Genomic DNA, 56,539 nt, shown 5'->3' on the forward strand with positions numbered 1-56,539 from the left:
AAAGGGGTTTTAATAACTGGCTTAAAGCTGAAAGCTTTCCGGAACCCCCAGCCTAGCTGGGGGTTTTCCATAGACAAAAAAAGGCCCCTGTTGAATTGGCAGGGGCCTGGTACGAGCAAGCATCATATTGGGCGACATGATGCAACGGTAAAAATCATTTGGCCTGATGGCGAACAATGATTCCTTTCATTTCAGCGACCGCCGCACCCTCTACCCTATAGCGAGAATACTCGTCCGCCTGTATATCGGCAGACATCGATAACCCCTGATTGCGATAGCGCATCGGCGAAGGCAATAAGACTCCGGCGGAACTGTGTACTTCCCGTACTCCGGCATCGAGGAAATTCTGCAGGTTATTTGCACGAACCCCCGCACCAGCCATAATGGTTGGAGCATCCCCCTGGGCAATAAGTTCCATAATTATTGATAAACCTTGCGCCGCATCGGCTTTTTGCCCGGAAGTCAGTACTCTTGCTACGCCTGCGTCAGCCAGATTCTTTAGCGCATTGAAGGGATTAGCGCACATATCGAAGGCGCGGTGGAATGTCACCGCCAGCGGTCCGGCCGCCGCCATTATTTTTTCCATTCGCGACATATCGGCATCCCCATCAACGGTCAACACGCCAGTAACCAGCCCGGGAAAACCCAACTCTCTGACGAGGCGAATATCTTCCAGCATGGCGGCAAATTCGCCGTCAGTGTAATAAAAATCCCCGCCGCGAGGACGAATAATCGGATGTACGGGAATCGTAATATGCTCGCGCACGCTGCGTAAGACGCCCAGCGAAGGCGTAAGCCCGCCTTCTTTCGGCGCGGCGCACAGTTCGATACGATCCGCGCCGTTTCGCTGCGCGGTGAGCGCGCATTCCATGCTGTAACAACAGATCTCAAGTAACGCCATATTCACTCCGCTCGGCAGGTTAATGGGCCGCCTGTTCGCTGGCAACAATCGCTTCAATCGACCATGGATGAAATTTTACCGTGACGCGGCCATCGGTCACGGCCAGCGTAGGGTTTGGCAAACGTTCATGCTCACCCTGTGGCGAACTGGTTTTAACCACGATCCCCGGCTGACTAAGCCCCTCATCCGACAACAATGCGAGAGCCCTCGCGTTCAAGGTCTCCGGCTCGCCGGGCAGCACGATTTCAATATGCTCCCACCCTTCGTGTGGATAGCGTTTTTCTCCCGGCCACGGTAATTCAATAACAGAAAACCGCCAGTGTTCCACACATACCGGTTCATGCAGTTTAAACAGACAAATCGGCCTGCCGTTGATGATATTTTCCGACAGTAGCTCGCCGCATTGTTCAAAACCGCGACGCCAACGCTCCGCCGTCGTATTCTGGTGACAGCGCAATGAAATGTGATCGGCCTCAAGGGCGCTAATCTGCAGACCAAGGCGAGTGGAAAGTTCTCTGAACGCCAGAGTGAATCGCGGTAAATCTGCGGAAATATCATGCAGTTCATCAATGTGTTGCCAGTTCGCCATATCAGGACGCTCTTCTTGCTGTGAAAACCGCTAATTTACGCTGTTGCGCCCCGGCAACCAACCTTTGATTTGATTGGGCGTTTATTGAATGCTTATGCAGATTATTGTTGCGTATATTTCAGGCGACGCGCCGCGCGCGCAATGCTGACGCCAACGGGCATTTGCAGTATACTCCCGCCCTAATTCTTAAACTGGCGCGGGCAATACAGCCCGCTTCATAAACGTAAGGTATTCCGGTGAATATTCAGGCTCTTCTCTCAGAAAAAGTTAGTCAGGCCATGATTGCTGCAGGCGCGCCTGCAGATTGCGAGCCCCAGGTTCGTCAGTCAGCCAAAGTTCAGTTCGGCGACTATCAGGCCAACGGCATGATGGCAGTTGCGAAAAAACTGGGTATGGCCCCCCGACAACTTGCAGAGCAGGTGCTGACTCATCTGGATCTCAGCGGCATCGCCAGCAAGGTTGAAATCGCCGGCCCTGGCTTCATCAATATTTTCCTCGAACCGGCTTTTCTCGCTGAACAGGTGCAGCAGGCGCTGGCCTCCGAACGTCTGGGCGTTTCTCAGCCGACTCGCCAGACGATTGTCGTCGACTACTCCGCGCCCAACGTCGCGAAAGAGATGCACGTTGGTCATCTACGCTCCACGATTATCGGCGATGCGGCAGTACGCACGCTGGAGTTTCTGGGCCATCATGTTATTCGCGCTAACCACGTCGGCGACTGGGGCACCCAGTTCGGTATGCTTATCGCCTGGCTGGAAAAACAGCAGCAGGAAAACGCGGGCGACATGGCGCTGGCGGATCTCGAAGGATTTTACCGCGATGCGAAAAAGCATTATGACGAAGATGAAGCGTTTGCCGAGCGCGCGCGTAACTACGTCGTCAAATTGCAGAGCGGTGATGCCTATTTCCGTGAGATGTGGCGTAAGCTGGTTGACATCACGATGACGCAAAACCAGATCACCTATGATCGTCTGAACGTCACTTTGACGCGTGACGATGTGATGGGCGAAAGTCTGTATAATCCGATGCTGCCGGGCATCGTCGCCGATCTGAAGGCCAAAGGCCTGGCGGTTGAAAGCGAAGGCGCAACGGTGGTTTTCCTTGATGAGTTTAAAAACAAGGAAGGCGACCCGATGGGTGTCATTATTCAGAAGAAAGATGGCGGTTATCTGTATACCACTACCGATATCGCCTGCGCCAAATACCGTTACGAAACGCTGCACGCCGACCGCGTGCTCTACTACATTGACTCCCGTCAGCACCAGCACCTGATGCAAGCCTGGACCATTGTGCGCAAAGCCGGTTATGTACCGGATTCCGTTCCGCTGGAACACCACATGTTCGGCATGATGTTGGGTAAAGACGGTAAACCGTTTAAAACTCGCGCGGGTGGTACGGTGAAACTGGCGGATCTGTTGGATGAGGCGCTGGAGCGCGCGCGTCGTCTGGTGGCGGAGAAGAACCCGGATATGCCGGCTGACGAGCTGGAAAAACTGGCTAACGCCGTCGGTATTGGCGCGGTGAAATACGCCGATCTGTCAAAAAACCGCACCACTGACTATATCTTCGACTGGGATAATATGTTGGCTTTCGAAGGCAATACCGCTCCTTATATGCAGTATGCCTATACGCGTGTGCTGTCTGTTTTCCGTAAAGCGGATATCGACGAGCAGGCGCTGGCGAGCGCGCCGGTTATCATTAGCGAAGATCGCGAAGCGCAGCTCGCCGCCCGTCTGCTGCAGTTTGAAGAAACCCTGACGGTGGTCGCGCGTGAAGGTACGCCGCACGTCATGTGCGCGTATCTGTATGACGTCGCCGGGCTGTTCTCCGGCTTCTACGAGCACTGCCCTATTCTCAGCGCCGAGAATGACGCGGTTCGCAATAGCCGCTTAAAACTGGCGCAACTGACGGCGAAGACGCTGAAACTGGGTCTGGATACGTTGGGTATCGAAACCGTAGAACGCATGTAAACGCGCCGTCGTTAACATCATCAGGCCTGACTCCGGGTAACGGACTCAGGCCTTTTTATTGCCACAGCGGTATATCTGTAACAAATCACAAGGAATGACACATTTCTATAGAGAGATGGAACATCTTTTACCTGTGCTGGCGCTGACCGCCCCGTATCATTAGGCGGCGGATTGTTCAGGTACAGGTAATGACTTTTAAAGACTTTGATGCGGAAGAGAAACTCTTCCTGAGACGTGTGATTGTGGCGTTTGGTGTAGTGGTTGTCTGCTTTGGTATCCTGATCTTCAACCTCTATAACTTGCAAATCCGCCAGCACCACTACTACACCACCCGTTCGAATGAGAACGATATCAAGATGCTACCCGTCGCGCCCACGCGCGGCATCATTTACGATCGCAACGGCATTCCGCTGGTGCGTAACGTAACCTGGTATGATATCGCGGTTACGCCCTATAAAATTGCCGATATGGATGCGCTGCTAAAACAGCTCACCCCTATTGTTGATCTCTCCCCCGATGATATCGCCGACTTTCGCCGTGCGCTAAAATCCAGTAGCCGCTATCGTCCGGTGGTGCTCAAAAACGCGCTAACGGATGTTGAAATCGCACGCTTTGCGGTCAATCAGTTTCATTTCAACGGCGTCACGATCAATAGCTATCAGGATCGGCAGTATCCTTACGGCGCGGAGCTGGCGCATGTTCTCGGTTACGTGTCAAAGATAAACGATAACGACCTTAAAGCGCTGGATAAAAAAGGGCTGGCAGAGAATTACGCGGCGGACCATAACATCGGTAAACAGGGGATTGAGCGTTACTACGAAAACGATCTTCATGGTAAAACCGGTTATCAGGAGGTCGAGGTGGATAATCACGGGCGTATTGTCCGCCTGCTGAAAGACGTTCCTCCCATCGCGGGTAAGAACATTCACCTGACGCTGGATCTCCATTTACAAGAGTACATTGAAAGTTTGCTGGCCGGGCAGCGTGCTGCCGTACTGGTTGAAGATCCGCACGATGGTTCAGTGCTGGCGATGGTATCTATGCCCAGCTACGACCCGAACCCCTTTGTAAAAGGCATTAGCTATCAGGATTACGGCAAACTGCTGCACGATAAAAATCTGCCGCTGATCAACCGCGTGACGCAAGGGCTTTATCCTCCGGCGTCAACGGTTAAACCCTATATGGCAATGTCCGCGCTGTTATGCGGGATTATTACGCCGCAAACCACCTTCTTTGGCGCGCCAACCTGGACGCTTCCCGGCACGCAGCGGCATTACCGGGACTGGAAAAAAACCGGACACGGTATGCTGGATGTCACTAAAGCGATTGAGGAATCTGCGGATACCTTTTTCTATCAGGTCGCTTATATGATGGGTATTGACCGTATCGACACGATGTTGTCTCAGTTCGGCTATGGCAAACCGACGGGCATCGACCTTAATGAAGAATATGACGGGCTGCTTCCCAGCCGCGCATGGAAACAGCGGGTCCATAAAAAAGCCTGGTATCAGGGCGATACCATTTCTGTCGGCATCGGCCAGGGTTACTGGATTGCCACCCCCATCCAGATGGTAAAAGCGATGGTGGCGCTCATCAACAACGGTAAGGTGATTGCCCCTCACCTGTTACTCAATGAAGAGAGCGGCAAAACGGTGGTTCCGTATCGCCCTTCAGGAACACCGGCACAGATAGCCGATCCGGCGTCGCCATACTGGGGACTGGTGCGTCAGGCGATGTATGGCATGGCGAATGCACCCAACGGAACGGGCTATAAGTTCTTTCACACCGCGCCCTACGGCATTGCGGCCAAAAGCGGCACGTCGCAGGTGTTTAGCCTGAAAGAAAATCAGACCTACAATGCGAAAATGATCCCCATTCGCCTGCGCGATCATGTGTTTTATACCGCTTTTGCACCGTATAAAAACCCTAAGGTCGCTATTGCCTTGATTCTGGAAAACGGCGGAAGCGACGGCGTTACCGCCGCGCCCATCATGCGAAAAATCCTTGACCACCTGTTTGATCCACAGGCTGATACCACGCAGCCGGGCCAGGCGCCATAGTCAAATAAGCAAAGCGCCATCAGACAAGGATACGGCCGGAATATCCGCATACATCAGAAATAGTTACGCAGATATTCCGTCAAACACAGCATTGCCATCGCCTGCCCGTAAGGCATAGAGGTCAACGGAATATGACGGTAAAAATCGAGATCGTGGCCCATGCCAGTGCCAAATGACGTTTGCAGCAGTTCGCCTTCCGGCGAGATATGTTTCACTATCCCCCGAATAGCTTTTTCCGCCACCTGCGCATAGTGCCGTTCGACATAGCGTTTGCGCACCGCTTTAAGAATACCGTAGGCAAAACCCGCCGTCGCCGACGCCTCAAGATAAGAGTGCGGATCGTCAAGCAGCGTATGCCACAAACCGCTTTCATCCTGACATTTCGCCAGCGCGGCGATCTGCGCATTCAGTACCTGGACCAGGTAACGGCGCACGGCATTATTTTCCGGCAAGTCCAGCAGTTCAAGAAAATCCGGGATCACAATGGTCAGCCAACTGTTGCCGCGCGCCCAGCGAGCGTTAGCGAAGTTATGATGACCGTCATAGCTCCAGCCGTGGAACCACAGCCCCGTCTCTTTATCCATCAAATTCTGCACGTGTAGCAGGAACTGATAGGTTGCCTCTTCCACATATTCCGGCCGGTTCAACAGCTTACCGATTTTCGCCAGCGGCAGCACCGTCATCATTAGCGTGTCGTCCCACATCTGCTGATGATTTTCCTCCGCCAGCGTGATGTGCTGCATTCCGCCGTGATCGGTACGGGGCATTTCATTCATCGCCCATTCGGCCCACGTTTCCAGCCACGGTAAATACGCTGGATTACGCGTCTCTTCATAGCGATACGCCAGCGTTAAAAACGGCGCCATCGTATTAACGTTTTTCGTCGTCGCGCCTTCCGCAAAACGATCGGCAAACCAGTCATCAATGATCTTACGCATCGTCTGGTCGCCGGTCTGTTGGTAATAGTGATACATTCCGTACAAGCCCACGCCGTGCGTCCACTCCCATCCGGCCCAGCCTTTAGTATCGATCACGCGTCCGTCGTCCAGTCGCAATAAAAATTCGCCTGTCTCATCTTTAATATTGACCAGGTTATGCGTCACCTTTTGCACCAGGGCTTTTAGTTCATCTCTGGCGATAAAATGCTCAGGCTGACGCAATAGCGGACTGTGTTTGACTGGATAAACCATCATTTGCTTAACCTCTGTGTAATGTCGAATTCAGTGCTGCGTGCAGTTTTACCGCTGACGCAGTCGATTCGCTACAGTAAAAGCTAAGCTGGGCGGAAACCTTTTTGTTTCTGCCATTGCCAGAGCGTAAATGGCAAAAACGCAAAGAGTCCGGCAACCTACCTCACCATTTTATAAAACGGCGTTTCTATTTATTCAAAAAGAGAGTCAGGTCTGCTACCTGGCAAAGAAAGGGGCGGTTAGCGGTAGTTCACAATCACCTGGTTGCTCCGCACTTTTAACGGCGGGATAAGCCGGCCGCCGCCGGGGACTTCCCAGACAAAGCGGAGCGGCTCGACTGCGGGAACATGAGCAAAACCGTGGGTCGTGCCACTCTGACCATCAAGTTCTACGCAACGGGACTGGGAACATAAACGTACCCGTAAGCCCGCGGGAGTCGGGCCATTCAGTTCATAACGCCAGGCGACCAGCGTCATCACACCGGAAACCGGCTGGCGCGCCGACAATGGCGAAGACGATGCGGAAACACCCCGGTAATTTAAGGTTACACCCATACCGCTATCCTGCCACGCGCCTTCGCCTGCGGCCTGAACCGTCAGGGGAAAGAGCAACAACGCCAGCCACTTACGCATTATTTTCCTCCAATGGTCGCCGTCATGCGGATATGACGGTTATCGGAAAGCTCAAGGTTCGACAACACCACCAGCTGCGGTAAACTGCGCCGCAAAAAGCGGGACAATAATGGACGTAGCGCATGGTTAACCAGTAATACCGGCGGCGCGCCAAGCATCTCCTGGCGAGAAAGCGCCTCTTGCGTCTGCGCCAGCAGGCGATCCGCCAACCCAGGCTCAAGTCCACCGCCGCCCTGCAATGCCTGAAGCAGCAAACGCTCCAGCGCAGTATCCAGGCCAATCACCTGCACTTCTTCATTACCGGGGAACCACTGTTGCGTAATCGCTCGTCCTAATGCCACGCGTACCACGGCGGTTAATTCATGCGGATCGCTTTGTAACGGCGCATGTTCCGCCAACGTTTCCAGAATGGTGCGCATATCGCGAATCGGGACTTTTTCCGCCAGTAAGTTTTGCAGGACTTTATGTAAAGTCGTGAGGGTCACGACGCCGGGGACCAGATCTTCCGTGAGTTTAGGCATCTCCTGAGAGACACGATCCAACAGTTGCTGCGCTTCCTGACGGCCAAACAGTTCAGCGGAGAATTGGCCAATCAAGTGGTTAAGGTGCGTCGCCACAACGGTACTGGCTTCAACGACGGTAAAGCCCTGAATTTGCGCCTGCTCTTTCAGGGCGCTTTCAATCCAGATGGCATCAAGGCCAAAAGCTGGATCGACGGTTTTCTCGCCCGGTAGCGTTCCCGCCGCCGTGCCGGGGTTAATAGCCAGCCAACGTCCCGGATAGGCGTCCCCGCTGCCAATCTCTACCCCTTTCATCAAAATACGATAGCGCGCAGGCTGTAAATCCATATTGTCGCGAATATGGACCACCGGCGGCAGGAACCCCATATCCTGCGCGAATTTTTTACGAATGCTGCGAATACGTCCGAGCAATTCGCCATCCTGTTGAAAATCCACCATCGGGATCAGGCGGTAGCCCACTTCCATTCCCAGTGAATCCTCAAGCTGTACGTCATTCCAGGTGGCTTCGACCACCGAGTTATTTTCCGGCATTTTTACCGGCTGCGGCTCCTCCGGCGCTTTTTCTTCACGCCCGCGCAGCCACCATGCCAGGCCGAGCAAAGCGGCGGTAAAAAGTAAAAATACCAGGTTAGGCATTCCTGGCACCATGCCAAGCAGCCCCAGCACCGCCGCCGCCAGCAGCATCACCCTTGGATTACTGAACAGTTGGCCAACCATCTGCTCGCCTACATCCTGATCGGTACTGACGCGGGTCACAATGACGCCCGCCGCCGTGGAGATAACCAGCGCCGGGATCTGGGCGACCAGGCCGTCGCCAATGGTCAGCAGAGTGTAGCTTTCCGCCGCGCTGCCTATGCTCATTCCGTGCTGCAATACGCCGACCAGCAGCCCGCCGACCACGTTAATGACCATGATGAGAATACCGGCGATGGCGTCGCCGCGTACAAATTTACTTGCCCCGTCCATCGAGCCGTAGAAGTCGGCTTCCTGAGTGACTTCCGAACGCCGTTTTTTGGCCTCGTCTTCACCAATCAGACCGGCATTAAGATCGGCGTCAATCGCCATTTGCTTACCGGGCATACCGTCCAGCACAAAGCGCGCGCCGACTTCGGCAATACGTCCGGCGCCTTTGGTGATGACCATGAAGTTGATAATGACGAGGATGATAAAAACCACAATCCCGATCGCGAAGTTACCGCCGACCAGGAAATGACCGAACGCCTCTACCACCTTTCCCGCCGCCGCCGCGCCGGTATGCCCTTCCATCAAAATAATGCGCGTTGAGGCGACGTTAAGCGCCAGACGCAGTAGCGTGGTAAACAGCAGGATGGTCGGAAACGCGGCAAAATCCAGAGTGCGCTGGGTAAACATCGCCACCAGCAGCACCATGATCGATAGCGCAATATTAAAGGTAAACAATAAGTCGAGGATAAAAGCAGGCAGCGGCAGCACCATCATCGACAAAATCAGCAGAATGAGGATCGGCCCGGCAAGAATTTGCCATTGCGTCGATTTCAGGTTGCTGGGCAGGCGCAGCATCGCGACCAGATTAGCCATCAGTATTCTTCTCGTTCATAAAATCCAGCGCTTCTGGCACCGGAAGGTTCTCAGGTTGTGGAGGACGTTGCCCGCCCGCAAGCCGCCAGCGTTTAAGCTGCCAGACCCAGGCCAACACTTCCGCAACGGCAGCATATAACTGCCCGGGAATTTGCTGACCAATTTCGGCGTGGCGATATAGTGCCCGCGCCAGCGGCGGCGCTTCTAAAGTGGGAACCCGATGTTCAGCGCCGATCTCGCGAATGCGCAGCGCTATTAATCCAGCCCCCTTCGCGACCACTTTCGGCGCGCTCATTTTGTTTTCGTCATACTGCAGCGCCACGGAATAGTGCGTCGGGTTAGTGACAATGACGTCCGCTTTCGGCACATCTTCCATCATGCGGCGCTGCGCGGCGGCGCGTTGCATCTGGCGAATTTTGCCCTTAACATGCGGATCGCCTTCGCTCTCTTTAAATTCGTCGCGAATGTCCTGCCGCGACATGCGTAATTTTTTCAGGTGGCTAAAGATCTGGAAAAACACGTCAAATCCCACCATCGGAATCACGCCCAGTACCACCAGTAACGCGCAGAGTCCAACCAGATCCAGCGCATTCCCCATTGCGACGATCGGCGACTCCGCCATCAGGCGCATCATTTGCGGCCAGTGATGCCAGAGATAAAAGCCGGTAACGCAGCCGACCAGCGTGGATTTCAACACCGCTTTTAGCAGTTCCGCGCCGGTCTGCGCCGAAAACATGCGCTTAATTCCCGGCAGCGGGTTTAATTTAGAAAATTTTGGCTGTAGCGACTTACCGCTAAAAATCAGGCCGCCAAGCATAACCGGCGAGATAAGCGCCACCAGCACCACGCCCGCGATGAGCGGTAGCAGTGCCATCATCGCCGCTTTAATCAGCAAAATTATCTGCCCCAGGATCAGGTTAGGATCGTTCACCATACGGTGATCGAAGTGCAGGCCTGCTGAGAGCATTCCCGCCAGCTGCCGCGCTAACGACTCGCCGCCGAACCAAATAATACAAACGCCCACCAGCAATATCAGCAGTGAGGTCAGTTCTCTGGAACGGGGGATCTGCCCTTCTTCCCGCGCTTTTTCAAGTCGGTGGGGTGTGGGGGCTTCTGTTTTGTCGTCGTCGCTCTCTTCTGCCACGCAGCAAACCCTGGATAGATTGATAAGCGAGAATGATGCCAGAACCGCTTTACGCCAATGGGCAGAGTAAGCGGTAAAAAAGGCGGGGTTTATGGCGTTAATAGAGATAGCCGGATACGATAAGAAAGTATCGTATCCGGCCGGGTTGACGGATTCGGACCCGATAAGCGCAGCGCCATCAGGTCAAAAAAGCTTAAAAGCCAAGACTGTCCAGCAGGTCGTCCACCTGATCCTGACTGGCGACGACGCCAGCTTTCGAGGTATCCACCTGCGGGCCGTTGAGCAAGCTTTCGTTCTCGCGTTTTGGTCGCGCGCTCTGTTCCGGGATGTTTTCCAGCAGCACCATTAACAACTGGCGCTCAATCTCCTGAATCACGTCCATCATGCGTTTGATCACCTGACCCGTCAGATCCTGGAAATCCTGCGCCATCATGATGTCCAGCAGTTGCGCGTTAGTAAAGCTGGTATGGCCCGGGACATCCCTGAGAAACTGGCGCGTATCCGTCACCAGTTCACGGGCGTCGGCAAGCTCGATCGGATTGTCAAACCACTCGTCCCAACGTTGGGTTAGCGCTTTCGCCTCTTTTTCCATCGCATCCTGATGCGGCTGCGAGGCTTCGACACTGTTTAGCGCGCGTTCCGCCGCCTGCGCCGTCATCTGGACGACGTAATCCAGACGGTCGCGCGCATCAGGGATCGCCTCCGCCGCTTCGGCAATCGCCTGGTCCAGCCCCAGTTCACGCAGGCTGTCGCGCAGCATTCGGGTCAGACTACCGATGCGCGCAATGATGTCTCCTGCTGAGCCTTCATCAGCAGGCTTGATAGATGGTTGCATCATCATCGCATCCTCACATGCCCAGTTTCTCAAAGATTTTGTTGAGCTTCTCTTCCAGAGTCGCTGCGGTGAACGGTTTTACGACATAACCGCTGGCGCCAGCCTGTGCGGCGGCGATAATATTCTCTTTTTTGGCTTCCGCCGTGACCATCAACACGGGTAACGCCGACATGGCGCTATCGGCGCGAATGGTTTTCAGCAGCTCCAGGCCATCCATATTCGGCATGTTCCAGTCGGAGATAATAAAACCAAAGCCGCCCGCCTGGAGCTTGTTCAGTGCATCGACGCCGTCTTCGGCCTCTTCCACATTGTTAAATCCAAGCTCTTTTAAGAGGTTGCGCACGATACGACGCATGGTCGAAAAGTCATCCACAACCAAAAATTTAAGCTCTTTATCCGCCATAAAATACTACTCCTGGTTCAAATACGTATCGCCTGTCCGGCACTGATTTTCGCCAGCATCTGCTGGCTTACCTGGCTAAGATCGACCACTTCGCTTACGCCACCCATATTGATGGCCTCGCGCGGCATGCCGAACACCACACAACTTGCTTCGTTTTGCGCAATGGTCCAGGCGCCAGCCTGGTACATCGCTAACATTCCAGCGGCGCCATCGTTGCCCATCCCCGTAAGAATGACGCCTACGGCGTTGCGCCCCGCGTGTTTCGCCACCGAATGAAACAGTACATCCACGGAAGGCCGATGCCGGTTTACCGGCGGGCCATCATGAATTTTTATTTGATAATTCGCCCCGCTACGCGCCAGCTCCATATGCTTGTCGCCGGGCGCAATGTAGGCATGACCTGGCAATACGCGTTCGCCGTCCTCCGCCTCCTTCACGCTGATTTGACAGAGTTTATTCAGACGCTCGGCAAACGAGCGGGTAAAGCCAGGCGGCATATGCTGCGTAATAATCACTGCCGGACTGGAAAGCGGCAGCGGTTGCAGCACATGTCGGATAGCTTCAGTACCGCCCGTTGAAGCGCCGATAGCAATCAGTTTTTCCGAACTGAGCAGCGGACCGGCTTTTAAGGTTGTCGGGGCCGCCATCGGTTTATGTGCGGCGATGCGGGCCCGCGCGGCGGTACGCACTTTTTCGGCGATCATCTCGCTATACGCCAGCATACCTTCACGAATGCCAAGCTGCGGTTTAGTGACAAAATCGATGGCTCCCAACTCCAGCGCCCGTAGCGTCACTTCGGAACCTTTCCCGGTCAGCGAAGAGACCATCACCACCGGCATCGGTCGCAGGCGCATCAGTTTTTCCAGAAAATCGAGGCCGTCCATACGCGGCATCTCAACGTCCAGGGTCAATACGTCCGGATTAAATTTTTTGATGAGATCCCTGGCGACCAACGGGTCCGGCGCAGTCGCCACCATCTCCATGTCGCTATGGCTATTAATAATTTCAGTCATGATTTGGCGCATTAGCGCGGAATCATCAACTGACAATACCCTGATTTTACTCATGCTTTATCCTTACTTAGCGCATACACCGTCTGTCCGCGCAGGCTAAACTCGCGCACGAGGTTGCTAAAGTTTTCTGAGTGACCGGCAAACAACAGTCCGTCAGGTTTAAGGAGTGGAACAAAACGGCGCAGAATGTCCTCCTGAGTCGTTTTATCAAAATAGATCATGACGTTACGGCAAAAAATCGCGTCAAAGGGACCAGGTACGTTGTACTGCTTTTCCAACAAATTAACGGAGGAAAATTCAACATAATTGGCCAGTTCCTGACGCACGCGCACCAGTCCTTCATGCGGCCCCGTACCGCGCATGAAGTAACGTTGTAGCTGCTGCGGCGATAACGTTTTCAGTTCGCTGAGGCGATAAATACCGCTTCTCGCTTTTTCCAGCACTTCAGTATCAATATCGCTGGCGAATACTTTCCAGCGACCGGGGGCCATCCCCAACGCATCCGCCAGCGTAATGGCGATACTGTAAGGTTCTTCTCCTGTCGATGCCGCCGCACTCCAGACGCGATACTCGCCGTGGCGGCGACGCGCATGTTCCGCAAGGATGGGAAAATGGTGCGCCTCGCGAAAAAAAGCGGTCAGGTTGGTAGTCAGAGCGTTGATAAAAGCCTGCCACTCAGCGCTGTTTTGATTAGCCTCCAGCATACTGAGATAACGGCCAAAATCATCCAGTCCCAGGGCACGCAGCCGACGGACCAGGCGGTTATAAACCATATCCCGCTTATGGTCGGCCAGCACGATCCCTGCGCGCTGGTAGATTAATTGACATATCCGACGAAAATGCGCGTCGGACAGCGCGAGGCGCTGTGTCATCTGTAACAATACTGACGTTTGCCCGGAGGGCAGAGATGATGTCATAGCGCCTTCTTAATCACATTCAAAGTACAACGGGCGCGCCCTGCGGCAGCGCCATGCTTCCCGTATTACACATTTTTTGCTTTTATCTATGCGAACCAGACGAAAGGGATCGGCGGGTTCGCAAATTAATCGAGAACCGACAGCGCACGTCGTTCAGAAGGTTTCCCAGTTCGCATCATCCCCGGCGGCTAAGGGCCGCGGCGTATTGCCGGACTGAGCGTCCACTGATAAACGCATCTCAGGTTTATTTACCGCCAGCGGTCGCGATGCCAGGCGGAAAGCCGATACCGCTTGGGTCAGACGGCTGGCCTGCTCTTCCAGCGCGGCGGCGGCCGCTGCGGATTCCTGAACCAGCGAGGCGTTCTGTTGCGTTACGCGATCCATTTCGGAAACGGCCAAAGCGACCTGATCGATACCCCGGCTTTGCTCATCCGAGGCGGAGGCGATTTCGCCCATGATATCCGTGACGCGCGTAACGGCATTGACGATGTCAGTCATGGTTTCCCCGGCGCTTTCCACCAGCACTGAACCGGTATCGACACGCGAGACGGAATCTTCAATCAACGCTTTTATTTCTTTCGCCGCCTGGGCGCTGCGGCTGGCCAGATTACGCACCTCGCCTGCCACGACCGCAAAACCGCGCCCCTGCTCTCCCGCGCGCGCCGCTTCTACCGCCGCGTTCAGCGCCAGAATGTTAGTCTGGAAGGCAATACCGTCGATAACGCTGATAATGTCAGCGATTTTTTTCGAACTGTCGGCAATTTCGTGCATAGTGTTTACTACGCCGTCGACCACTTTGCCGCCATGACGCGCGGTCTCGGAGGCGCTTTGCGCCAGTTGCGAAGCCTGACGGGCATTATCGGCGTTTTGCTTCACGGTGGCCGTCAGTTGTTCCATGCTGGCCGCCGTCTCCTCCAGAGCGGAGGCTTGTTGTTCGGTACGGGAAGAGAGGTCGGTATTACCGGCGGCAATTTCACTGGTGCCGGAATAAATCGCATCCGAACCTTCACGAACCTGCGTCACGGTATCAATCAGCGAGCGTTGCATATGTTCAACCGTTCCCGCCAGTTCGCCAATTTCATTACGTCCTGAGACGGTGAGCGTTTTCGTCAGATCGCCGCTGGCAATTTCACGGATATGAGTAATCACTCGCGCTAATGGGTTAAGCAGGGCATGACGAATGCCGAACCAAACCACCATCAAAATCAGCACCAGCACGACCGCAAGCCCCCCCAGTTGCCATTGCGCAAAACGGTAGTCATGAGCGCTTTGATCAAATGTCTGGCGGTACAGGTTTTCGCTCACCCGGGCGTAATTGCCCAGCGCCTCGCCCAACGCGTTTTGCATTCCCTGGGTTGGCTGGGCGAAGTAGGCATCCATATTGCCATTGTCCAGAAACTGAATAAGTTCGGCTAATGCGGCCTGATAGCGCTGATATTTTTCATCGACGTTCGCGCTGGCCTCCGCCATCGCTGGCAATGGCGTCATGTTTTTGAAATTGGCGTAGTGCGCCGCCGCCTGTGCGAGGGTCGTTTTTGCATTCTGGAGTAAATCCGTTTTGGCGCTGCTCTGCTGGTTAGAAGCGTCCATCATCATGCGTGCGGCGGAGCGGCTCAGGTTAATGCGCGTTTGCAGCATTAAGTCCCATGTCGACGTGAGTTCGCTTTGTTGCTGGCGTAATTCGTTAGAAATAACAAAACCTTGCTGGTTATGCTGTAATGAAGAAAACAGCAAACCACCGGAAACAAGCTGTAGCAGTGCGAAAACCCCCAGCACCATCATCAGCATTGTGACAACGCGGATACGGTTAAACATAAGGCACCTTCCTGATAACGAGTTATCAACGTTATCGGCACCTGCGGTGATAACTTTACTTTTGCAAAAGGGAAATACGCTGTTCCGGAAGACGATATTGACAATAACAGCGTCGCAGCGGCGATGTCGGCGCAAAATGCAGGGGCTGGGCGCGGGCGGTGAAGAGGCACTCTCACCGTTGGTGGAAGCATAACGGTTAGGATTGCCGGATGGCGCGACGCCACCCGGCAACGTTATTACGCGACGTGTGATGCTGCGATATCCAGCAGCGCCATCTCTTCGCTGTTAAGCAGTTTTTCGATATTCACCAGAATCAGCATACGCTCGCCGAGCGCGCCCAATCCCGTCAAATATTCTGTTGACAAGGTCACGGCAAATTCTGGCGCCGGACGGATCTGTTCCGCCGTTAACGACAGTACGTCAGACACGCCGTCTACCACTATCCCGACGACGCGTTGCCCCAGATTCAGTACGATCACTACCGTATTGTCATCGTACTCAACGTCGCCTTCGCAGAATTTCACGCGCAGATCGACAATGGGGACAATCACGCCGCGCAGGTTAGTCACCCCTTTTATAAAGGCCGGTGTATTGGCGATGCGCGTCACCTGGTCATAGCCACGGATCTCCTGCACTTTCAGGATATCGATGCCGTACTCTTCATTTCCCAGTGTAAACACCAGGAATTCCTGACCTGACGGCTCGCCGGCCAGTTTGCTTACATTACTCATACCGGTCATATTATTCCCTTCTCACTCAATCAGGCGGCTGTGATCGCCATACGTTGTTCGCGGTTTAAACCCTGCAATGCGGAAACATCAACAATCAGCGCGACGCTGCCGTCGCCCAGGATCGTCGCGGCGGAAATCCCCGGTACCTTGCGATAATTGCTTTCCAGATTTTTGACCACCACCTGGTGCTGACCGATGAGCTGATCGACCAGCAGCGCGTAACGGCGTCCCGCGCTTTGCAGGATCACAACAATGCCCTGCGTGGCTTCGGTTTTCGCCCCGTCCACGTCAAACACTTTCCACAATTCGACCAGCGGCAAATACTCGCCGCGAACTTCCAGAACCCGTTCGCCGCCCGCCAGCGGATGAAGATCCTCTTCACGCGGTTGCAGCGACTCCATCACCGCATTCAACGGCAGGATAAAAACTTCCCCCGCCACGCGAACCGACATCCCATCGAGGATGGCCAGCGTCAGCGGCAGCAGAATACGAATCGTGGTGCCGGAGCCTTGTTTTGACTGGATCTCAACGTGACCGCCCATCTCCTGAATGTTACGTTTCACCACATCCATGCCAACGCCGCGACCGGAGACATCCGTGACCTGTTCCGCAGTTGAGAATCCCGGCGCGAAGATCAACATGCCTACTTCATCGTCGGTCATGTTTTCATTCACCGCCATCCCCTGCGACATGGCCTTCGCCAGGATACGCTCACGGTTAAGCCCCGCGCCGTCATCGGTCACTTCAATACAAATATTCCCGCCCTGATGTTCTGCGGAAAGAATCAGGTTGCCGACAACATTTTTCCCCGCCTCAAGGCGTTTTTCCGGCATTTCAATCCCGTGGTCGAGACTGTTGCGCACCAGGTGCGTCAGCGGGTCGATAATGCGTTCGATCAGGCTTTTATCAAGTTCAGTGGAGCTCCCCACCAGCGTCAGCTCTACCTGCTTGCCCAGTTTGCCCGCTAAATCGCGTACCAGACGCGGGAAACGGCTGAAGACGTACTCCATAGGCATCATACGAATCGACATCACCGACTCTTGTAAGTCGCGGGCGTTACGTTGTAACTGACCCATACTGGTAATGAGATCGCCGTGGTTTACCGGGTCCAGCTCGTTAGAACGCTGGGCCAACATTGACTGGGTAATCACTAACTCGCCGACCAGGTTTATGAGCTGATCCACTTTCTCTACCGCCACGCGAATGCTGGTGGACTCGCGTTCACGCGCAGGTTTTTCACGCCCCGCATGATGTTCATGGGCCGCGCTTTTGGCGGCTGGCGCAACGACTGCCGGAGACGCTACCGGTGCTACCTCGGTTTTCTCTTGCGCTTTTTCAACCGGCGCGGTGACCACTTTTTCAAAAGCGATCTGATCGGCCTCGATGACAAAACAGAGCACCGCGACAATGTCATCTTCCGCGACGCTGCCATCCAGAGTTGCCGACAGTGAATCCGCCCCCTTAACGACATCCGTCAGAGTAGCCAGATTGCCCAACTCTTCTTCAAGCAGATCGACCTCACTGGCTTTCAACCGTGAAAGTACAATGCGCAGTTTACTCTCGTCACGAGGCGATTCGGTTTCGGCTACGCTCTCTTCCTGGATCGCCGCGCTTAGTGCCGCGGTTTCTACGACCGCTGGCGTGGTTTCGCCTTTCGCCTCCAGCGCCAACTGGCGTAGCGCATTGCAGATATATTCGAAGCTTGCGGCATCCGGCTCTTCGGAGTTTTTATAGGCGTCGAGCTGTTCCTGCATAATATCTTTCGTTTCCAAAAACAGGTTGATAATGTCGGTATTGAGCTGCATTTCACCGCGTCGGGCTTCATCCAGCAGGTTTTCCATTAAATGTGTGGTTTCCTGCAGAATAGTGAAGCCGAATGTGCCCGCGCCGCCTTTAATGGAGTGCGCCGCGCGAAAAATGGCGTTCAGTTGTTCAGCGTCCGGGGATTCCGGCACCAAATCCAGCAGATGCTGCTCCATATCAGCCAACAGCTCGTCAGCTTCATCAAAAAATGTCTGATAAAAATCGCTAATATCCATGCTCACGCTATCACCTCGGTTCCGCTTTTGGCGATGTGGGTACGCTTGCCGGCGGGGCTGCCGCAGGCTGTTGTAATACACTTACCGGCTCATTCTGGCTTTCAGCGTTTTCATGCAAAATGGCCTGTTCCGCCTGTTTGTTTAATACCAGCAGGCTTATACGGCGGTTGATGGCATCATCAGGACCGCGATCGCTCAGCCGCATCGTGGCAGCCATGCCAACCACCCGTAATACTTTTCCGTTATCCAGCCCGCCAGCGACCAGTTCGCGACGCGAGGCATTGGCGCGATCGGCGGATAACTCCCAGTTGCTATAGCCTTTTTCGCCGTTCGCGTAGGGAAAGTCATCGGTATGGCCGGCCAGGCTAATGCGATTAGGTATACCGTTTAACACTGGCGCAATCGCACGCAGGATATCGCGCATATACGGCTCAACTTCGGCGCTGCCGGTTTTAAACATCGGGCGGTTCTGGCTGTCGATAATCTGGATGCGCAACCCCTCCTGAACCAAATCAATTTTCAGATGCGGACGTAACGCGCGCAGTTTGGGATCGGACTCGATCAGCTGATCCAGATCGCCACGCAGTTTGTTTAAGCGACTCTGCTCCATCCGTTTTTTCAGCTCGTCGATATTCGGCTGCTTTTCCACTTCACCCTGCTGTTGGGTGTAATCATCGCCGCCGCCTGGTATCGGGCTCTCGCTATTGGCAATCCGATTTCCCCCCGTTACCGCGGTGGCCAACGGCGTACGAAAATATTCGGCAATCTGAATTAATTCTTTAGGGCTGGAGATGGAAATCAGCCACATCACCAGAAAAAAAGCCATCATCGCCGTCATAAAATCGGCGTAGGCAATTTTCCAGGAACCGTGCGCCCCGCCGCCGTGCGGTTTGTGCCTGCGGCGTTTTACGACGACAATGGGATGAGCCTGATTTTTCATGCTTCCTCAGTCGTCTGCTGCTGGTTTGGGTTTCTCACTGCGCGAACGTGTTCTTCCAACTCAATAAACGATGGACGCTCACTGGAATAAAGCGTTTTACGACCAAATTCCACGGCAATCGGCGGCGCATAGCCGTTCAGATTAGACAGCAGTGTAATTTTTACGCACTGCATCATCTTGGTGGTTTCGGCGCTCTTCTGGCGCAAAACGGTCGCTAACGGTGAAATGAATCCATAAGCCAGTAAAATACCGAGGAACGTACCTACCATGGCATGGGCAATCAGCGCCCCCAACTCCGCTGCCGGACGATCGGCTGAAGCCAGAGCGTGAACCACCCCCATTACCGCCGCGACGATACCAAAGGCAGGCAGCGAATCCCCCACCATCGCCAGACTGTTGGCCGGGACTTCCGCCTCGCTTTCATGGGTTTCAATCTCTTCATCCATCAACGCTTCAATTTCGAACGTATTCATGTTGCCGCTGATGATCAGGCGCAGATAATCGACAATAAAATCAAGCATTACCGCATCGGCCAGAATACGCGGATAACTGGCGAAGATTTCACTCTCTTTCGGATTTTCAATATCGCGTTCAAGGGAGAACATCCCCTGCTGGCGTGATTTGGCCATCAGGCGATAGAGCAACGCCAGCAAATCCATGTACATAGATTTTGTGTATTTCGAACGACGAAATAACAACGGGATCGCTTTCATCGTGCCTTTGATGGCCTTCCCGTTGTTGCCGACAATGAACGCCCCTATCCCCGCGCCGCCAATGATGACCAGTTCAGCAGGTTGATAGAGTGCCCCAAGGTGCCCGCCGGTCATGACATAACCGCCGAAAACTGTACCGATAACCACCAGGTAACCTAATAAGATAAGCACGACATCATCCTTCCGCTGTTGACTATGACAGGATGCGCAGTCGGGCGATTAACGCGAAGGCAAGGCAAAAAAAAGCAGCGGTAATGGCTTACCGCTGCTGGAGTGTTTGTCCACACCGTTTCGGTTAAACAGCCTGTTCGATCTGTTCATCCAGCAGTTGTGGAATAATATCGGCAGCATCTCGGGAAAGTTTACGTCTTTTTACTGCGCGGGATGGCGGCTGGCATAAACTACACGCAAAGCTGCCTACGGGCTGATGCGCATGGGTAATAAAGTTCCCACCGCAGCAGTTACAGCTCGACAATTCAAGCAACCCACTTTCAACAAAACGCACCAGCGTCCATGCGCGAGTCAGCGCCAACAACGGCCCTTCAGGCGGTTGCGGACACTGCTCAAGATAAAGCCGATAAGCTTTAATCACCGCATCCACACCGCTGCATAAGCCGGTCTTCAGTAAAAATTGCCAGGCGTTGCAGAACATGGAGGCATGAATATTTTGCTCCCAGGTCATAAACCAGTCTGTCGAAAATGGCAGCATCCCTTTAGGCGGCGGGCTACCGCGTAATTCTTTGTACAGCCTGATGAGGCGACCACGGCTGAGCTGTGTTTCGCTTTCCAGCATTTGTAGACGAGCGCCAAGATTAATCAACTCCATCGCCAACTGGATATCGCGAGCTTCCTGAACAATGCTTTTTTCACTCATTATCATGCCCTTTTCTTACGCGCCGTATCGTCCACTTCATTGAGCAGACGCGTTGAAAGCATGATACCTGTGTGAATCTGCTGTAAATCATCGACGCGCGAATCCTGAGTCAAACGGGTGATCGTCTGATGATCGTCAAACCGGAAATGACAAACTAACTGGTTCGTCTCCGCCAGTTTGACCATCTGCGGCAGGGTCAACGCGCCCAGTGTGTTTGCCATCTCTTCGTTGATACCGAGGCGGAACATCGCAGATGCTTTGTCCTGGACGATCAAACGCTGTGCAAGGAGTAAATATGACAAATTGATGTCATAAATGTGTTTTAGCAACTTGGATGTATGCATTGTTCCCATCCAGAATAACCAACTTTATTTTTGTGCGACGTAGCCGCACCCCGTGATGTCGCCGGGAAGGCCCGGTAAAAGAAGCAAAAAGGTCAAATGCATAGCAGCGCTCAGACATTGTGGACATTGTGACGTATAACGCAGCTTCCCACTGAGATTCGCCTTACACGTTTACATCAATTTTTACAAATGCCTAAGATTTTTCCTAATTCGACGCAACTCTACTCGTCAGCTTCGTGACATACAACGGAGCGGGACGGCGATTTTAGAAAATATGTGATGTAGATCACATAATTTAACGGAATACTTACGATAAAACCATCAGCATGGCTTTTACTTTGTTTAATTAATAACCTAATGTTCACTTTTTCTATTCCACACTGCTGAATAGGGGTACGTCAACACCAAATTCTTTTTTGTTTCTCTCTGTTAAAATAACGCCAGGATAATAGATAACAGGCTATTATTTCTATTTTAGAAACGATTTTATTTTACCTTTAGTAAACAGTGGCTTAAATATTAAACGTTATTAATTAATCTCGTCACAGCATACGCCCTCCGCTGTTAAAAATAAGCTCATTTGATTTAACTTTTAGCTTTCATTGTTCACCCGTTTAAATGAAGCATCCTGGTGGTGTGTAAAAAGTGTCTTATGCCACGATTCTTTACATAAGAATAATTAATGATTAATTATGATGTCCTTCACATTAATGTGGCATTAGCGCATTGCAGAAATGCGATAAACAGAGTAAAGCTAAAGCACAATCTCATATTCTTGCAATCAAGGAGCGAGTTATGAGCTACACCCATATTCTTGTCGCCGTTGCCGTCACCCCGGAAAGTCACCAGCTACTGGCTAAAGCGGTCTCTATCGCCCGCCCTGTCCAGGCGAAAGTAAGCCTGATTACTCTCGCTTCCGATCCTGAACTGTATAACCAGTTCGCCGCGCCCATGATGGAGGATTTACGCGCGGTTATGCATGAGGAAACCGAGAATTTTCTTAAGATGCTGGGGGAAAAGGCGGATTATCCGATTGAACAAACTTTCATCGCATCAGGTGAGTTAAGCCAGCATATTTTGGCTGTGTGCCGCAAACACCATGTTGATCTGGTCATTTGCGGCAACCATAACCACAGTTTCTTTTCGCGCGCGTCCTGCTCGGCAAAAAGTGTCGTCAGCGCCAGCCAGGTAGATGTGTTGTTGGTACCGTTAGCGGGCGACTAGTCGCCGCTCGCGATATTTCAGGCCAGCTTAGGGAACGTCGCCACGTTGTTCTGCTGCTGACGCTCAGGGCTACGCGGCGTGACCTCCTTTAGGTCATGAATAAAACGCTCCTGCCAGCGGTTAATGTCATTTTTAACGATCACGTCCAGCATCTCCGCATGACGCGAAATACGCTCGGCAAGGGGCATCGTTAGCGCACGATTGAGCGCCGCCGCCACGTCATCCCGATCGTAAGGATTGACGATTAACGCCGACGTCAGTTCATTCGCCGCGCCGGCAAACTGTGACAGTACCAGTACGCCAGGGTTAGCGGGGTCCTGCGCGGCGACAAACTCTTTCGCCACCAGGTTCATCCCGTCACGCAACGGGGTGACGAGCCCGACGTCTGAATAACGGAATATCTTCATTAACAGTTTACGGTCGAAATGCTGATTCAGATAATAGAGCGGCGTCCAGCCCAATTGTCCATATTTCCCATTAATCCGGCCTGCTTCCGTCTCAAGCTGGTGGCGAATATCCTGATATGCCTGTACTTCGCCGCGTGACGTAGGCGCAATTTGGGTATAACGAATTTTTCCCCGATGCTGCGGGTAGTTTTCCAGTAGCGCTTCATACGCCAGAAAACGTTCCGGCAGCCCTTTCGAATAATCCAGCCGCTCAACGGAAAAAATATTCTTCACATTTTTCAGTTCCGCCTTGAGCTGCGCCAGTTTAGGCGGCAACGGCCCGGCAGCCTGCAGAGCAATCTCATCGGGCTCAATACCGATAGGATACACTTCTGTCTGGAAGTCTTTACCCCACGCGATATGCTGCTTGCCGCTGCGAGTCGTGACTCGCGTTTGACTCGAAAGGCTATCCAGAAAAGCCAGGCGATCATTTTCGGTCTGGAACCCGAGCAGATCAAAGTCACACAACTGCTCCAGCAGTTCATCATGCGGCGGTAGAGCGTTAAAAATCTCCGGGGTCGGGAATGGAATATGCAGGAAAAAACCAATTCGGTTGTTCACGCCGCGTTTACGCAGCTCGCTGGCAAACGGTAACAGGTGGTAGTCATGCACCCAAATGATGTCGTTCTCTTTAATGAGGGGCAATAACTTATCCGCTAATAACGCATTCACCCGCATATAGCCTTCCCATGCAGGACGCTGAAACTGTACCAGGTCCAGACGATAGTGGAACGCAGGCCAGAGAACCGCATTGGAAAATTGACAGTAATAATCTTCGTAATCTTGTTCACTCAGGTTAAACGATGCCCAGGTAATATTACCTTTTGTCACCTTTTTTAATGGCTCATCCTCGTTACCTGTCTCGCCACTCCAGCCGAACCACAACCCGCCAGCCGCTTTTAGCGCGCCAAGCACGCCAACGGCGAGGCCGCCGGCGCCGCCTTTATTATCCGGGGGGGCAATTCGATTAGATACTACGACTAAACGACTCATAGCCATCTCTCCTGTTATTCATTACTTGTTGTTCTTGTTGTGGATAATTGATTTGTTCCAGCCAGCGCCAGACATCGGGTACGCTTTCCAGCCGCCATGCCGCCTGGGTTGCCCCGACACCCACTTTTACGGAAATTCCGCCAGCGTGATTCACCACGCCAAAGCCAGCCTCATCGGTCAAATCGTCGCCCACAAAAACGGGAATCCGTCCCGCAAAGGGCGCCTCCTGCATAAAGGCGGCAATGGCTTCGCCTTTATTGGTTCCCTTAGGTTTGATTTCCACAACACATTTACCAGGCTGCAACGCCAATTGCGGCCAGTGCTGCGTAACGTGTTGCGCAAGCGCCAACAGCGCCGCTTCATGTTCCGGAGCCTGACGGTAGTGCAGCGCAAACGCCATCCCCTTCGTCTCCAGCTCCGTTCCGGGCAGCGCTACAAGCGTCGAACGTAATAACGCCTCCACCTCACGGACTACCGCTTCAGGAAGGCGCACGATATGGGTTTTACCATTGATGTCACGACGCTCTGCCCCGTGAACGCCAGCGAGCGGAAAGCGAAAAGGCTTCGCCAAAGCATCCAGCTCAGTCATTGAACGCCCTGAAATCAATGCCAGTGCCCCTGCGTTGTGCGCCGCGAGACGGTCTAACAACTGAAGGATTTTATGCGGTACCACTACCTGATCGGGATGAGGCTTTATCTCTGCCAATGTGCCATCAAGGTCAAAAAAATACGCATAGTTCGCAGTGAGTTCGGGGGATACGGTTAACGGTTCTGCCACCCTGGTCTCCTCCTTATCATCATATTGAGACTCACAAACGGTCTCATTAGTCATGTAAGTATAGACAGTGTGACGCTGCTCGCCATTTAGAAAGACCATCGCCAGCCGGGGTAGCGGTTGGCGATGACGTGAAGCTATACTGTTTAGTTGAGTGTTAATTCATCAAATCGTACGCTTCGCTTTTTGCTTATAATGGTCGAAGATAACTGCTGCCAGAAGGATTCAGCCGCGAACCACGTACTGTGCAAAAGGTGAAATGTTGAGCAGGTTCATCGCGTTCTCCACCGTTCCTGATATCAGTACGCTCGCCACCACATATGAGACTTTTCCGAGGCCGCCTTTCAGGAATACACCCCCTAAGACACACGCAGAAATAACGATTAACTCATAACCCAGGGAAGTCATTGACCAGCATGACATAACCCAGAGCGAATTCATCAGCCAAAAGGCAGAAAAGCCAGCACATTAATCCATAACATCAGCCAGCTAATCCTTATGGCCCTGGGTGAATAACGATTACCAGGGATAATAGATATGTTCAGCCTGTTCGCGAACCGGCGCATCGTCTCCCAGCAGTCTGGCGGAAAGGGTTAGCGCGAAATCAAAGACATGACCCAAGCCTTTACCGCTAATTAAATTACCATCTTCAACAACGGGCGCATCCACATAGACACCTTCCGGAACCGCTTTCCACAGGTCGCCGGAACAGACATAACGACGCCCCTTCAGCAATCCGTGAGCACCCAGCACCCTTGCCGCCGCGGAACAGATAGGACAAATTAATTTGCCTGCCGCATCATGACGCGCAACGAAAGCGATCACCGCCGGATTAGCCGCCAGATTAGCGCTCCCCTGTGGACCGCCCGGCAGCACTACCGCATCGAAAAGCGCCTGCTGGCGTTCACTCAGCGTACTGTCCGCAACCATAGGAATATCATGGTAACTCACCACCGCCCGTGATTCAGCACACGCCAGCGTTTCGACATCGATATGCAAACGTCGCAGAATATCAAGAGTAACAATGGCCTCTGCTTCTTCAAATCCTGGCGCCAACAGCACCGCGACCTTTTTCATTGACTGCTCCTTGTTAACGAGTCACCCATCAAAACTGCGCTCAACCGAATAACGTGCTCGTATGATTAATGACATTAAAAATGATCTACCGCAAAATCGACTAGTTTATAAAAACAGGCATATTTGCTCTCAACCGTTTATGCGTGTGATATCCAGACTGGCTAATGTTTATTTTATTGAAATTACCATACTTGAAAGGCTTAACCCATGATCTGAAACAACGTTTCATAAATTACAAATCTATATAATATCATTTAACTTTCAAATGGTTGTAACTGCTCCGCACCAAAAATCATTACACCTGAAAAAATCACACCGCTGAAAATGTAAAAAAAGATAAACAATTGCATTTAAGGATTTTCTTATTTTTATTGACGCGCTATTCTCATTACCGATCGATAAACAGGAAATGAGATCGCATAAGGGACTGGCGGAACGGAGTTCTTCTGCTAAGAGTATTTATTGTGCATAGAGGTAAGAATGTGACAACGGCCCGTTGCATTCTCGTCTGTCATGCACATCAACACTTTCTGGAAATAAGGATATTGTTATGGCAGCTGTAGGAATGGTTCAAAAGCTCAACACGCCAATGAACCTTGAGTTTTACGCATCAAATCTTTACCTCCATCTAAGCGAATGGTGTTCTGAACACAGTTTAACAGGCACCGCCACCTTTCTTCGTACCCAGGCGCAAGGCAACGTGACGCAAATGATGCGCATGTTTAATTTTATGAAAAACGCCGGCGCCACCCCTATCGTTAAAGCCATTGACGTTCCGGGTGAAGAGCTCTGCTCTCTGGAAGAATTGTTCCAGAAAACCCTGGAGGATTATCAGCAACGCGCCAGCACGCTGTCGCGTCTGGCAGATGAAGCGAAAGCGCTGAATGATGCCTCAACGCTCGATTTTCTCCATACCCTGGAAAAAGAGCAGCAGCAGGATGGCGTACTTTTACAAACTATTCTCGAAGAAGTTCGCAGCGCTAAACGAGCAGGGTTATGCCTGGCGCAAACCGATCAGCATCTCCTTAACGTCGTGACCTATCAGCATCACTGATAGCGGCACCCCGAGTGACAATATTGAGACGTTATTAGCCGGATAGCAACGCGAAGCAGCTTATCCGGCCTACACCGTTTCTGGTCTGTTTGCCAGAGGTGGTGCCTGTCGCTACTGGCGTATTATCGGCACATCATGCCAGCCGACAGGCGCGAAACGCCTCTGTCTTGTCCGGGCATTACCCCAGCATCTCACGTACAAACGCTTCTATTTCTTTATTCTGGCCGTTTTCAAACAAACATTGCTGGAAACGCGGCCCTGAAACCGCCGTTTTAACCAGTTCAGGATCGATAGCCCGTAGTGTATCCAGATAATTCTCTTTGACGACCGCGGCCTTAACCTGGTTCAAAATGCCCGCATTGCGTACCTGCGGCGCTTTGCGCTCAGGCGGATACCCCTCGCCTTTACGCCCGGTAAACGCTTTTTCAAAGATGAAACGCACGTTCAGCTCAGCGCCCCAGCCAAAGCCTTTTGCAAATGGCAGGGACAACGCATTGCCGTTGTTGATCTGCGCAAACAGAAAAGCATCTGCCGGATCGATGCAATAGCCACAAATGACACCTGGATGAATATTTAACGACATCAGCGCGCCCTGCCCGGTGCCACAGCCAGTAACCACAAAATCAACCGCGTTTGCATTAAGCAAAATACTCGCCATGATGCCCAAGTGAATGTACGTCAGGTGATGGTCATTTTCGTCGCACATGCCGACGTTAAAAACGGGAAATCCCTTTTCATTGGCGACGGCGCTAAGTTCGTTATAAATGATGGCATTTTTGCTGGCCTGGCTATTTTCCATCATCAATGCAATTTTCATCGTGTTCCTCCTGAATGCAGACGGTCGCGCCTGCGTATATCATGACGTTTTGCCCACATTACACATTTGAGAACACGCATTCAAATTTAATGAAACCAAGTTTCATTAAATGAAGAGACGCTCACACATTTTCTGTTCCCGCTGTAAACCTCCTGCCGTTACCTTTAATCAAGGCGAATCCGTAAGTTATTCCAGCCATTGACGGTGCAAGACACGAGGTAGCATGGTCTGATACCGAATTGTCGGAGCGATTTTATGAAGCCTCTTATTTTTACTCTTTCACTGCTAGCCCTGACGGGATGCACCATTACTCGACAAGCGCAGGTCAGCGAAGCCAGCCCGATAAGCGGCATCGTGCGCCTGACGTATAACCAGCCGCTATTTTTTACTTCACGGACAGATGACTATGTATCTCACGGGACCGCAACACGCGAATGCCAGCAGATGGGCTATGCCGATGCCGTTTCGTTTGGTCAGCCGGTAGGAACCTGTAGCATTTATGCGGGCTCGTTGTGTCTGAACACCCGATTTACCCTCTCCTGGCAGTGCCGGGGCGTTGCCGTCCCGCAAATCATGCCGCTTTATTATTAAGGCGGCTGGCTTAACGCCGACACCATGTACAATGGAGGAGAGCGCAGGGTCGCTATTGCCAGCATGAAGGTGCTGGCTTTTCTTTATTTTTATACGCTATACACTGGCGTTAATGCGTTTTATTCCCATTCGTATTTTTAATAATTAAATTTAATATTTTACCTTTTGCAAATAATAAAATAACAAATTATAGTGGCGCCACATTACCGTATATCTTTTGCTATTTGTGGAGCGGAACCATGCTGAAAACAGAAATGATCGACAAACTGAATGAGCAAATGAATCTGGAGTTGTACTCCTCCCTGCTCTATCAACAAATGAGCGCGTGGTGCAGCTATCACAGCTTTGAAGGCGCGGCCGCATTTCTTCGTCGCCATGCGCAAGAAGAGATGACGCATATGCAGCGCCTGTTTGACTACCTTACCGATACCGGAAGCCTGCCGCGCATTCATACCGTTTCTTCGCCCTTCGCTGAGTACGCCTCGCTGGATGAGCTGTTCCGCGCGACCTATGAGCATGAGCAGCTTATTACGCAAAAAATTAATGAACTGGCTCATGCCGCAATGACCAGCCAGGATTATCCGACATTTAATTTCTTGCAGTGGTATGTGGCAGAACAGCATGAAGAAGAAAAACTGTTCAAATCTATTATTGATAAATTAACGCTGGCGGGAAAAAGCGGCGAAGGGCTTTATTTCATTGATAAAGAACTCTCCACCCTGGATACGCAAAATTAATCCAGCAAGTCCTTACACGGTGAGACGCGCTCTCACCGTGGCGTATTAATGGCGGCAGATTTTACTCTCATGCGTTGAAAAACCGTCCTCCACGGCAATAAACTTTCCTTTCGCCGCCAGAAACGCGACCAGTTCCGCCGCCGTCATATCTGACGCTGAACAGGTGTGAAATCGTGCCCGCTCGCCAAAGCGCGCTTTTATTGCCGCCTCCAGCGAGGTATGCGTGTACTGCTCGCCAGACTCAATCATCATGTTGAGTACTTCGTGACCGTGAATGGAATCCATAATCCCTCCTGAATAAAACTCGTAGCCTAATGTGTCCGTGTGCGAGCGACTTTGCGCTAGCGCAGGTTTGCGGCGGTTGTCCGCGCCTCCTCCCATATTCGCTTTTACGCCCGGAACTGTAAATTTTACAGTACACCCATTGTAACGACCATTTGACGAAAATAGCGTAATGCCTTACCCTGCGCCGCGGATATCACCGTTCTTTGTTACCGGGGTAGTAGAAAGCGTGAAAAACAGAACTCTGGGCAGTATTTTTATCGTGGCAGGCACCACTATCGGCGCCGGGATGCTGGCAATGCCGCTGGCAGCGGCTGGCGTTGGTTTCAGCGTCACGCTGGGATTGTTGATTGGCCTGTGGGCGCTGATGTGTTATACCGCGCTACTATTACTGGAGGTATATCAACACGTTCCGGCGGATACCGGACTGGGCTCGTTGGCAAAACGCTATCTTGGACGTTACGGACAGTGGCTTACGGGATTCAGTATGATGTTCTTAATGTATGCGCTCACCGCCGCCTACATTTCCGGAGCCGGAGAATTACTGGCATCCAGTATTAATAACTGGCTTGGCGCCACGCTCTCGCCCGCTGCCGGGGTGCTGCTGTTCACCTTTGTTGCCGGTGGGGTGGTGTGTGTGGGCACCTCGCTGGTCGACCTTTTTAACCGCTTCCTGTTTAGCGCAAAGATCATTTTTCTGGTCATCATGCTTGCGTTGCTCACGCCACATATTCATAAAGTAAATCTTCTTACGCTTCCTTTACAGCAGGGGCTGGCGTTATCCGCCATACCGGTCATTTTCACCTCGTTTGGTTTTCACGGAAGCGTACCGAGTATAGTGAGTTATATGAACGGCAACATTCGCCGGCTGCGTTGGGTCTTTATGACGGGTAGCGCCATTCCGCTAGTGGCCTATATTTTTTGGCAGCTCGCCACGCTGGGAAGTATCGACTCGCCGACATTCAGAGGGCTACTGGCCAGCCATGCCGGGTTAAATGGCCTGCTGCAGGCGCTCAGAGAAGTGGTCGCTTCGCCACATGTCGAACTGGCGGTCCACCTGTTCGCCGATCTGGCGCTGGCGACCTCTTTTCTGGGCGTAGCGCTAGGATTATTTGATTACCTGGCCGATCTATTCCAGCGCCGCAGTACGGTGTCCGGACGCCTGCAAACCGGGCTGATTACCTTTCTGCCGCCGCTGGCGTTTGCGCTTTTCTACCCACGCGGATTTGTGATGGCATTAGGCTATGCCGGCGTAGCGCTGGCAGTGCTGGCACTGCTCATCCCTGCTATGCTGGTCTGGCAATGCCGTAAACAGAGCCCTCAGGCGGGATATCGTGTGGCAGGCGGCACGCCAGCGCTGGCGCTGGTGTTTATCTGCGGCATTGTCGTGATTGGCGTCCAGTTTTCGATCGCACTGGGGTTCCTGCCCGATCCAGGTTAATGTCAGGCAAAGATTACCGGGCCCGGACGCCGTCCAGGCTCGATAATCATCACGCTATGGCCGTTTACGAGCCATTAATGCAGGCAGCACTGCTTAAATTTTTTGCCGCTCCCGCATGGACAAGGATCGTTACGCCCCACTTTCACCTCTGCTTTTATCGGCATCTGTAGCGGCGTCGTGTGCGGATGCGCCATCCACCAGGCATGCAGCTCAAGCGCCGCGATACGGATAGCATCAACGCTTTTATCGAACGCTTCCGGGCTCATTTTATCCAACAGCGCAAAGTTTTCTTCCGTGCCGTGTAAGGCAATCGCTTCCAGCGCCGGTTTTAGCGTATCCGGCAAGTCAGACCAGTCGGACAGCGACACTCCGCGCATGTAACCAAAGCACCATTCTTCAACAATCGTTAATTCATGGCCATCAACTTCTCGCAGGCCAAACAGCGGCTCGAACTGTTCTGGATAGTCTTCAAGCCGGGCGGCTGTGTCCGCCATGTGCTGGAACACCAGATCCATAAATCGCGTCATTTCTTTTTCAGATGTCCAGCGCGGTACGTACGCGGGTCCCCCCCATATCGCGACCAGCCACTGTTCCGGCTCGATGGGACGCGGAGAACTTAGTACCGCAGTAATCAGACCGTCCAGCTCCGCGACATCCAAAATGGCCTGATCGGTATTGTATTTCGTCAGCACATCATCCAGCCATTCCAGCTCGTTCTCGTTTAATGGTTCCATTTTCATAACGCTTTTCCTCAGTGATGACTTCCGCCTGTAGGCCTCTTACATTGCAGCGGATAAAAATAATTTTTTTGCAGGCAGTTTGGATGGCAACCATCAGGGGCCAGATTAACACGAAATGAGGAGGATTCCGGAAGTTAACGCACAAAAGGAGGATCAGGGCGCAGATTTTCCGCCAGAAAGCGCTCGCCCCACACAAAAGCGAGAGATGGGTTTCTCGCTATATTATACTCATGCTAACTTATACCACCGCCGCGGACAGATAAAACCGCCCTCTCAAATAGAGCTTATTTTCAGTAAAAAAGTGTTTAATGAGTTCGTCTACCGCTTCTCTGTCAGCAGAAAAGGTTATTTCCATAAACAGCGTATCGTACCCTATTTTGATATTTTTTTTCTTACAGTAAACACGGATCTCATCCTGCACACTCAGCAACGGCAGGCTAAATGTGTATAGCGGTTGCGGTTCTTTTTTCGCCGCTTTCTCAAAAACTTTAGTGACCAGATCCCCAAGATCGCGCTCTGACCGGGCACCGTTATTAAAATGCAATAAATTACGTCTTTTTACCACCCAGCCTCCAGCCAGATACCGCCAACAATAACTCTCACTTCAATGTGTGAGGCACATAATCACATCCAGAATCAGCTCCAGATAGTATTTCAAATAAACAGCCCGCACTATAGCGCATACTTTTTTCAGACACAGTTTACAGGGATACTCTCTTTATATCCACGAGCACGGTTGCCTTAATCATATCTTCCGCGATAACACAGTTTGTCAACCTATTCTATATAACCAAGCTTAAACAGAACCTTACCAGCCAGCGATATCAGCTCAGGATTTTCAGGATAAAAACGCAGTAACGGCAAAAATACCGCCTCACCGATAATGCTCCGGCTATTAGCATGGTTTGGGCGCAATCCCCAGATATTCTGATAAGTCATCGGCACAACCTGCCCATTCATGGTTGTGTTACCGATATACAGCATAATATGCCCTGGAATATAGACCAGCGTAGTAAACGGTTTTCCGTATCTGGTGAGATAATCGATCCGCATTTGGGGATTTTTATGACTAAGATCGACCCCCCGTCCAGCAGACTCTACCTGCGCGGATGAATGTCTGGGCAGGAATATGCCAAACGGCATTAACAGGCTGCGGACTTCGGCTGAACAATCATTATAAAAGTTAAAATTTCCCCAACCGTAGGGGGCGCCGTGCATTGCTTTCATTAGCACGGCGATATTTTCCGGCGTCATTTTCCACGGCATAGCCGTAAACTCGTTACCGCTTAGCCAGACCCAATGGATAAACGCGCGACCGTTGCTGCCGCGAACTGGCGCCGCAATCAGGAACTGGCCCGCCCGTTGATGTCGGAACGGTAAAATAGTGCCCGGTCGGCCGGTGAAATAATAGACGCCTGCGGCATGGACAGAAACCGGCGCGTTGATAAATGCCCCCAGTTGCTTGTGAGCGAGCAAAACCCACTGTGTTATAAATTTCTGATCCGTACTGGCAATATCTTCACTATGAACCCAGCCAGTTACCGCTGGTGAAACGACATATTGCCAGCGTTGGTCTTTGCTCTTCGTCAGCGTATAGACCGGCGTACCGGGACGCAGCGAAGACATTTGTAAATTATCAAACGGATACCCCTCGCCTGCCTGACGGGGATCGTTAAAGAGCGGGTCGTCCGTTGGCAGCGCTCTGACTAAACTTTCTCTGACCATAATACCTCGCCGGGAGGCATGATAGATATTGTCAATCTGCGTATCCGTATTCCCTCTAACCTCCTCTTTCCAGCGAGAGGTATAAAGTCTGAAGTTTTCCCCCCAATAAGCACTGCCGTCGCTAAGAAACTGCTTAATACTGGCATCCCGGGCCTGTGCTGCGTTTTTTTTCAGCAATGCGGTAATATAAAAACCATTCCACGGCGAGTGCGCTTCACTGTCCATTCCGAAATAATGAGATTTTAGTGCGCTAAAGTAGCGTTGTTGGGTAGCACTATCAATAACCGGAATAGTGTAATCAGCCGAGTCCGGAGGTATCCATTTATCAACCGACTGTGAATAATCCGCTAACGGAAAGCGTGTTTTTGTCGGGTCAATATAGCTCCCTGTGAGAATTTCATCTTTGGCTGTTGATCGGTTGGTCGTCTGGTGGCAAGCGGTGAGGCACAATGGTATCAATAAAACGGCCCAGGTTTTCTTTTGCATCATCATCTCCGTAAAGCGGGGAAAGCATAATATAGAGACTGACCAAAACCGCCATTCACGAAAACCCGAAATTATCTGTAGTTGACCTGTTATTAAGACAATATTGCAAAACGTGATTAAAGCATGAAGTGGATCACATTACCTAGTGATGAATATTAGTTCGCTATCTACCTTTAATTAAATTGTGCAGAAAATACCCCTGAACAGTTATATACTCGTTTAATTTGCATAAATACTCCACTGACCCGCCCCTGTTTTTTTCAGACAATACATACTGTAGCGCGTCAGTTCTACTTTTTTTATATACTCTGCAAAGTCATTTTCATCGACGTTGCCAATAAAATTACGCGCATCACATGTCGAAGAGGAAAGCTCACCGGGAAGAGAGTAGGTTACGATTGCACTCTCAGGCTCATACAAAATAAAAAAAAGTAGCAAAGCGCAACCTACAATCCCAATATTAATGAAGCTAATAAATAATTTTGCATTATCGGTATATTTCACTGGCAGACCTACTCTCTTTAATAAAGCAGGCATAAAACATATCAGCATTTTTTATAGAGATTAATGGATTTTATCGGCTGATTTACCCGATGTTTAGTATTTACCAGCCATAAGTTCTTGCGGGTCGGTAGCACATAACTGCTGTACTGGCAGAAATGCCGCTACCGGTGTTTTTTTACTGTGTATCGCGCTGGAAAGTTCACGCTCGCGGTCGGCATACAAACTGAAGGCACAAAAAAACCACCCGTAGGTGGTTTCACGACACTGCTTATTGCTTTGATTATTCTTGTCTTTCCCATGGTACCCGGAGCGGGACTTGAACCCGCACAGCGCGAACGCCGAGGGATTTTAAATCCCTTGTGTCTACCGATTCCACCATCCGGGCTCGGGAAAAATTGGAGGCGCGTTCCGGAGTCGAACCGGACTAGACGGATTTGCAATCCGCTACATAACCGCTTTGTTAACGCGCCAAATTTTTTTGGCTTTTCAGCCAGCATCCGCTTTACGCCAATGCTTTTAAACTGGAGCGGGAAACGAGACTCGAACTCGCGACCCCGACCTTGGCAAGGTCGTGCTCTACCAACTGAGCTATTCCCGCAGTATCAAGCAACTTTGTTAATCACTTGATTTTGTTATCGTCTGGCAATCAGTGCTGCCGTTCGATGCGTTGCATTCTACTTACCTGACGCACTGAGTCAACGATATTTTTCGTCACTCACGATCGTTTGCTGAAATTTGCGGCGAAACGATCACTGATCAAGCAAATCTCCGCGTGCAGCGCTCAAATATTGCAACATGGACCACAACGTTAGCACCGCTGCGACAAAGAAAAGCGCGATCCCGGCATACTCTACCCAGATATTCGGACGCCACAAGAGCCACGCCAGCGCCACCATCTGTGCGGTAGTTTTGACTTTACCGATCCAGGAGACCGCTACACTACTGCGTTTGCCCAGCTCCGCCATCCATTCACGCAGAGCAGAGATAATAATTTCGCGGGCTATCATCGTCGCCGCAGGTAACGTCACCCACCAGCTATGATAATGCTCGGTGACCAGCACCATGGCGATCGCCACCAGCACCTTGTCGGCGACGGGGTCGAGGAAAGCGCCGAAACGCGTACTCTGGTTCCAGCGTCGCGCCAGAAAGCCGTCAAACCAGTCGGTAATAGCGGCAATACAGAAAATCAGCGCGCTGACCATCGGCGCCCAGGCGAACGGCAAATAAAACACCACGACAAAGAATGGAATCAGGATGACGCGAAACAGCGTGAGCAACGTAGGGATATTAAATTGCATAGTGACGGGTAACTATCTGTTGTCAGTGAAATTACCCCTATGTTGCTACAGTGGCCTCAATGTTTCAACGACCAGAAGATCTTTTCTGCCAGACCTTGCGAAATACCCGGCACTTTTGCAATTTCTTCTACGCTGGCGTTACGTAGTCCTTGCAAACCGCCCATATATTTCAGCAGCATCTGGCGACGTTTAGGCCCAACGCCTTCAATAGTTTCCAGCGTACTGGTATTTTTAACCTTCGCGCGTTTTTTACGGTGCCCGCCGATCGCGTGATCGTGCGACTCATCGCGAATATGCTGAATAACATGCAGCGCCGGCGAGTCCGGCGGCAGGCTAAACCCCTCGCCTTCCGGTTCAAAAAAGAGTGTTTCCAGACCGGCCTTTCTGTCCGCGCCTTTGGCGACGCCAAGCAGCAAAGGGCGATGCTTATCCCAGGAGACATCCAGCTCAGCGAAAACGGCTTTCGCCTGGGCGAGCTGCCCTTTTCCGCCGTCGATCAGAATAACGTCCGGAATCTTACTTTCTTCTATGGCCTTGCCATAACGCCGACGTAGCACCTGATTCATCGCCGCGTAGTCATCACCCGGCGTGATGCCCGCGATATTATAACGACGATACTCGGCGCGTAACGGCCCGTTAGCGTCAAATACCACACAGGATGCGACCGTTTGCTCCCCCATGGTATGGCTGATGTCAAAACACTCCATCCGCTTGATCGCAGGAAGTTTTAATACCGCCGCCAGCGCAGTCAAACGCTGCGTGATGGTGGACTGCTGCGAAAGTTTTGTAATTAAGGCCGTTGCCGCGTTGGTCCGCGCCAGCTTGAGATAACGGGCGCGATCGCCACGCGGTTTTGTCTGGACATGAATACGCCGTCCGGCAAGTTCCGACAACGAGTCGGCAAGCAGCGTTTTATCGCTAAGATTAAAATCGAGCAGTATCTCGCCCGGTAGCGTACGCATCTGGCTACCCTGCAGGTAAAACTGCCCGACAAAGGTTTCCACCACTTCGCCCAGTTCCGTACCGCCAGGTACTTTTGGAAAATAGCTGCGGCTGCCCAGCACCTTACCCTGGCGAATAAACAGCACATGCACACAGGCCATACCCGCATCAAAAGCCACGCCGATCACGTCGAGATCGTCGCCCGCATTGGAGACAAACTGTTTTTCCGTGACCCGGCGTACCGCCTGGATCTGATCGCGAATACGCGCCGCCTCTTCAAATGCCAAATCCTGGCTGGCCTTTTCCATCCGGGCAATCAGCTGTGTTAAGACCTGGTCGTCCTTGCCGGACAAAAACAACCGGACATACTCCACCTGTTGCGTGTACTCCTCCTCGCTGACCAGTCCTGCAACGCAGGGGCCTAAGCAGCGGCCAATCTGGTATTGTAGGCAAGGACGCGAGCGGTTGCGATACACGCTGTTTTCGCACTGGCGGATAGGGAAAATTTTCTGTAACAGCGCCAGCGTTTCCCGCACGGCATAGCCATTAGGAAATGGACCGAAGTACTCGCCTTTCGCATGTTTGGCGCCACGGTGCATCGCCAGACGCGGATGGGTATCGCCGCTCAGAAAAATAAAAGGATAGGATTTATCATCACGCAACAACACGTTGTAACGCGGTTGATACAACTTGATGTAATTATGCTCAAGCAGCAGCGCTTCCGTTTCGGTATGCGTTACCGTGACATCAATGTGTTGAATTTGCGCAACTAGCGCTTCGGTTTTACGCGAAGCCAGGTTGCTGCGAAAGTAGCTGGAAAGACGCTTTTTCAGGTCTTTTGCTTTACCGACATAGATAACCGTACCGCCGGCGTCATACATACGATAGACACCGGGTTGGCTGGTAACGGTTTTCAAAAATGCCTTTGCGTCAAATATTTCACTCACTGGCTTGTTAACGTCTCCGCATTACACAGGCCATGGCGGATTGCCAGGTGAGTCAGCTCAACATCACCATGAATGTTTAATTTACTGAACATGCGATAGCGATAGCTGTTCACCGTTTTAGGACTGAGATTCAGCTGTTCTGAAATCTCATTGACCTTCTGACCCTTGGTGATCATCAGCATAATCTGCAACTCGCGTTCAGACAAACTGGCGAACGGCGTTTCCGTTTTTGCAGGCTCGATCTGACTGAGCGCCATCTGCTGAGCGATATCGGAGGCGATATAACGTTGTCCGGAATACACCGAACGAATAGCGCTCACCACCTCCTGAGGCGCAGCGCCTTTGCTGAGATAGCCAGCTGCGCCAGCCTGCATCACTTTGGCGGGCAACGGGTTCTCCGTATGGACGGTCAGCATGATCACTTTGATATCCGCTGTCGATCGGGCAATTTTACGCGTCGCCTCAAGGCCGCCAATACCGGGCATGTTCATATCCATCAGCACGACGTCAACGGCGTTAGTACGGCACCATTTTACCGCATCCTCTCCGCAGCACGCTTCACCGACAACTTTAATGCCCTTTATATCTTCAAGAATGCGTCGTATCCCTGCGCGCACCAGTTCGTGGTCATCAACAAGAAGAACGTTGATCAAAGGAATATCTCCAGAATAGGGATAACGCTACTGATAGTTAATCGCCCTTATATTAGCTGGTTTTATCTCAACTTTGAAACGTAAAAAAACACCGGGTATTCGATTTTGCTCTCGTTTTTGGAAATTATGTTGTACGTCGTGTGGCAACTACCAACGTTGTAGCCCCTTCTGACGGCGCTGTCCCGGGCTGCTATTTCATAATGGTGACAAAAATTTCACGTTCCGCTGTCTAAACACTAATTAGGGAATCAACTTTGTAACAATAATTAACGAGTAAAATACGCGTAATAAACAAAGAATGAAGAAAATATATGCATCACGCGGCAACGTTTATTTTGTGGGTAACCCCTCCGCTTTTTGATCAAAAAACAACCACTGATATTTTTAGCGTAGCTTATGGTATACTCCGCCGCCTTAACATCTGCTATCGCACATTTTCACTGAAACATAACGAGGAAAATAAATGAGTACGCCTGATTTTTCCACCGCTGAGAATAATCAAGAACTGGCTACTGAAGTCAACTGCCTGAAAGCCATGTTAACGCTGATGCTACAGGCGATGGGCCAGGCCGATGCTGGGCGCGTGATTCTTAAAATGGAAAAACAGATCGCGCAGATGGATGATGAAGCACAAGCGGCGGTATTTTCCAGTACGGTTAAGCAAATTAAACAGGCTTACCGCCAGTAGTAAAAAACCGGCTGTTAGCATCGCTTTCAGCCGGTTTCGCGTCTGGCGCGAAGCATCGTCAGCACGTCATATCAGACCTGTCGCCGCAGCGTAGCAGGCAATCTGTGTTTTATTTGGCGCATTGAATTTCTTCTGCATGTTTTTCTGATGGAAGTTAACGGTATTTTCAGAAATCGACAGAATAATGGCGATCTCCGATGAGGTCTTCCCTTCCGCCGTCCACTTCAGAATCTCTTTCTCACGTTTACTGAAACGCATCTCAGGCGCCATCACCATGTCGTCTTCAAATCTTGTCAGCGCCGAAAGACTCTCCCGCGCCAGCAGTTGCAACCTCAGCTCCACTTCATCGTAGGTAAACGAGGAGCAGCGTAAACTGCTACGGGAGAAAGATAAAAAGCCCAGCGCCCGGTTCGGCAACATCACACACTGGGTTACGCCTCTGCGTAATCCGAAACGCTGGGCGGCATCCCACATCGCCTGCGCTTCATGAAATAGCACGTCATCCCAATGTAAATGACCTTGCCTGAAATTTTCCGGCTTTAATACCGGATCGATCGCGAAATAGTTTTCGGACTGGTAATGCGTTACCCACGCCGGAGGATAAGTGGTACGAAGCGATATTTTAGGCCGGGTAAAGGGGACGGGATGACGAACACACAGGGCATAATAATCAAATTCCAGCCGCTGTGTCTGATATTGCAATTCAGTATAAACATCCTCTGCTGCCGCCATCTCCTGAAAGCGTAACAACATTGCGCGTCGCCAGGTGAAGAAATCATTTTCCTGCATATTTTATGGTCACGCCTTTGATATTGATAATCATTATTATGAATGACTTAAATTAACACATAAATAGTGTTTATATATAAGAAATATCGGACGAAACGTAGAATACTTGAGCGGCATTACACTTTTTTGGCTTCCGCCTGAGAGCGAGGTTAATAATCTGGCAGAATGAGTTCATAATTATTCATTGCGCTCGCCCGAGGCACGGCTAATTCGGGCGAGCGTTGAAAAGGCATTATTTCACTAAAAATTTCTCAAGGAACTGGCGGGTACGCGGATGCTGAGGGTCGGCGAACAAGGTTTTCGCCGGCCCCTGCTCAACGATTTGCCCCTGATCCATAAATATCGCCCGGTCAGCCACGTCACGCGCAAAGCCCATTTCGTGAGTAACGATCACCATCGTGCGCTTTTCCTGCGCCAGCTGGCGAATCGTATTAAGCACCTCGCCGACTAATTCAGGATCAAGCGCCGACGTCGGCTCATCAAACAGAATCACTTCCGGGCGCATCGCCAGCGCGCGTGCAATCGCCACGCGCTGCTGTTGCCCGCCCGACAGGCGGCGCGGATAACGGGTCTCTTTACCGGCCAACCCGACTTTGGCTAACAGTTCCCGCGCCAGCGCCGTCGCCTCGGCTTTCGGCTCTCCCTTTACAATCACCGGACCTTCAATGATATTTTCCAGCACGGTACGATGCGGGAACAGGTTAAAACTCTGAAAGACAAAGCCGACATGCTGGCGTAGCTGGCGAATCAACCCTTTTTGCTGGCTGAATGAGCGGGCGGTATCGATGATAATATCGCCCACTTTAATGGTGCCCGCTTCCGGTTGTTCCAGCAGGTTAATACAGCGTAATAACGTTGTCTTCCCTGAGCCGCTCGGGCCGATAATGGCGACGACTTCTCCGGGCTTCACCTCAAGGTCGATACCGTGCAGCACCGTTTGACCATGAAATTTTTTTACCAGGTTGGTGACTTCGATCGCACTCATTTTGGCTCTCTCTCCTGGCGGTTAAGCTGGTTTTCAAAATAGTTTTGCAGTGCCGATAAGACGGTCGCCATTACCCAGTAGATTAACGACGCGGCCAGATACATGGTAAACACCTCCAGCGTTCGCGAGGTAATTAACTGCGCCTGGCGGAACAACTCCGGCACCTGAATCGTCGCAGCGAGCGACGTATCTTTCACCAGGCTGATAAAGCTGTTGCTCAACGGCGGAAGCGCGACGCGAGCCGCCTGCGGCAAAATAGCGCGACGTAGCGTTTGCCACGGCGTCATGCCAATGCTCGCCGCCGCTTCCCATTGTCCCTTGTCGATAGCCGAGATCGCCGCACGCAGCGTCTCGGACGTATAAGCCGCGGTATTGAGCGATAAACCAATCATCGCCGCCGGGATAGGGTCCAGCTCAATACCAAATTGCGGCAGGCCGTAATAGATCATAAATAACTGGGCGATAAGCGGCGTACCGCGAAAAATCGAGATATAAAAGCGCGCCAGCCAGCGAACCGGCCATAGCGGAGACATCCGCATCAGCGCCAGCACAAATCCCAGCAGCAGACCAAAAAACATACCGCCAATACTCAGTTGCAGGGTAAAGACGGCGCCTTTAAGCAAATACGGCAGCGATTCAATAACCAGTTGGATACTTTCTTGCATTCGCGTTGATTACCTGGAGGTTATACATGAGGATGGTAGGCAAACAGCGCAGGCGCCCCACCGGTGTGAATAAAGAGAATCGGCCCGTCATCGTTAAAGCGTCTCTGGCTGATGCCGTCTATCAGACCCGCCATCGCTTTACCGGTATATACCGGATCCAGCAGCACTCCCTCCAGGCTCGCCAGCAGTTTCACCGCCTCCATCCCCGCGTCATTTGGCACGCCGTAACCCGGGGCAAAATAGTCATCCCATAAATGAATATCCGCCGTCGCCGTCAGCGCCAGCTGACCGGCAATAGCCTGCTGCAAGGCAATCACTTTGGGTTTCTGCTCGGCGACAGAACGTGAAACGGTCACGCCAATCAGTTCGACATCCGGCATCAGATGTTCCAGCCCGACAGCTAACCCGGCGTGCGTTCCGGCGCTGCCGGAGGCCACCACCACCGAAGAGAGCCCGACGACCTCTTCACACTGCTGGGCGATTTCCAGGGCGCTCTCTACGTATCCCATTGCGCCCAGCGCGCTGGAGCCGCCGACCGGAATCACATAGGGCCTGAACCCTTGCGCTTCAATGCGCGTCGCCAGCGTTTGCAGCTGCGCATCCGGATCGGTTAGCGCATCGCACATCTCAATTTGCGTATTAAATAAATCCAGTAACAGGCGATTACCATTCGTCAGGTAATTTTCCGCGGTGGTACCGATTGGATTTTCCAGCAAGGCGACGCAATGCAGCCCCAATTTGGCCGCGACTGCCGCCGTCTGACGGACATGGTTTGACTGAATCGCCCCTGCGGTTATCAGCGTATCCGCCCCTTCTCGCAGCGCGTCGGCCACCAAAAACTCCAGCTTGCGCAGTTTATTGCCGCCCATTGCAATGGGCGTAACATCATCGCGCTTAATGTAAATCTCACGGCCAAGATAATCAGACAATCGCGGCAGGTATTCGAGCGGGGTCGGCGCGCCGATAAACTCCAGGCGAGGGAAGCGCGTTAAGTGATGTAGTGGCATTGAGCCTCCGGTAACGTTGTGGTGTGTTCTTTTTATTATGCACGTTGATCTAACGGAAATAAAAAAGGCGCCGATTCACGCGCCTCCGTTTGCTGACATAGTATGAGGTTGATATTGCCCGGCGGCGCACTGCCTGCCGGGCAACGTAGAGCATTATTGGGTCACGTCAGCGCCAAACCATTTTTCAGAGAGGGCTTTTAAGGTGCCATCTTTTTGCATTTCCGCAATGGCGTTATCTACCGCCTTCAGCAAGTCTTCGTTGCCTTTACGTAACGCAACGCCGGACTCCTGACGCGAAAACGCATCACCGGTGACGGCCAGCGTACCTTTGGTTTTTTTCACCAGATCCAGCGCCGCCAGACGATCGACTAAAATCGCGTCAATACGGCCTACGCGCAGATCCTGATATTTTGTAGGATCATCGTCATAGGTACGGATATCCACGCCCTGCACATATTGACGTAGCCACTCTTCATAGTTAGTCCCCAGCCCAACGCCGACTTTTTTGCCCTGCAGATCGGCCGCCGTTTTGATCGTGCCTTCATTGCCTTTTTTCACCAGCGCCTGAACGCCGGAGACAGTATAAGGCGTAGAGAAATCATATTTTTTCTTGCGGACGTCTGAAATCGTGACCTGGTTTATCACCACATCAATGCGTTTAGCGTCCAGCGACGCCAGTATTCCGTCCCATTTGGTCGGCTTCAACGACGCTTTAACGCCCAGGTGTTTTGCCAACGCCTCGGCGAAATCGACTTCAAAACCGGTTAATTTGCCGTCTTCGCCCTGAAAACTAAACGGCGGATAGGTACCTTCCAGCCCTACCAGCAGCGTGCCGCGTTCTTTAACTTTGTTCAGCAAACCCTCATCGGCAAAGCTCTTCGCGCTCATTCCCGCCACCAGCGCTACAGCCATTACTCCCATCAGTGCCTGACGTCCCAGCAGTGCTAATTTCATAGTAACCCCGAATATTGCCGTTAATGACCATAGACTGTGTCCCGCCATGGCGCATCGTCACGTCTCGCGAACCTTTGGGGGACTCAGCCTAATGTAGAAGGTTTGCCACGTTTCACCAACACGACTCTGCTACATCTTATGCTTTTTTAATATATATCAGAACTGGCGGTAAAGGGGGATTTCTGTCTGGGCGCAATCTGCTGATGCGCTTTATATTGCTGGTATTTACGTAGTGCGATACGGTAATTATTGGTGCTGGTTTCCGGCAACCATGGCGCCAGGCTTTCATCGAGAAAACCGTCCTGCAGCAGATCGTGGGAAATGTTTTGCTCGCTGAGGTAGTTGCCAAGACGTCGTAAACGCACGACATATTCCCGCACCGTGCCATGGCTCATCTCGGTTTGTTCAAACAAATACTGTTTGAAACCGATAATATCGAAAAAATCACTCTGCTTTTTGCAGTGCAAATCGCCGCAAAAGCGACACAGCGCCACCCACTCCTTCTGCTCCCGCTGCCAGGCAGCGTCGTCAAGTAGCATATCCAGCTGTGAAATAGCGATTTTATTAACGATCTTGCCACGGCGAACCAGCGTAATGCGGTCGAGCAATTTGTGACAATGCGCGCAATGCGTCTGGCTGTGTTTAAAGTCTTTAAGATAGCGGCTCAAGGGCCGCCTTTTAGGTTGCTGCACCGTCATGAGAACTCCTGGTAGTCTATACGTTGTGCGGCACTTTTCGGGTGCGACCATGCGCGACCTATAACTTACCCAGTTTGGTGCGTAATCGTTTGATGGCCTGACTATGCAACTGGCTGACCCGCGATTCGCCAACTTCCAGTACCGCGCCAATCTCTTTGAGATTGAGCTCTTCCTGGTAATACAGCGTTAACACCAGTTGCTCGCGTTCCGGCAGCGATTCAATCGCATCCATTACCCGCTGTCGCAGGTCGCCCTCCAGCAGTTGATGTAACGGGTTTTCCTGTTGATGTTCTTCAGTCACCAGTTCGATGCTATCGCCATGCTCTTCCCGCCACTCATCGTAAGAGAAAAGTTGGCTGTTGTTGGTATCGAGCAACATCTGACGATACTCCGCAACAGGGATGCCAAGACGTTCCGCCACTTCGGTTTCCGTCGCATTACGCCCCAGTTCCTGCTCCAGTTGTCCCATCGCCTGCGCCACTTCGCGGGCATTACGCCGGACGCTACGCGGCACCCAATCGCGGCTGCGTAATTCATCCAGCATCGCCCCACGAATACGCTGCACTGCGTAAGTGGTAAATGCCGTTCCTTGCAAAGCGTCATATCGGTCGACCGCATTTAATAACCCGATGCCGCCCGCTTGTAGCAGATCGTCCAGTTCCACGCTCGCCGGCAATCGCACCTGCAGGCGCAATGCTTCGTGACGCACCAGCGGTACATAACGCTGCCACAGCGAGTGTTTATCCATTACACCTTCAGCGGTATACAGTGAATTCACGATAAACAGCCCTGCGTTAAATGAGTTATCGGCATGATTATCCGTTTCTACAGAGGGTTCTATCGAAGGAATAAGGCTATAAAAGAAGGGTTATTTCACTTATGTAACCTGTAGCGCCTTTTTCGCGGCTAAAAGAGCAGAATAAAATCAGCCAGATAGGACAAACGGGATGCGCAAGCGCCCACCCCGAATAAAACTATGTCAGAAGATGAATCATCGACAGATCGTCGCCAGTACGCACCGTTTCTATATGGCGATGAAAGTTCTTCGCCACCTCGCTGTTATGCTGGCTGCGGGAGTGAAAACTATACACAATATTGGTAACGTCATCCCACTCAAGCCGCCCGCGCTCATGCACGCTGGCTGCCGTTAATAGCTTAATAAACGCATATTCCGCCACGATAATATACAGCGCGCGTAACGGGTCGACATTCGGCTGGTTGGGGAAATTATTTTCCCAAATTTTATAGAGAATTAAATTTCTGAAAGCCCAGTTCTTCTGCTGCTCATCCGCCTGTAAACAGCGCGCTAATGAGGACTCAATATCGCTAACCTTCTGCTCCATTGAAACGCCCTCTTCCGCCGTCAGCACCCGCAGAAGGCACTGGATGTAGTGATCGAGGATAACACTGCCACGATTAAGCGGGAGCGAGCGGAAATAGTTCTGCATCTGCAATACCAGCGAGGTTTTTACCTTGCTATCCGGCGCGATATTCATCAACTCCTGCGCCAACACGCCGGTCTGCAACTGTTCAAGTAACGCGGCATACACCTGTTCCAGTTCGCCCAGCGCGGCATCATCAATTTTGGCAAATTTCTGTGCATACATGACGAATTTAATCAACGCATAGAGCGCGGCTTCCGTACTGCTGTTGGCATGGTTGATCAGACTCAGGCAAAACAGATTGAGTAACTTTTGCTGCGCTGGGAATAACGGCGCAGTATTGAATGTCTGCTGAATGATTGTTTTTTCGCTGAGTGCCATTGCGTCAGGATCGTTTAAAATGCGGGACGTCACCTCCGGGCAGGCAAGACTCAGAGAGTTACGCACCTCATTTTTATAGGTATGATGCGCCCGCGGGAAAGAGGAACAGGTATGACTTAATGCCTTTGCGCCTAACGTTTTTTGCACCCGGCACAGACGGTCCTCATCCAGATAAGGGCAATTCCCCAGCGCCGAAGGCAGCTTAATTTCCCCCCAGTGGCTGTTGTTCTTTTTCAGCAGGATAATATGGTCTTGCGCGATGGTACGAATCGCCGTGTCTTTACTGGCGAGATACTTTTTGACCGTCGTCTTATCCAGCGTGATTTTCCAGCCCTTACAACAGTGATCGCGGCAGGCCGAGCCAGAACAGGAAAAGTGGGTGACAAAGGCAGGTTCAGTGACGGTGATTTCTTTCATTACACAGGCTCCGGAATTAAAAAAGGCAGCTTTCGCTGCCTTGATTGTGTACCACGTGTCGGTGAATCAATCGCCGGATTAACGCAGTAAAGAGAGGACGTTTTGCGGAACCTGGTTCGCCTGCGCCAGAACGGAAGTACCAGCCTGCTGCAGAATCTGCGCGCGAGACATGTTGGAGACTTCGGTCGCGTAGTCGGAATCTTCGATACGGCTACGGGCAGAAGACAGGTTGTTTACGGTATTGCCCAGGTTGGTGATAGCGGAGTTGAAACGGTTCTGAACCGCACCCAGGTCAGAACGCAGCGCATCCACCTGCGCCAAAGCAGCATCAATTTTCTGCAGCGGGTTTTCGGTAGTTGTAGCAGCCGCTTCCGCCAGATCAGGCTGTGCTTTGAAGTTGTGACCAGCGGCTTTGCTGGCATTGTAGGTTTTACCGTCGATAGAAACAACTTCAGTTTTACCGTCTGCGCCACCCAGTTGGTTTAGTGCAGTTTTAGTGTTGCCGTCTTTATCGGTATAAGAAGTACTATTAATACTATAGCTGCCGTCTTTTTCTTTAGTTGCAGCATAGTAGTCATCACCTACTTTAATACCGTATCCACCATCAATAGTTTTACCATTCTTATCAGTGTACGACATTTTCACTACCGTCGCAGCTTCTGCAACCGCATCAGCAATACCACTCGCTTTTAAGGCATCCTGAACACTACTTGATGCTTTCAGCGGTTTTTCATCAATAGTTTTTTCAACTTCAACTGCATTCGTTGGTTTTGCTTCTTTAGTCGCACCAGTTGCTAAAGAAACATTACCGTCAGCATCGACGTCAGCTTTGTAGAAACCAGCATGCGCTGCTTTATCCGTAGTATCAGTAAAATCAACCTCTACATAGTAATTTTTGCTATCTGCATCATAGTAGACTTTACCATCTTTAACGCTACCGGTTTCTGTCGTTGTACCAGTAATACCAGCTTTTAATGTAGCACCAGTAATTCCAGCAGTTTTTAAATCAAGAGATTGAGTAACGCCAGTGCTATCAACATCATATTTTTTCTGCACATTCAGCGTATCCAGACCCAGGGTCTGAGAGTTGATCTGCTTCAGATCGATATCGATAGTTTCACCGTCGTTGGCACCAACCTGGATGGTCAGGGTGTTGTCCTGCGCCAGGACTTTCACGCCGTTGAACTGAGTCTGGCCGGATACACGGTCGATTTCGTTCAGGCGCTGGGTGATTTCAGCCTGGATGGAGTCGAGGTCAGACTGGGAGTTGGTGCTGTTAGCAGACTGAACCGCCAGTTCACGCACACGCTGCAGGTTGTTGTTGATTTCGTTCAGCGCGCCTTCAGTGGTCTGCGCAATGGAGATACCGTCGTTAGCGTTACGGGAAGCCTGAGTCAGACCTTTGATGTTCGCGGTGAAACGGTTAGCAATCGCCTGACCTGCCGCATCGTCTTTCGCGCTGTTGATACGCAGACCGGAAGACAGACGCTCGATAGCGGTGCCCAGAGCGGACTGGGATTTGTTCAGGTTATTCTGGGTCAACAGCGACAGGCTGTTTGTATTAATGACTTGTGCCATGATCTTTTCCTTATCAATTACAACTTGATGTTATTGGGCTGTTGCCCACGGTTTCTCACCGTAACCCTTGTATCGGCACCTGAATTTCGAACTTTAGAAAATTTTTCACTTCCCCCGATCTTTTTCTTAGGCGGCGAAATAGCCGCTTTATGCATCATTATTCCGCGCATTATTTTTGCAAAATTATCATTAAACTTTGCCTCCAGATTGCCGATAACGCGCTTAACTACTGTTTGCAATCAAAAAGGAAGAAGGCATGGCTTCAATTTCATCATTAGGTGTGGGATCAAACTTACCGTTAGACCAGTTGTTGACAGACCTGACAAAGAACGAAAAAGGACGCTTAACGCCAATTACCAAACAGCAGAGCGCGAATTCGGCAAAGCTAACCGCCTATGGCACATTGAAAAGCGCATTAGAAAAATTCCAGACGGCAAATACCGCGTTAAATAAAGCGGATTTATTTAAGTCTACCGTGGCGTCCAGCACGACGGAGGATCTCAAAGTCAGTACCACCGCTGGCGCTGCCGCAGGGACTTATAAGATTAACGTAACCCAGCTTGCCGCCGCACAGTCGCTGGCGACAAAAACCACCTTCGCGACCACCAAAGAGCAGTTGGGCGATACGTCGGTCACGTCCCGGACAATTAAAATTGAACAGCCGGGACGTAAAGAGCCGCTGGAAATTAAGCTGGATAAAGGCGACACCTCCATGGAGGCGATCCGTGACGCCATCAATGACGCCGACAGCGGTATCGCCGCCAGCATCGTTAAGGTCAAAGAGAACGAATTCCAGTTGGTGCTTACCGCCAATAGCGGTACCGACAATACGATGAAGATCACGGTGGAAGGCGATACAAAACTTAACGATTTACTCGCTTATGACAGCACCACCAATACCGGCAATATGCAAGAGCTGGTGAAAGCAGAAAACGCGAAGCTGAACGTAAACGGCATCGACATTGAACGTCAGAGCAATACCGTAACCGACGCCCCTCAGGGAATTACGCTCACCCTGACGAAGAAAGTGACCGACGCGACCGTGACGGTAACGAAAGATGATACCAAGGCGAAAGAGGCGATTAAATCCTGGGTGGATGCCTATAACTCGCTGGTGGATACCTTTAGCTCGTTAACCAAATATACCGCCGTTGAGCCGGGCGAAGAAGCCAGCGATAAAAACGGCGCGCTGTTAGGCGATAGTGTGGTTCGTACTATCCAGACCGGGATTCGGGCACAATTTGCCAATAGCGGCAGTAATTCTGCGTTCAAAACAATGGCGGAAATTGGCATCACTCAGGATGGGACTTCCGGCAAACTGAAGATTGATGATGATAAGCTGACCAAAGTACTGAAAGATAACACAGCCGCAGCGCGTGAGCTGTTGGTAGGTGATGGTAAAGAAACGGGCATCACCACCAAAATTGCCACCGAAGTGAAAAGTTATCTGGCGGATGACGGCATTATTGATAATGCGCAGGACAACGTTAACGCCACGCTGAAAAGCCTGACAAAACAGTACCTGTCCGTTAGCAACAGCATCGATGAAACCGTTGCCCGTTACAAGGCCCAGTTTACCCAACTGGATACCATGATGAGTAAGCTGAATAACACCAGTACTTATTTGACCCAGCAATTTAATGCTATGAACAAGTCCTGATAACAGAGGTTACCATGTACACCGCGAGCGGTATCAAAGCTTATGCGCAAGTCAGCGTGGAAAGCGCCGTGATGAGCGCCAGCCCGCATCAGTTGATTGAAATGTTGTTTGATGGCGCGAATAGCGCTCTGGTGCGCGCTCGCCTGTTTTTAGAACAAGGCGATGTTGTCGCGAAAGGTGAAGCGTTAAGCAAAGCCATCAATATTATCGATAACGGGCTGAAAGCCGGCCTCGATCAGGAAAAAGGCGGTGAGATTGCGACGAATCTTTCCGAGCTATACGACTATATGATTCGCCGTTTACTGCAGGCTAATTTGCGTAACGACGCTCAGGCCATCGAAGAAGTGGAAGGGTTACTCAGCAATATTGCAGAAGCCTGGAAGCAGATTTCACCGAAAGCATCTTTCCAGGAGTCTCGTTAATGACCTCAACCGTGGAGTTTATCAACCGTTGGCAGCGTATTGCGCTGCTCAGTCAATCGCTGCTTGAACTTGCGCAGCGAGGTGAATGGGATCTCTTACTGCAACAAGAGGTCTCCTATCTGCAAAGTATTGAAACGGTGATGGAAAAGCAAACTCCACCGGGCATTACGCGAAGTATTCAGGATATGGTCGCCGGATACATCAAACAAACGCTGGATAATGAGCAGCTCCTGAAAGGGCTGCTGCAACAGCGACTGGATGAACTCAGTAGTTTGATCGGACAATCCACCCGCCAAAAATCACTCAACAACGCTTATGGGCGTCTTTCCGGTATGTTACTCGTGCCAGACGCGCCTGGCGCCTCATAATATTTTCCCGTCTCGTATGAAAATTCTTCCATACTCCAGAGGTCGGCTAAACGACTTCTGGAGCACGGAAGATGAAAAACCCCACGTTATTGCAGTACTTCCACTGGTATTATCCCGACGGCGGAAAACTCTGGTCTGAGCTGGCGGAACGTGCTGATGGGCTGAATGATATCGGTATCAATATGGTCTGGCTACCGCCCGCCTGTAAAGGCGCCTCCGGCGGCTATTCCGTAGGCTATGATACCTACGACCTGTTTGACCTCGGCGAATTTGACCAAAAAGGAACTATCGCAACAAAGTACGGCGATAAACGCCAGTTACTGACGGCGATAGACGCGCTCAAAAAAAATAATATTGCGGTGCTGCTCGACGTCGTCGTGAACCACAAAATGGGAGCAGACGAAAAAGAACGTATTCGCGTTCAGCGCGTGAATCAGGATGACCGCACGCAAATCGATGACAACATCATTGAATGCGAAGGCTGGACGCGCTACACCTTCCCTGCCCGCGCGGGCCAGTATTCCAACTTTATTTGGGACTATCACTGTTTCAGCGGCATTGATCACATCGAGAATCCCGACGAAGACGGCATTTTTAAGATCGTCAATGACTATACCGGCGATGGCTGGAACGATCAGGTTGATGATGAGATGGGTAATTTCGACTATCTGATGGGTGAAAATATCGATTTTCGCAATCACGCGGTTACGGAGGAGATTAAATATTGGGCTCGTTGGGTCATGGAACAAACCCACTGTGACGGCTTTCGCCTGGACGCGGTAAAACATATACCCGCCTGGTTTTATAAAGAATGGATTGAGCATGTACAGGCGGTTGCGCCAAAACCGCTGTTTATTGTCGCAGAATACTGGTCGCATGAAGTAGATAAACTGCAAACGTACATCGATCAGGTCGACGGGAAAACCATGCTGTTCGACGCGCCGTTGCAGATGAAATTTCACGAGGCCTCGCGCCAGGGCGCGGAGTATGACATGCGCCACATTTTCACCGGCACGCTGGTAGAAGCCGACCCTTTTCATGCGGTGACGCTGGTCGCTAACCACGATACACAACCGTTACAGGCGCTGGAAGCGCCGGTAGAACCCTGGTTCAAACCATTGGCCTATGCGCTGATCCTGCTTCGTGAAAACGGCGTGCCGTCAGTGTTTTATCCCGATTTATACGGCGCCAGCTATGAGGATAGCGGCGAAAATGGCGAGACCTGTCGGGTCGACATGCCGGTGATTAACCAACTGGATCGGCTGATCCTTGCTCGTCAGCGTTTTGCGCACGGTATACAAACTCTCTTTTTCGATCATCCTAACTGTATCGCCTTTAGTCGCAGCGGTACTGAAGAGAACCCAGGCTGTGTGGTTGTACTTTCCAATGGCGACGACGGTGAAAAAACCCTCCTGCTCGGCGACAATTACGCTAACAAGACCTGGCGTGATTTTCTGGGAAACCGCAATGAGCATGTTGTAACTAATGATCAAGGCGAAGCGACGTTCTTCTGCAACGCAGGCAGCGTCAGCGTGTGGGTCATTGAGGACGTGTGATGAGCGCTCCCGGCGGCAGAGCGCTGCCGGGAAGCGAAATTACGGCAGCGGCGTCGGCAGCGGCGTTTTTTCTAACGCGGCGGCGCACTCCGGCGTCGGACGAGCGACCCGTTGCAGCGTCATGCCATCATATTCCAGGGTATTCCCGTCGCGCTCAATTTCATAGAGCTCACGCTTAACCGTAACATTGGTTAAGTCATCGGAGAGCATGGTCAGCTTGCCCGGCAGAGCAATAACGCGCTGCCATTGGCGGCAGTCCAGCGTATCGCCTTCTTTAGTCACTACCAGGCTGGCGATAGCTTCAGGGCTCACCAGCTTACGTTGCGGGCCTTTTGACTGCCAGTACCCTTCCAGACCGGCCGGCGCGGGCGTTTTCACCACATCATTATAGTTTTCCACCTCGGCGCATCCGGCCAGAACCAGCAATGCGCCAACGATCGCTACTTTTTTCATCATTCATCCTGCATCAGAAGAAAGAGGAATTGTGGCATTAAAGCCCTGACGCCGCCAGCCTTTCCAGGCGCTGGCCGCAATTTGATCCAGTCGGTATTACCGCTTATTAGGTGTAGGCAAATTCTGTGATCGGTGTAGTATGCGCACTTCTTGTTTCACACCTTCTGAGTTCAGAGGCTAAACACATGTCATGGCAACACTTCAAGCAAACCTGGTTAATTAAATTCTGGGCGCCGGCCCCTGCGGTGATCGCAGCCGGTATTCTCTCTACCTACTATTTTGGCATCACCGGCACGTTCTGGGCCGTGACGGGCGAATTTACCCGCTGGGGCGGGCAAATTTTGCAGCTTTTTGGCGTTCATGCCGAACAGTGGGGCTACTACAAGCTGATTCATCTGGAAGGTACGCCGCTGACGCGTATCGACGGCATGATGATCCTCGGCATGTTCGGCGGCTGTTTCGCCGCAGCGCTGTGGGCCAACAACGTAAAACTGCGTATGCCGCGCAGCCGAATCCGTATCGTACAGGCGGTGGCCGGAGGCATTATCGCTGGCTTCGGCGCGCGTCTGGCGATGGGGTGTAACCTGGCCGCCTTTTTTACCGGGATCCCGCAGTTCTCCCTACACGCGTGGTTCTTTGCGCTGGCGACCGCTATCGGTTCCTGGTTCGGCGCCCGCTTTACGTTGCTGCCGATATTTCGCATACCGGTGAAAATGCAAAAGGTCTCCGCGGCTTCGCCACTGACGCAGAAACCGGATCAGGCAAGACGGCGTTTCAGGCTCGGTATGCTGGTCTTTATCGGCATGATTGGCTGGGCGTTATTAACGGCAATGCATCAGCCGAAACTGGGGCTGGCGATGCTGTTCGGCGTCGGGTTTGGGCTGCTGATCGAGCGCGCGCAAATCTGCTTTACCTCGGCCTTTCGCGATCTGTGGATCTCCGGACGCGCCCATATGGCGAAAGCGATTATTTTCGGCATGGCGGTCAGCGCCATTGGTATTTTCAGCTACGTGCAGTTGGGCGTTGCACCTAAAATTATGTGGGCTGGCCCGAATGCGGTCATTGGCGGACTGCTGTTCGGTTTTGGCATCGTGCTGGCGGGCGGCTGCGAAACCGGCTGGATGTACCGCGCCGTAGAAGGCCAGGTGCATTACTGGTGGGTGGGCCTCGGCAATGTCATCGGTTCGACCATCCTGGCTTACTACTGGGATGATTTCGCGCCCGCGCTGGCGACCAGTTGGGATAAAGTTAACCTGCTGAATACCTTTGGTCCGCTGGGGGGGCTGCTGGTCACCTACCTGTTATTATTTGCCGCGCTGATGTTAATTATCGGCTGGGAAAAACGTTTTTTCCGCCGTGCGGGGCTGACGCCTGCTAAGGAATCTGTATGAAAAATATCGTCCCTGATTACCGTCTGGATATGGTTGGCGAACCTTGCCCGTACCCGGCGGTCGCCACTCTGGAAGCGATGCCGCAGCTAAAAAAAGGTGAGATCCTGGAAGTGGTGAGCGACTGTCCGCAGTCCATTAATAATATTCCACTGGATGCGCGCAATCACGGCTATACGGTGCTGGATATCCAACAGGATGGCCCAACAATTCGTTATCTGATTCAAAAATAAGCGCATACTCCCGCTGTACGTTACGGCGGGAGACCTTTTTACGGCATAACCGGCAAAAATCTACAACGCATAAAAGAAATCAGACAAGGTCGTCTTGTGCGCCGTGGCATAAATCTATTATATAACGTATACCGTTTTAATTTTGTCTGAGCCGATGAAAAACCCAGGGTTATTTTAATCAAAACATAAAATAATTATTATTTTCCCTCTACGTCATAAAAGACTATCAGGTATTTATATTTTTACTCACTGACATTATCAGGTGATCATTTATTTATGCACAGCAGAAGCCAAAAAAATGATAAAAATTATTTTCATCTCCATTATTGGAGTCGTCTGTCTTGCCGCTGCCCGTTACTCACCCGTCACAGTGGTCAATGCACATCCGAGCGTCATTGCCCGCTGTCTCGCTGATAATCTGTCCCCGTATGGGTATATACTGGATCTCCATGAAACAGATATTCCAGGCATTAATAAAGAATTTACCGTGTATTATCGCAACGGCGCATATATTGCAGGAACATTCTGGATTGCAAACTCAATGACAATAGCGTCAGAACGAATAGTAGGAATGAATGGCGTCAGTAAACAGGCGTACCCTATTTTTAATAAGTCCCTGCAACAATGTGCAACCCGCTTATCAATAAAATGAGCGCGCCTCGCAAAAAACAAGCCCACATAATCACGCACTGGTTGCATGGGCGTCGCGTCCCCCGCCGCTGACTTAGGTAAGCGCCCGGGAGTTCGCTGCGGATGTGTTGTCAGCCCAAGGCTTAAACCTGCATGGACATGACTTCCTGATACGCGGCGACCAGCTTGTTGCGCACCTGAATCCCCATTTGCATGGAGACGGACGCTTTTTGCATATCGGCCATCACGTCATTAAGCGCAATGCCCGGCTCACCCAGAGTGAATTTTTCCGCCTGAACGCGCGCCGCCGTTTGTCTGTCGCTAATACGATCCAGCGCAGCATGTAGCTGGCCGGCAAAACTCACCGTCGACTGCGAGTGTGTTTCTTGCCCGCTTGCGGCCATCGCCGTCGCCTGTAACTGGCTAATAACCCCTTCAATCCCCTGTATTGCTGCCATGCTATTCCCCTGGATGATTTTTTACGCAGCAGAGATTACCAGTTTGTCAATAAGATAAAGGCGTTAAATAACGATAAAAAACCTCGGTTTTTAGCGCATAGAAAAATTCGAAACCACAAATAATGAGACCGTCAATTTTTCGAGTTTGCTGACCCGGGAGTGAGTCTTGTTCCACTTTGCAAAAAACGCCGTCCACGATCAGTCACGAGGTGCGAGATGAGTGCGACTGCATCGACTGCAACCCAACCTAAACCTCTCGAGTGGCTTAATCGCCTACGCGCGAATCCCCGAATTCCGTTAATTGTGGCGGGTTCCGCTGCCGTGGCGATCGTCGTTGCGATGGTGCTGTGGGCCAAAACGCCCGATTACCGCACGCTATTTAGCAACCTTTCCGATCAGGACGGCGGCGCGATCGTCGCGCAGTTGACCCAGATGAATATCCCCTATCGCTTTGCCAATGGCAGCGGCGCGATTGAAGTGCCCGCCGACAAAGTGCATGAACTGCGTCTGCGTCTGGCGCAGCAGGGACTGCCTAAAGGCGGCGCGGTAGGCTTTGAACTGCTTGATCAGGAAAAATTCGGTATCAGCCAGTTCAGCGAGCAGGTGAATTATCAGCGCGCGCTGGAAGGTGAACTGGCCCGGACGATCGAGACGCTGGGTCCGGTAAAAAGCGCCCGCGTTCACCTGGCGATGCCAAAGCCGTCGCTATTTGTGCGGGAACAAAAATCCCCTTCTGCTTCCGTCACCGTCACACTTGAACCGGGACGGGCACTGGATGAAGGACAAATTAGCGCCGTGGTACATCTGGTTTCCAGCGCTGTCGCCGGTTTGCCGCCAGGAAACGTCACTCTGGTCGATCAATCCGGTCATCTGCTCACGCAATCCAATACCAGCGGTCGCGACCTTAATGACGCGCAATTAAAATTTGCTAATGATGTGGAAAGCCGTATCCAACGCCGTATCGAAGCCATTCTGTCGCCTATCGTCGGGAACGGTAATGTTCACGCTCAGGTAACCGCCCAGTTGGATTTTGCCAATAAAGAGCAGACGGAAGAGCACTACAGCCCGAACGGCGATGCGTCGAAGGCCACCCTGCGTTCACGTCAGTTGAATATTAGCGAACAGGTAGGCGCGGGCTATCCCGGCGGCGTGCCTGGCGCGCTGTCGAACCAACCAGCGCCGCCTAACGAGGCGCCGATCGCCACGCCGCCGACCAATCAACAAAACGCGCAGAATACGCCACAAACCAGCACCAGTACCAACAGTAACAGTGCTGGCCCGCGCAGTACACAGCGTAATGAAACCAGTAACTATGAAGTGGACCGCACCATTCGTCACACCAAAATGAATGTGGGCGATATTGAGCGTCTCTCCGTGGCCGTCGTGGTGAATTACAAAACGCTGGCAGATGGCAAACCGCTGCCATTGACCGCCGATCAGATGAAACAGATCGAGGATCTAACCCGTGAAGCGATGGGTTTTTCTGATAAACGCGGCGATACGCTAAACGTGGTGAATTCACCGTTTAGCGCAGTGGATGACACCGGCGGCGAACTGCCCTTCTGGCAACAGCAGTCCTTTATCGATCAGTTGCTCGCGGCAGGTCGCTGGTTGCTGGTGCTGGTGGTGGCCTGGATTCTGTGGCGCAAAGCGGTACGTCCGCAGTTGACGCGCCGTGTTGAAGAAGCGAAAGCGGCGCAGGAACAGGCGCAGGTTCGCCAGGAAACCGAAGAAGCCGTGGAAGTACGCCTTAGCAAAGACGAGCAGCTCCAGCAACGCCGGGCTAATCAGCGTCTGGGCGCTGAGGTGATGAGCCAGCGTATTCGCGAAATGTCAGACAACGATCCGCGCGTGGTGGCGCTGGTCATTCGCCAGTGGATGAGTAACGATCATGAGTAATCTTAGCG

At 51.8% G+C, this 56,539-nt stretch carries 59 protein-coding genes, 3 tRNA genes and 1 pseudogene (1 of these 63 cut by a window edge); 19 read left to right on the top strand and 44 right to left on the bottom strand.

Annotated elements, in window-relative coordinates; genetic code table 11:
- Positions 1-154: 154 nt before the first annotated feature.
- Complete coding sequence (gene cutC, locus ACLJQD_RS10065; RefSeq protein ID WP_017441853.1) at positions 155-901, bottom strand: copper homeostasis protein CutC; 747 nt, start codon at positions 899-901, stop codon at positions 155-157.
- A 19-nt stretch (positions 902-920) separates the two neighbouring features.
- The gene (locus tag ACLJQD_RS10070) at positions 921-1,490 is read right to left on the bottom strand and encodes a VOC family protein (RefSeq protein WP_000024796.1); all 570 of its coding nucleotides are present in this window, start codon (positions 1,488-1,490) and stop codon (positions 921-923) included.
- Between the two features lie 236 nt (positions 1,491-1,726).
- On the opposite strand from ACLJQD_RS10070, the gene argS reads away from it, so the two are divergent.
- Together argS and mrdA are read left to right on the top strand one after the other, a co-directional pair.
- Positions 1,727-3,460 carry an arginine--tRNA ligase gene (gene argS, locus ACLJQD_RS10075; RefSeq protein ID WP_001025363.1) on the top strand — a complete coding sequence of 578 codons (1,734 nt, stop codon included), beginning with the start codon at positions 1,727-1,729 and terminating at the stop codon, positions 3,458-3,460.
- Between the two features lie 188 nt (positions 3,461-3,648).
- A complete protein-coding gene (mrdA, locus tag ACLJQD_RS10080) occupies positions 3,649-5,520 on the top strand; it encodes a penicillin-binding protein 2 (RefSeq protein ID WP_000142866.1) in 1,872 nt (623 codons plus the stop codon).
- A 53-nt stretch (positions 5,521-5,573) separates the two neighbouring features.
- Here the strand turns inward: mrdA and ACLJQD_RS10085 are convergent, their stop codons facing one another.
- The 15 genes from ACLJQD_RS10085 to flhD form a co-directional block, all read right to left on the bottom strand.
- Positions 5,574-6,713, bottom strand: a complete 1,140-nt coding sequence (locus tag ACLJQD_RS10085; RefSeq protein ID WP_000989908.1) for a glycoside hydrolase family 105 protein — start codon at positions 6,711-6,713, stop codon at positions 5,574-5,576.
- A 236-nt stretch (positions 6,714-6,949) separates the two neighbouring features.
- Positions 6,950-7,342, bottom strand: a complete 393-nt coding sequence (gene flhe, locus ACLJQD_RS10090; protein WP_017441852.1) for a flagellar protein FlhE — start codon at positions 7,340-7,342, stop codon at positions 6,950-6,952.
- Positions 7,342-9,420: a flagellar biosynthesis protein FlhA gene (gene flhA / locus ACLJQD_RS10095; RefSeq protein WP_000002386.1), complete on the bottom strand. Its 2,079-nt coding sequence runs from the start codon at positions 9,418-9,420 to the stop codon at positions 7,342-7,344. The genes flhe and flhA overlap by 1 nt, the downstream gene beginning before the upstream one ends.
- The gene (gene flhB / locus ACLJQD_RS10100) at positions 9,413-10,564 is read right to left on the bottom strand and encodes a flagellar biosynthesis protein FlhB (protein ID WP_000797081.1); all 1,152 of its coding nucleotides are present in this window, start codon (positions 10,562-10,564) and stop codon (positions 9,413-9,415) included. The genes flhA and flhB overlap by 8 nt, the downstream gene beginning before the upstream one ends.
- Before the next feature lie 193 nt (positions 10,565-10,757).
- On the bottom strand, positions 10,758-11,402 hold the full coding sequence (gene cheZ / locus ACLJQD_RS10105; RefSeq protein WP_000983585.1) for a protein phosphatase CheZ: 645 nt from the start codon (positions 11,400-11,402) through the stop codon (positions 10,758-10,760).
- 10 nt (positions 11,403-11,412) lie between these two features.
- Positions 11,413-11,802: a chemotaxis response regulator CheY gene (gene cheY, locus ACLJQD_RS10110; protein ID WP_000763861.1), complete on the bottom strand. Its 390-nt coding sequence runs from the start codon at positions 11,800-11,802 to the stop codon at positions 11,413-11,415.
- 17 nt (positions 11,803-11,819) lie between these two features.
- On the bottom strand, positions 11,820-12,869 hold the full coding sequence (cheB, locus tag ACLJQD_RS10115; RefSeq protein ID WP_000036392.1) for a protein-glutamate methylesterase/protein glutamine deamidase: 1,050 nt from the start codon (positions 12,867-12,869) through the stop codon (positions 11,820-11,822).
- The gene (gene cheR, locus ACLJQD_RS10120) at positions 12,866-13,732 is read right to left on the bottom strand and encodes a protein-glutamate O-methyltransferase CheR (protein ID WP_000204362.1); all 867 of its coding nucleotides are present in this window, start codon (positions 13,730-13,732) and stop codon (positions 12,866-12,868) included. Before cheR ends, cheB begins: the two co-directional genes overlap by 4 nt.
- 153 nt (positions 13,733-13,885) lie before the next feature.
- Positions 13,886-15,547 (bottom strand): methyl-accepting chemotaxis protein II, encoded by a 1,662-nt coding sequence (tar, locus tag ACLJQD_RS10125; protein ID WP_000483265.1) that lies wholly within the window; start codon positions 15,545-15,547, stop codon positions 13,886-13,888.
- 236 nt (positions 15,548-15,783) lie between these two features.
- Positions 15,784-16,287 carry a chemotaxis protein CheW gene (gene cheW, locus ACLJQD_RS10130; protein WP_000147295.1) on the bottom strand — a complete coding sequence of 168 codons (504 nt, stop codon included), beginning with the start codon at positions 16,285-16,287 and terminating at the stop codon, positions 15,784-15,786.
- 20 nt (positions 16,288-16,307) lie between these two features.
- Positions 16,308-18,323: a chemotaxis protein CheA gene (gene cheA / locus ACLJQD_RS10135; protein ID WP_017441851.1), complete on the bottom strand. Its 2,016-nt coding sequence runs from the start codon at positions 18,321-18,323 to the stop codon at positions 16,308-16,310.
- A 4-nt stretch (positions 18,324-18,327) separates the two neighbouring features.
- On the bottom strand, positions 18,328-19,257 hold the full coding sequence (motB, locus tag ACLJQD_RS10140; protein WP_000795653.1) for a flagellar motor protein MotB: 930 nt from the start codon (positions 19,255-19,257) through the stop codon (positions 18,328-18,330).
- A complete protein-coding gene (motA, locus tag ACLJQD_RS10145; RefSeq protein WP_000906312.1) occupies positions 19,254-20,141 on the bottom strand; it encodes a flagellar motor stator protein MotA in 888 nt (295 codons plus the stop codon). The genes motB and motA overlap by 4 nt, the downstream gene beginning before the upstream one ends.
- A gap of 124 nt (positions 20,142-20,265) precedes the next feature.
- Positions 20,266-20,850, bottom strand: coding sequence for a flagellar transcriptional regulator FlhC (gene flhC, locus ACLJQD_RS10150; RefSeq protein ID WP_000605987.1), 585 nt, complete (start codon positions 20,848-20,850; stop codon positions 20,266-20,268).
- Positions 20,847-21,188 carry a flagellar transcriptional regulator FlhD gene (flhD, locus tag ACLJQD_RS10155; RefSeq protein WP_410967613.1) on the bottom strand — a complete coding sequence of 114 codons (342 nt, stop codon included), beginning with the start codon at positions 21,186-21,188 and terminating at the stop codon, positions 20,847-20,849. Before flhD ends, flhC begins: the two co-directional genes overlap by 4 nt.
- Before the next feature lie 682 nt (positions 21,189-21,870).
- Between flhD and ACLJQD_RS10160 the strand changes: the two genes are divergently transcribed.
- Positions 21,871-21,987, top strand: coding sequence for a hypothetical protein (locus ACLJQD_RS10160; RefSeq protein ID WP_001617301.1), 117 nt, complete (start codon positions 21,871-21,873; stop codon positions 21,985-21,987).
- Positions 21,984-22,412: a universal stress protein UspC gene (gene uspC / locus ACLJQD_RS10165; RefSeq protein WP_000122606.1), complete on the top strand. Its 429-nt coding sequence runs from the start codon at positions 21,984-21,986 to the stop codon at positions 22,410-22,412. The genes ACLJQD_RS10160 and uspC overlap by 4 nt, the downstream gene beginning before the upstream one ends.
- Positions 22,413-22,429: 17 nt before the next feature.
- On the opposite strand, the gene otsA is transcribed toward uspC, so the two are convergent.
- The 4 genes and pseudogenes from otsA to ACLJQD_RS10185 all read right to left on the bottom strand — a co-directional run bounded on the left by otsA (position 22,430) and on the right by ACLJQD_RS10185 (position 25,703).
- Complete coding sequence (otsA, locus tag ACLJQD_RS10170; protein WP_000089042.1) at positions 22,430-23,851, bottom strand: alpha,alpha-trehalose-phosphate synthase; 1,422 nt, start codon at positions 23,849-23,851, stop codon at positions 22,430-22,432.
- A complete protein-coding gene (gene otsB / locus ACLJQD_RS10175) occupies positions 23,826-24,629 on the bottom strand; it encodes a trehalose-phosphatase (RefSeq protein ID WP_000840114.1) in 804 nt (267 codons plus the stop codon). Before otsB ends, otsA begins: the two co-directional genes overlap by 26 nt.
- A gap of 222 nt (positions 24,630-24,851) precedes the next feature.
- Positions 24,852-25,034 (bottom strand): annotated as a pseudogene (gene araH, locus ACLJQD_RS10180) (L-arabinose ABC transporter permease AraH); the annotation flags it as partial.
- A 111-nt stretch (positions 25,035-25,145) separates the two neighbouring features.
- Positions 25,146-25,703, bottom strand: coding sequence for a DJ-1/PfpI family protein (locus ACLJQD_RS10185; protein ID WP_000754800.1), 558 nt, complete (start codon positions 25,701-25,703; stop codon positions 25,146-25,148).
- Between the two features lie 550 nt (positions 25,704-26,253).
- Here ACLJQD_RS10185 and ACLJQD_RS10190 point away from each other — a divergent pair.
- On the top strand, positions 26,254-26,757 hold the full coding sequence (locus ACLJQD_RS10190) for a non-heme ferritin-like protein (RefSeq protein ID WP_000741707.1): 504 nt from the start codon (positions 26,254-26,256) through the stop codon (positions 26,755-26,757).
- 178 nt (positions 26,758-26,935) lie between these two features.
- Here the strand turns inward: ACLJQD_RS10190 and ACLJQD_RS10195 are convergent, their stop codons facing one another.
- Positions 26,936-27,574, bottom strand: coding sequence for an RpiB/LacA/LacB family sugar-phosphate isomerase (locus ACLJQD_RS10195; protein WP_000684804.1), 639 nt, complete (start codon positions 27,572-27,574; stop codon positions 26,936-26,938).
- A gap of 255 nt (positions 27,575-27,829) precedes the next feature.
- Here ACLJQD_RS10195 and ACLJQD_RS10200 point away from each other — a divergent pair, with 255 nt between their 5' ends.
- Both ACLJQD_RS10200 and ftnA read left to right on the top strand, forming a co-directional pair.
- Positions 27,830-28,165, top strand: a complete 336-nt coding sequence (locus ACLJQD_RS10200) for a YecR-like lipofamily protein (protein WP_000803229.1) — start codon at positions 27,830-27,832, stop codon at positions 28,163-28,165.
- A 239-nt stretch (positions 28,166-28,404) separates the two neighbouring features.
- Positions 28,405-28,902, top strand: a complete 498-nt coding sequence (ftnA, locus tag ACLJQD_RS10205) for a non-heme ferritin (RefSeq protein ID WP_000920611.1) — start codon at positions 28,405-28,407, stop codon at positions 28,900-28,902.
- Between the two features lie 45 nt (positions 28,903-28,947).
- On the opposite strand, the gene ACLJQD_RS10210 is transcribed toward ftnA, so the two are convergent.
- Positions 28,948-29,187 carry a YecH family metal-binding protein gene (locus tag ACLJQD_RS10210; RefSeq protein ID WP_000377238.1) on the bottom strand — a complete coding sequence of 80 codons (240 nt, stop codon included), beginning with the start codon at positions 29,185-29,187 and terminating at the stop codon, positions 28,948-28,950.
- A gap of 226 nt (positions 29,188-29,413) precedes the next feature.
- On the opposite strand from ACLJQD_RS10210, the gene tyrP reads away from it, so the two are divergent.
- A complete protein-coding gene (gene tyrP, locus ACLJQD_RS10215) occupies positions 29,414-30,625 on the top strand; it encodes a tyrosine transporter TyrP (protein WP_001562965.1) in 1,212 nt (403 codons plus the stop codon).
- Positions 30,626-30,699: 74 nt separating this feature from the next.
- Here the strand turns inward: tyrP and ACLJQD_RS10220 are convergent, their stop codons facing one another.
- The 10 genes from ACLJQD_RS10220 to uvrY form a co-directional block, all read right to left on the bottom strand.
- Positions 30,700-31,365, bottom strand: a complete 666-nt coding sequence (locus ACLJQD_RS10220; protein WP_000781521.1) for a YecA family protein — start codon at positions 31,363-31,365, stop codon at positions 30,700-30,702.
- A 238-nt stretch (positions 31,366-31,603) separates the two neighbouring features.
- Positions 31,604-31,930, bottom strand: coding sequence for a glucose-6-phosphate dehydrogenase (locus tag ACLJQD_RS10225; protein ID WP_000240837.1), 327 nt, complete (start codon positions 31,928-31,930; stop codon positions 31,604-31,606).
- A 212-nt stretch (positions 31,931-32,142) separates the two neighbouring features.
- On the bottom strand, positions 32,143-33,582 hold the full coding sequence (locus tag ACLJQD_RS10230) for an SH3 domain-containing C40 family peptidase (protein ID WP_077907245.1): 1,440 nt from the start codon (positions 33,580-33,582) through the stop codon (positions 32,143-32,145).
- Between the two features lie 213 nt (positions 33,583-33,795).
- Positions 33,796-34,128, bottom strand: a complete 333-nt coding sequence (locus ACLJQD_RS10235) for a hypothetical protein (RefSeq protein ID WP_001747701.1) — start codon at positions 34,126-34,128, stop codon at positions 33,796-33,798.
- A gap of 250 nt (positions 34,129-34,378) precedes the next feature.
- A tRNA-Leu gene (locus ACLJQD_RS10240) sits at positions 34,379-34,465 on the bottom strand.
- An 11-nt stretch (positions 34,466-34,476) separates the two neighbouring features.
- Positions 34,477-34,550, bottom strand: a tRNA-Cys gene (locus ACLJQD_RS10245).
- Between the two features lie 52 nt (positions 34,551-34,602).
- Positions 34,603-34,678, bottom strand: a tRNA-Gly gene (locus tag ACLJQD_RS10250).
- 151 nt (positions 34,679-34,829) lie between these two features.
- Positions 34,830-35,378 carry a CDP-diacylglycerol--glycerol-3-phosphate 3-phosphatidyltransferase gene (pgsA, locus tag ACLJQD_RS10255; RefSeq protein ID WP_001160192.1) on the bottom strand — a complete coding sequence of 183 codons (549 nt, stop codon included), beginning with the start codon at positions 35,376-35,378 and terminating at the stop codon, positions 34,830-34,832.
- A 56-nt stretch (positions 35,379-35,434) separates the two neighbouring features.
- Entirely contained in the window at positions 35,435-37,267 is a 1,833-nt protein-coding gene (gene uvrC / locus ACLJQD_RS10260; RefSeq protein WP_017441848.1) for an excinuclease ABC subunit UvrC, read from the bottom strand.
- A complete protein-coding gene (uvrY, locus tag ACLJQD_RS10265; RefSeq protein WP_000611323.1) occupies positions 37,264-37,920 on the bottom strand; it encodes a UvrY/SirA/GacA family response regulator transcription factor in 657 nt (218 codons plus the stop codon). Before uvrY ends, uvrC begins: the two co-directional genes overlap by 4 nt.
- Before the next feature lie 311 nt (positions 37,921-38,231).
- Between uvrY and ACLJQD_RS10270 the strand changes: the two genes are divergently transcribed.
- Entirely contained in the window at positions 38,232-38,387 is a 156-nt protein-coding gene (locus tag ACLJQD_RS10270; protein WP_017441847.1) for a hypothetical protein, read from the top strand.
- Complete coding sequence (locus ACLJQD_RS10275; protein ID WP_000106483.1) at positions 38,384-38,608, top strand: DUF2594 family protein; 225 nt, start codon at positions 38,384-38,386, stop codon at positions 38,606-38,608. The genes ACLJQD_RS10270 and ACLJQD_RS10275 overlap by 4 nt, the downstream gene beginning before the upstream one ends.
- 66 nt (positions 38,609-38,674) lie before the next feature.
- Here the strand turns inward: ACLJQD_RS10275 and sdiA are convergent, their stop codons facing one another.
- From sdiA to ACLJQD_RS10320, 9 genes are all read right to left on the bottom strand, one after another.
- Positions 38,675-39,397, bottom strand: a complete 723-nt coding sequence (gene sdiA, locus ACLJQD_RS10280) for a transcriptional regulator SdiA (protein ID WP_001157167.1) — start codon at positions 39,395-39,397, stop codon at positions 38,675-38,677.
- Between the two features lie 232 nt (positions 39,398-39,629).
- A complete protein-coding gene (tcyN, locus tag ACLJQD_RS10285; RefSeq protein ID WP_001273043.1) occupies positions 39,630-40,382 on the bottom strand; it encodes an L-cystine ABC transporter ATP-binding protein TcyN in 753 nt (250 codons plus the stop codon).
- On the bottom strand, positions 40,379-41,047 hold the full coding sequence (gene tcyL, locus ACLJQD_RS10290) for a cystine ABC transporter permease (protein ID WP_001158238.1): 669 nt from the start codon (positions 41,045-41,047) through the stop codon (positions 40,379-40,381). Before tcyL ends, tcyN begins: the two co-directional genes overlap by 4 nt.
- 20 nt (positions 41,048-41,067) lie before the next feature.
- Positions 41,068-42,054 carry a D-cysteine desulfhydrase gene (dcyD, locus tag ACLJQD_RS10295; RefSeq protein WP_017441846.1) on the bottom strand — a complete coding sequence of 329 codons (987 nt, stop codon included), beginning with the start codon at positions 42,052-42,054 and terminating at the stop codon, positions 41,068-41,070.
- Between the two features lie 153 nt (positions 42,055-42,207).
- Complete coding sequence (gene tcyJ, locus ACLJQD_RS10300) at positions 42,208-43,008, bottom strand: cystine ABC transporter substrate-binding protein (protein ID WP_017441845.1); 801 nt, start codon at positions 43,006-43,008, stop codon at positions 42,208-42,210.
- A gap of 146 nt (positions 43,009-43,154) precedes the next feature.
- Positions 43,155-43,706 carry a flagella biosynthesis regulatory protein FliZ gene (fliZ, locus tag ACLJQD_RS10305; protein WP_000218080.1) on the bottom strand — a complete coding sequence of 184 codons (552 nt, stop codon included), beginning with the start codon at positions 43,704-43,706 and terminating at the stop codon, positions 43,155-43,157.
- A gap of 58 nt (positions 43,707-43,764) precedes the next feature.
- On the bottom strand, positions 43,765-44,484 hold the full coding sequence (locus ACLJQD_RS10310) for an RNA polymerase sigma factor FliA (protein ID WP_001087453.1): 720 nt from the start codon (positions 44,482-44,484) through the stop codon (positions 43,765-43,767).
- Between the two features lie 196 nt (positions 44,485-44,680).
- Positions 44,681-45,886: a flagellin lysine-N-methylase gene (gene fliB, locus ACLJQD_RS10315; protein WP_017441844.1), complete on the bottom strand. Its 1,206-nt coding sequence runs from the start codon at positions 45,884-45,886 to the stop codon at positions 44,681-44,683.
- Between the two features lie 78 nt (positions 45,887-45,964).
- Positions 45,965-47,464 carry a FliC/FljB family flagellin gene (locus tag ACLJQD_RS10320; protein WP_000079802.1) on the bottom strand — a complete coding sequence of 500 codons (1,500 nt, stop codon included), beginning with the start codon at positions 47,462-47,464 and terminating at the stop codon, positions 45,965-45,967.
- Between the two features lie 256 nt (positions 47,465-47,720).
- Here ACLJQD_RS10320 and fliD point away from each other — a divergent pair, with 256 nt between their 5' ends.
- The 4 genes from fliD to amyA all read left to right on the top strand — a co-directional run bounded on the left by fliD (position 47,721) and on the right by amyA (position 51,470).
- A complete protein-coding gene (gene fliD / locus ACLJQD_RS10325; protein WP_017441843.1) occupies positions 47,721-49,124 on the top strand; it encodes a flagellar filament capping protein FliD in 1,404 nt (467 codons plus the stop codon).
- A gap of 14 nt (positions 49,125-49,138) precedes the next feature.
- Positions 49,139-49,546 carry a flagellar export chaperone FliS gene (fliS, locus tag ACLJQD_RS10330; protein ID WP_000287764.1) on the top strand — a complete coding sequence of 136 codons (408 nt, stop codon included), beginning with the start codon at positions 49,139-49,141 and terminating at the stop codon, positions 49,544-49,546.
- On the top strand, positions 49,546-49,914 hold the full coding sequence (gene fliT, locus ACLJQD_RS10335) for a flagella biosynthesis regulatory protein FliT (RefSeq protein WP_000204899.1): 369 nt from the start codon (positions 49,546-49,548) through the stop codon (positions 49,912-49,914). The genes fliS and fliT overlap by 1 nt, the downstream gene beginning before the upstream one ends.
- Before the next feature lie 71 nt (positions 49,915-49,985).
- Positions 49,986-51,470, top strand: coding sequence for an alpha-amylase (gene amyA / locus ACLJQD_RS10340; protein WP_017441842.1), 1,485 nt, complete (start codon positions 49,986-49,988; stop codon positions 51,468-51,470).
- Between the two features lie 39 nt (positions 51,471-51,509).
- Here the strand turns inward: amyA and yedD are convergent, their stop codons facing one another.
- Positions 51,510-51,923, bottom strand: a complete 414-nt coding sequence (gene yedD, locus ACLJQD_RS10345) for a lipoprotein YedD (RefSeq protein ID WP_000754694.1) — start codon at positions 51,921-51,923, stop codon at positions 51,510-51,512.
- 185 nt (positions 51,924-52,108) lie between these two features.
- Here yedD and yedE point away from each other — a divergent pair, with 185 nt between their 5' ends.
- From yedE to ACLJQD_RS10360, 3 genes are all read left to right on the top strand, one after another.
- Positions 52,109-53,314: a selenium metabolism membrane protein YedE/FdhT gene (yedE, locus tag ACLJQD_RS10350; RefSeq protein WP_001662379.1), complete on the top strand. Its 1,206-nt coding sequence runs from the start codon at positions 52,109-52,111 to the stop codon at positions 53,312-53,314.
- Positions 53,311-53,544, top strand: a complete 234-nt coding sequence (yedF, locus tag ACLJQD_RS10355; RefSeq protein ID WP_000790504.1) for a sulfurtransferase-like selenium metabolism protein YedF — start codon at positions 53,311-53,313, stop codon at positions 53,542-53,544. Before yedE ends, yedF begins: the two co-directional genes overlap by 4 nt.
- A 265-nt stretch (positions 53,545-53,809) precedes the next feature.
- A complete protein-coding gene (locus ACLJQD_RS10360) occupies positions 53,810-54,196 on the top strand; it encodes a hypothetical protein (RefSeq protein WP_077905751.1) in 387 nt (128 codons plus the stop codon).
- Positions 54,197-54,317: 121 nt separating this feature from the next.
- Here ACLJQD_RS10360 and fliE read toward each other — a convergent pair whose 3' ends face one another.
- Positions 54,318-54,632: a flagellar hook-basal body complex protein FliE gene (gene fliE / locus ACLJQD_RS10365; RefSeq protein ID WP_000719042.1), complete on the bottom strand. Its 315-nt coding sequence runs from the start codon at positions 54,630-54,632 to the stop codon at positions 54,318-54,320.
- A 216-nt stretch (positions 54,633-54,848) separates the two neighbouring features.
- On the opposite strand from fliE, the gene fliF reads away from it, so the two are divergent.
- Together fliF and fliG are read left to right on the top strand one after the other, a co-directional pair.
- Positions 54,849-56,531 carry a flagellar basal-body MS-ring/collar protein FliF gene (fliF, locus tag ACLJQD_RS10370; protein ID WP_001276833.1) on the top strand — a complete coding sequence of 561 codons (1,683 nt, stop codon included), beginning with the start codon at positions 54,849-54,851 and terminating at the stop codon, positions 56,529-56,531.
- A protein-coding gene (gene fliG, locus ACLJQD_RS10375) for a flagellar motor switch protein FliG (protein ID WP_000067735.1) crosses the window boundary here: on the top strand, positions 56,524-56,539 show its 5' portion. Its footprint extends 980 nt past the window's final position; only the first 16 of its 996 coding nucleotides appear in the window; it begins with the start codon at positions 56,524-56,526; the stop codon falls past the right edge of the window. The genes fliF and fliG overlap by 8 nt, the downstream gene beginning before the upstream one ends.

The sequence above is a fragment of the Salmonella sp. SAL04214 genome (assembly GCF_046550615.1).
Lineage (GTDB): Bacteria > Pseudomonadota > Gammaproteobacteria > Enterobacterales > Enterobacteriaceae > Salmonella > Salmonella enterica.

What these genes read in the sequence shown, in the direction of transcription:
- otsA (WP_000089042.1), bottom strand. Translation starts at nt 23,851, where the DNA reads ATGAGTCGTTTAGTCGTAGTATCTAATCGAATTGCCCCCCCGGATAAT.
- dcyD (WP_017441846.1), bottom strand. Translation starts at nt 42,054, where the DNA reads ATGCCACTACATCACTTAACGCGCTTCCCTCGCCTGGAGTTTATCGGC.
- pgsA (WP_001160192.1), bottom strand. Translation starts at nt 35,378, where the DNA reads ATGCAATTTAATATCCCTACGTTGCTCACGCTGTTTCGCGTCATCCTG.
- fliS (WP_000287764.1), top strand. Translation starts at nt 49,139, where the DNA reads ATGTACACCGCGAGCGGTATCAAAGCTTATGCGCAAGTCAGCGTGGAA.
- mrdA (WP_000142866.1), top strand. Translation starts at nt 3,649, where the DNA reads ATGACTTTTAAAGACTTTGATGCGGAAGAGAAACTCTTCCTGAGACGT.
- ACLJQD_RS10275 (WP_000106483.1), top strand. Translation starts at nt 38,384, where the DNA reads ATGAGTACGCCTGATTTTTCCACCGCTGAGAATAATCAAGAACTGGCT.
- fliZ (WP_000218080.1), bottom strand. Translation starts at nt 43,706, where the DNA reads ATGACGGTGCAGCAACCTAAAAGGCGGCCCTTGAGCCGCTATCTTAAA.
- ACLJQD_RS10220 (WP_000781521.1), bottom strand. Translation starts at nt 31,365, where the DNA reads ATGAAAATGGAACCATTAAACGAGAACGAGCTGGAATGGCTGGATGAT.
- ACLJQD_RS10320 (WP_000079802.1), bottom strand. Translation starts at nt 47,464, where the DNA reads ATGGCACAAGTCATTAATACAAACAGCCTGTCGCTGTTGACCCAGAAT.
- sdiA (WP_001157167.1), bottom strand. Translation starts at nt 39,397, where the DNA reads ATGCAGGAAAATGATTTCTTCACCTGGCGACGCGCAATGTTGTTACGC.
- yedF (WP_000790504.1), top strand. Translation starts at nt 53,311, where the DNA reads ATGAAAAATATCGTCCCTGATTACCGTCTGGATATGGTTGGCGAACCT.
- tcyN (WP_001273043.1), bottom strand. Translation starts at nt 40,382, where the DNA reads ATGAGTGCGATCGAAGTCACCAACCTGGTAAAAAAATTTCATGGTCAA.
- tcyJ (WP_017441845.1), bottom strand. Translation starts at nt 43,008, where the DNA reads ATGAAATTAGCACTGCTGGGACGTCAGGCACTGATGGGAGTAATGGCT.
- ACLJQD_RS10210 (WP_000377238.1), bottom strand. Translation starts at nt 29,187, where the DNA reads ATGGATTCCATTCACGGTCACGAAGTACTCAACATGATGATTGAGTCT.
- motB (WP_000795653.1), bottom strand. Translation starts at nt 19,257, where the DNA reads ATGAAAAATCAGGCTCATCCCATTGTCGTCGTAAAACGCCGCAGGCAC.
- ACLJQD_RS10070 (WP_000024796.1), bottom strand. Translation starts at nt 1,490, where the DNA reads ATGGCGAACTGGCAACACATTGATGAACTGCATGATATTTCCGCAGAT.
- ACLJQD_RS10230 (WP_077907245.1), bottom strand. Translation starts at nt 33,582, where the DNA reads ATGATGATGCAAAAGAAAACCTGGGCCGTTTTATTGATACCATTGTGC.
- ACLJQD_RS10185 (WP_000754800.1), bottom strand. Translation starts at nt 25,703, where the DNA reads ATGAAAAAGGTCGCGGTGCTGTTGGCGCCAGGATTTGAAGAAGCAGAG.
- fliF (WP_001276833.1), top strand. Translation starts at nt 54,849, where the DNA reads ATGAGTGCGACTGCATCGACTGCAACCCAACCTAAACCTCTCGAGTGG.
- ACLJQD_RS10160 (WP_001617301.1), top strand. Translation starts at nt 21,871, where the DNA reads ATGATTAATTATGATGTCCTTCACATTAATGTGGCATTAGCGCATTGC.
- uspC (WP_000122606.1), top strand. Translation starts at nt 21,984, where the DNA reads ATGAGCTACACCCATATTCTTGTCGCCGTTGCCGTCACCCCGGAAAGT.
- flhC (WP_000605987.1), bottom strand. Translation starts at nt 20,850, where the DNA reads ATGATAATGAGTGAAAAAAGCATTGTTCAGGAAGCTCGCGATATCCAG.
- yedD (WP_000754694.1), bottom strand. Translation starts at nt 51,923, where the DNA reads ATGAAAAAAGTAGCGATCGTTGGCGCATTGCTGGTTCTGGCCGGATGC.
- fliB (WP_017441844.1), bottom strand. Translation starts at nt 45,886, where the DNA reads ATGAAAGAAATCACCGTCACTGAACCTGCCTTTGTCACCCACTTTTCC.
- ACLJQD_RS10270 (WP_017441847.1), top strand. Translation starts at nt 38,232, where the DNA reads ATGCATCACGCGGCAACGTTTATTTTGTGGGTAACCCCTCCGCTTTTT.
- flhD (WP_410967613.1), bottom strand. Translation starts at nt 21,188, where the DNA reads ATGCATACATCCAAGTTGCTAAAACACATTTATGACATCAATTTGTCA.
- amyA (WP_017441842.1), top strand. Translation starts at nt 49,986, where the DNA reads ATGAAAAACCCCACGTTATTGCAGTACTTCCACTGGTATTATCCCGAC.
- cheB (WP_000036392.1), bottom strand. Translation starts at nt 12,869, where the DNA reads ATGAGTAAAATCAGGGTATTGTCAGTTGATGATTCCGCGCTAATGCGC.
- ACLJQD_RS10085 (WP_000989908.1), bottom strand. Translation starts at nt 6,713, where the DNA reads ATGATGGTTTATCCAGTCAAACACAGTCCGCTATTGCGTCAGCCTGAG.
- cheR (WP_000204362.1), bottom strand. Translation starts at nt 13,732, where the DNA reads ATGACATCATCTCTGCCCTCCGGGCAAACGTCAGTATTGTTACAGATG.
- cheW (WP_000147295.1), bottom strand. Translation starts at nt 16,287, where the DNA reads ATGACCGGTATGAGTAATGTAAGCAAACTGGCCGGCGAGCCGTCAGGT.
- ACLJQD_RS10200 (WP_000803229.1), top strand. Translation starts at nt 27,830, where the DNA reads ATGAAGCCTCTTATTTTTACTCTTTCACTGCTAGCCCTGACGGGATGC.
- cutC (WP_017441853.1), bottom strand. Translation starts at nt 901, where the DNA reads ATGGCGTTACTTGAGATCTGTTGTTACAGCATGGAATGCGCGCTCACC.
- flhA (WP_000002386.1), bottom strand. Translation starts at nt 9,420, where the DNA reads ATGGCTAATCTGGTCGCGATGCTGCGCCTGCCCAGCAACCTGAAATCG.
- cheZ (WP_000983585.1), bottom strand. Translation starts at nt 11,402, where the DNA reads ATGATGCAACCATCTATCAAGCCTGCTGATGAAGGCTCAGCAGGAGAC.
- tcyL (WP_001158238.1), bottom strand. Translation starts at nt 41,047, where the DNA reads ATGCAAGAAAGTATCCAACTGGTTATTGAATCGCTGCCGTATTTGCTT.
- ACLJQD_RS10190 (WP_000741707.1), top strand. Translation starts at nt 26,254, where the DNA reads ATGGCAGCTGTAGGAATGGTTCAAAAGCTCAACACGCCAATGAACCTT.
- flhe (WP_017441852.1), bottom strand. Translation starts at nt 7,342, where the DNA reads ATGCGTAAGTGGCTGGCGTTGTTGCTCTTTCCCCTGACGGTTCAGGCC.
- cheY (WP_000763861.1), bottom strand. Translation starts at nt 11,802, where the DNA reads ATGGCGGATAAAGAGCTTAAATTTTTGGTTGTGGATGACTTTTCGACC.
- tar (WP_000483265.1), bottom strand. Translation starts at nt 15,547, where the DNA reads ATGTTTAACCGTATCCGCGTTGTCACAATGCTGATGATGGTGCTGGGG.
- fliE (WP_000719042.1), bottom strand. Translation starts at nt 54,632, where the DNA reads ATGGCAGCAATACAGGGGATTGAAGGGGTTATTAGCCAGTTACAGGCG.
- yedE (WP_001662379.1), top strand. Translation starts at nt 52,109, where the DNA reads ATGTCATGGCAACACTTCAAGCAAACCTGGTTAATTAAATTCTGGGCG.
- ftnA (WP_000920611.1), top strand. Translation starts at nt 28,405, where the DNA reads ATGCTGAAAACAGAAATGATCGACAAACTGAATGAGCAAATGAATCTG.
- fliD (WP_017441843.1), top strand. Translation starts at nt 47,721, where the DNA reads ATGGCTTCAATTTCATCATTAGGTGTGGGATCAAACTTACCGTTAGAC.
- ACLJQD_RS10235 (WP_001747701.1), bottom strand. Translation starts at nt 34,128, where the DNA reads ATGCTGATATGTTTTATGCCTGCTTTATTAAAGAGAGTAGGTCTGCCA.
- ACLJQD_RS10195 (WP_000684804.1), bottom strand. Translation starts at nt 27,574, where the DNA reads ATGAAAATTGCATTGATGATGGAAAATAGCCAGGCCAGCAAAAATGCC.
- fliT (WP_000204899.1), top strand. Translation starts at nt 49,546, where the DNA reads ATGACCTCAACCGTGGAGTTTATCAACCGTTGGCAGCGTATTGCGCTG.